This window comes from Bradyrhizobium sp. 192 (assembly GCF_023100965.1).
Lineage (GTDB): Bacteria > Pseudomonadota > Alphaproteobacteria > Rhizobiales > Xanthobacteraceae > Bradyrhizobium > Bradyrhizobium symbiodeficiens.
In genome coordinates, this window is sequence record NZ_CP064690.1 from 3,491,127 (window position 1) to 3,548,200 (window position 57,074).

Consider the following 57,074-nt stretch of genomic DNA (forward strand, 5'->3'; position numbering starts at 1 on the left):
AGCGGCTTCTGGAACGCCGCGCCGCGCTTGGGCTCCTCGACGTCATGGGCGAACGGCGTCCATGGCAGCGTGACGCCGGCGCGCTCCGCCTTGGTCGCGGTCGACTGCGCCTCGGCACCGCACACGGCAGCGACGGTGCATTCGCCGCGCGCAATGCGCTTGGCGGCTTCGTGGATGTAGCGGATCGGGCTCTCGCCGCCGACCGGGCCGTAATAGGAATGCGCGGGCGTGATGCCGAGGCGCTGCGCCAACAGCTTCTCGGGATCGCGATAGCGCCAGCTCAGGAAGTTGACGATGTCGAGCGATTGCACCTCACTGAGCAGCCTGGCCCCGGCGTCCTGCTCGGCGCGCAGCAGCGCTTGTTCGAGCAGATCGAGCGGCTCGAGGCCCTCGGTGATCTCTTTCGGACGGTCGACGATCTCGCCGATGCCGACGATGACGGGGATGCGGTCAGGGGAAACGGTCGTCATTTTTCTTGCTTCTTTGCTCTCTCGGATATCTCCGACCTCATCCTGAGGAGCCTGCGAAGCAGGCGTCTCGAAGGATGGGCCGCGGGCTCTCATGGTTCGAGGCGGCGCTTGCGCGCCTCCTCACCATGAGGGTCTACACCTAATCCGCCACCAGCGCATTCATGTGCTCGACGGCTTCGGCGAACTCTTCCTTGAACTCCTGCACAACGGCGCCCGCCGACTTCACGCTGTCGATCAGGCCCACGCCCTGGCCGACGAAATAGCTGACGAGATCGCGCGCCTTGGCGTTGCCCGTTGCAGCCGCACGATCGATCGAGTTGAAGGCGTCGCGGCTGATGATGCTTTGCAGCGGCATCGGCAGAGCGCCCGGGCTTTCGGCTGCGCGGTCCCAGGCATCGGTCCAGACCGAGCGAAGCTGCCGGGCCGGCTTGCCGGTGCGCCCCTTCGAGCGCACCGCGTCGCGCGAGGACGCCGCGATCATCTTCTCGCGAAAAATCTCGCTGGTCTCGGCTTCCACCGTCGCAAGCCATACCGAACCGGTCCAGGCGCCGGCCGCGCCCATCGCCATGCAGGCCGCCATCTGCCGCCCCGTCATGATGCCACCGGCCGCCAGCACCGGCACGTTGCGGATCGGCTTGATCGCCTTGATCACCTCGGGCACCAGCACCATGGTCGAGACCTCGCCGCAATGGCCACCGGCCTCGGTGCCCTGCACCACGAGAATGTCGATGCCGGCTGCGACCTGACGCAGCGCGTGCTCCTTGGCGCCGACGAGGGCGGCCACGGGCACACCGTGTGTCTTGCCCATCTCGATCATGGCCTTCGGCGGTACGCCCAGCGCATTGGCGATCAGGCGGATCGGATGATTGAAGGCGACCTCGAGCAATTGCAGCGCTGTCTTTCCGTCGAACGGCTGCGGCTGATCGGCCGCGACCTCCGTGGTCGTCAGCTCGATATCGTATTTCTTCAGGAGCTCGCGCGTATAGGTGCGATGCTCCTGCGGCACGCGCGCTTCCAGGCTCTTCCAGGTGACGTCCTTCTCGCCCGAGGTCGAGATGTTTTCCGGAATGAGCACGTCGATGCCGTATGGCTTGCCGTCGACGTGGTCGTCGATCCATTTCAGCTCGCGCTCGAGCGTATCGGGTGTGTGCACGGTGGCGCCCAGCACGCCAAAGCCGCCCGCGCGGCTGACGGCGGCGACGACATCGCGGCAATGGCTGAAAGCCAGCAGCGGGAACTCTATGCCCAGCATGTCGCAGATCGGCGATTTCATGGCTCTCTCCCGGCGGCCTCCGCGTTCTCGTTACTTTCGCTGGCGAAGCAAGGTGGCGCTGGCCGATCGATGACATGCCGGATTCGGCAAGGCATCTTGTGTGTAGGCGTCGCGCGCTGCCCACGGGTCGCGGCGCCCCGGGTGAGGGGCTGCCATGACGAAAAAGTGGCGTTGTCGCGCCGGTCAATGCGCTGGGCGCCCTTGTCATCGGCCATCCCAGGGCTAATTAATGCAGGCGCATCTTTCCGCCGGAGCCCCTCCCATGACCGACACCCCCGCCTACGTGCCGCCCAAAGTCTGGACCTGGAACAAGGAGAATGGCGGGCAGTTCGCCAGCATCAACCGTCCGATCGCCGGTCCCACCCACGACAAGGAGCTCCCGGTCGGCAAGCATCCCTTCCAGCTCTATTCGCTGGCGACGCCGAACGGGGTGAAGGTCACGGTGATGCTGGAGGAGCTTCTGGCGCTCGGCCACAAGGGCGCCGAATATGATGCCTGGCTGATCAAGATCGGCAATGGCGACCAGTTCGGCAGCGGTTTCGTCGATATCAACCCGAACTCCAAAATTCCTGCGCTGATGGATCGTTCCGGGCCCGAGCCGGTCCGCGTGTTCGAATCCGGCTCGATCCTGTTTTACCTCGCCGAGAAGTTCGGCGCCTTCCTGCCGAAGGACATCAAGGCCCGTACCGAGGCGATGTCCTGGCTGTTCTGGCAGATGGGCAGCGCGCCCTATCTCGGCGGCGGCTTTGGCCATTTCTACGCCTACGCGCCGTTCAAGATCGAATACGCCATCGATCGTTTCGCGATGGAGGTCAAGCGCCAGCTCGACGTGCTCGACCGGCGCCTTGCCGACAACGAATATCTCGCGGGCAAGGAGTACACGATCGCCGACATGGCGGTGTGGCCCTGGTACGGCGCGCTCGCCAAGGGGCTGGTGTATGGCGCCGGCGAATTCCTCTCGGTGCAGGACTACAAGAACGTGCAGCGCTGGACCGACCAGATCGCGCAGCGCCCCGCCGTGAAGCGCGGCCGCATGGTCAACCGCGTCTCCGGCGATCCCGCCAGCCAGCTCCACGAGCGCCACGACGCCGGCGATTTCGACACGAAGACGCAGGACAAGATCGCGCCGGCGACCTGATTTCTCTGCGGCCATCCTTCGAGACGCCCGCCTTCGGCGGGCTCCTTAGGATGAGGTGAGGAGTGCGCGGATGCAGTTTCAACGGGCGCGACGCTGATGAGCCTCATCCTGAGGAGGCACGTAAGCGCCGTCTCGAAGGACGAGGCGTGTGCGCAGGCCGCTGCAACGAGTCATATGCCTTAGCCCAGTCGCAAGCGGGCGAGTAGGAGTTGGCGCGGCGAACTTCGCCTCAATCCGGCAGCATCTCGCCGGAGCCGCCGAGCTCCGCCGGCAGGTCGGAATATTTCGGCAAGCCATCACGGACCGACACCATCTTGCTCGCGTAGTTCGCATGCAGCGTCGGCTGGTGCCGATAACCTCTGAGCAGATTGGCGTAGACGTCGATCAGTCGCATCCGCGGATGCTCGGTCATAACGTGGCCGCCGCAGCGTTTGCAGAACTTTCGGTAGGAATGCTCGGTCTTGTTGAACGTCCCGAGCTCCGCCTCGCCCTTGGTGATGCGCACACTGTCGGACTTCCACAGGCTGAAGGCGTTGATCGGTGCAGCCGACCAGGCCTGGCAGTCGGCGCAATGGCAATAGCCCGCAAACATCGGCTTGCCGGTCACCTCGACCTCGACCGCTCCGCAGAAGCAACCGGCACGATAGCTCGCCTCAGGCTCGGCCTGCGCATCCCCCTCATCCGTCAGGAGATCGTTATAGCCGGGATTCTTGCGCATGAAATTGCGGATGAAATCGCACTCGACCGAGAGCTTGCGACCCTGCGCCCGCACCGCATCCAGCGTGGCGCGGCCGAGCTTCGAGCCGATGCCGCGGCCGCCGAGCTCCGGCGGCACCTCGGTGTGCACCAGCCTGATCGCGCCGTCGGTCTTGCGATAGGTGACGAAGGCGATCGCGCCGTCGACGTCGAACTCGAACCGCTCGCGTTCCTCGTTGTCGCGAAAGGCTTCCGGCATCATCTCGCTCCCTGGTTCGGCTATTTGGTCTTCACACCTTCCGCCGCTGGAAACACCACGCGGTCATCGGTGCGGCAGTAGCGATCGGCGAACATGCGGCCGATCGGGTGATAGCGGTCCATGTGCACCCGCATGGCCTTGTCGTCCCAGAGCTCGTCGCGGATGTGGAAATGGATGCCTTCCCCCATGATCAACCGGCGATCGTCGTTGACGTCGATCAGTTTCCAGAGCTTGCACTCCATCGCCCAGGGCGCGTCGGCGAGCCGCGGCACCGCGATCTTCGCGGAGGGAGCAAGCTTGAGGCCGAGATAATCGGGCTCACCGATCTCGGGCGGAAAATCGCCGCTGCTCTCGTGCATCGCTTTCGCCAGCGGCTCGTCGGCGATGTTGACCACGAACTCGCCGGTTCGCTGGATGTTGAGAAACGTGTCCTTGTCCTGGCCATCGGGCTTGCGGTTGGCCGCGAACATGCAGAGCGGCGGATCCTCGCAGAAGGCGTTGAAGAAGCTGAACGGGGCGGCGTTGACCACGCCGGTCGGCCCGATCGAGGTTACCCACGCGATCGGCCGCGGCAGGATGAAGGACGTCAGCACCTTGTAGCGCTCGCGTGGCGTCAGGTCGCTGGCGGCGTACTCCATGAAGGCTCCTTGGGTAGGAAAGCTTCGTAGGGTGGGCAAAGCGAAAGCGTGCCCACCATTCCTTGCGAAGCCGCGATGGTGGGCACGGCGCGCGAAGAGCGCGCCTTTGCCCACCCTACGGCATCTCGTTGTTCATGCCATGCTCAGCTCGTGGCGTCCGACCACCATCCAGTGCACCTCGTCCGGACCATCCGCGAAGCGCAAATGGCGCACGTCCTGGTACATCTCGGCGAGCGGGGTCCAGTGCGAGATGCCGGTGGCGCCGTGCATCTGGATCGACTGGTCGATGATCTTGCAGGCGCGCTCGGGCACCATGGCCTTGACCATGGAAACCCAGACGCGGGCCTCCTTGTTGCCGAGCACGTCCATCGCCTTGGCCGCCTTCAGCACCATCAGCCGCATCGCCTCGATCTCGCAGCGCGCCTGCGCGATGATCTGCATGTTGCCGCCGAGATGGGCGATCTTCTTGCCGAAGGCCTCGCGGGTGAGGCCGCGCTGCACCATCAAATCGAGCGCCTTCTCGGCCTTGCCGATAGTGCGCATGCAGTGATGGATGCGGCCCGGGCCCAGGCGGAGCTGGGAGATCTCGAAGCCGCGGCCTTCGCCGAGCAAGATGTTCTCCTTGGGCACGCGGACATTGTTGAAGCGCATGTGCATGTGGCCGCGCGGGGCGTGGTCCTGGCCGAACACATACATGGGCCCGAGCACCTCGACGCCGGGCGTGTCGCGCGGCACCAGGATCTGCGACTGCTGCTTGCTCGGCGCCGCGTCCGGATTGGTCTTCACCATCACGATGAGGATCTTGCAGCGGGGATCGCCGACGCCGGAAATGTAGTACTTCTCGCCGTTGATCACCCATTCGTCGCCGACCAGTTTCGCGGTCGTCGAGATGTTCTTGGCGTCGGAGGAGGCGACGTTCGGCTCGGTCATGACATAGGCCGAGCGGATCTCGCCGTTCATCAGCGGCTTCAGCCACTTCTCCTTCTGCTCCTTGGTCCCGACGCGCTCCAGCACCTCCATGTTGCCGGTATCAGGGGCCGAGCAGTTCATGGTCTCGGATGCCAGCGGGCTCTTGCCGAGCTCGGATGCGATATAGGCGTAGTCGAGGTTCTTCAGGCCCTGTCCGGTCTCGTCGTCGGGCAGGAAGAAGTTCCAGAGGCCTTCCTGCTTGGCCTTGTTCTTGGCCTTCTCCAGCACCTCGAGCTGCTTCGGGGTGAAGCTCCAGCGGTCCTCCTTGCCCTCGCCGGCCTTGGCGAACTCGATCGACATCGGCTCGACGGTGTCGCGGATGAATTTCCTGACGTGGTCATAGAGCGGCCGGACCTGGTCCGACATCCGGAGGTCGTTCAGCTCGTCGCCGGGATTGAGGGTGTAGTTGGTGGTACGGGGAATGTAGGTGTGTTTTGTCATTGTTCCTCCCGGGGACGCTGAGATCGTTCTGGTCGGGAGAATAGTCGCAGCCCGGCCAAAGTGCGAGCGCGCATTTTTCACGCGCAGCCATGCCACGCGATGGAATATCGCGAGGTGTTTGAAATGTTGTTTGAATGACGGTGCGAGGATTCGCTGACGGCACGCCCACTCTCAGCTGTCATCGCCCGCGAAGGCGGGCGATCCAGTACTCCGAGAAGGTCGTGATTGCACCGAGAGCCCGCGCGTACTGGATTCCCCGCTTTCGCGGGGAATGACAGCGGTGGTTACGTCAGTTCGCCATCCGATGCATCGCGCAGATCTTGTTGCCGTCGAGGTCGCGCAGATAAGCGAGATAGAGCTTGCCGCCGGGACCCTGGCGCACGCCCGGCGGATCCTCGATCGATTTTGCGCCGGCCGCGAGGCCAGCCGCGTGCCACGCATCGACCTGCTCGGGCGAATTGCACGCAAAGCCGATGGTGCCGCCATTCGCGCAGGTCGCCGGCTCGCCGTTGATCGGCTTCGACACCGAGAACACGCCGGTCTTGGTGATGTAGAAGATGCGGTGGCCGTCGACCCTGGCCGGACGAACCTCGATCGTGCTCAGCAGATTGTCGTAGAACGTCTTGGCCTTGTCGAGATCGTTGGTGCCGATCATGATGTGCGAGAACATTTGCCCATTTCCCTTCTGCGCTGACAAAACGAGAAGCCGTAGGGTGGGCAAAGCGCAGCGTGCCCACCACGACATTCGAAAAGTGCTCAAGGTGGGCACGGCGCAAGCGCGCCTTTGCCCACCCTACGAAGCCTCAGAACGCGGTATAGCCGCCGTCGATCACGAACGTATCGGCGGTGTGATACGACGACGCCTTGCTCATCAGATACACGGCGATGCCGCCGAAATCGGACGCCTCGCCGAAGCGCCGCATCGGTATCCGCGGCATCACGTTGGCGACGAATTTTTCGTTGGCCATCAGGCCCGACGTCATGTCGCTCTTGATCCAGCCGGGCAGGATCGCATTCGCGGTGACGCCGTGGCGCGCCAGCTCGACGCCGAGCGCGCGGACCAGCGCGTTGATCGCGGCCTTGGTCGCCGCATAATGCTCGTTGCGGGCGGTGCCGAAGATCGACGCCAGGCTCGAGGTCGCGACCAGCCGGCCGAAGGGATCTCCGGCATTGGCGCGCTCGGTCATGTGCTTGGCCGCGGCCTGGAACGCGTGGAACACGCCGTCGAGATTGGTCGCGAACATCGTGCGCCATTCCTCCTCGGTGCGCTCGATGAAGGACCTGCGGCCGCCGCCGCCGATGCCGGCATTGGCGAAGCAGCCATCGACCCGGCCGAAGGTGTCGAGCGTCGCCTTCATCGCGGTATTGACCGAAGCCGGATCGGTGACGTCGCAGACGCGGGCATCGACCTTGCCCGACAGGCCAGCCATGCTTGCGGCAGCCGCCTTGTTCTTGTCCGCATTGCGGCCCCAGATCGAGACATTGCAGCCCTGGGCGGCGAGCGCCTGCGCGATGCCGAGGCCGATCCCGCCATTGCCGCCAGTGATCACGGCCACGCGGCCGGAGAGGTCGAAAAGGTTCATGGCGCGTTTCCTGTCTTTACGTCTGCGGCGCATCAGCCGCTGCGCGCAAGATTGCTTGCTATGCTCTGATCACCATGGACAAGACCGCGCCAAAAATCAAATATGCGCCCCGGCAAAAGGAATTCCGGTCTGCGAAACTGACGCGGGCCGCAACGCACGAGGAAACCATGCAGTTCAAACACGTCACGCTCGATTTCGATGGCGCGGTCGCGATCCTCAAGCTCGACCATCAGGAGGTGATGAATGCGGTCTCCGTGGACATGCTGGGCGGCCTTTCCGAAGCACTCGATGCGATCGAGGAGAAGAAGGACGAGGTGCGCTGCGTCGTGCTGACCGGCGCGGGTCGCGCCTTCTGCACCGGTGCCAACCTGCAAGGCCGTAACAACCAGTCGAAGAAGACCAAGGCCGGCATGACGCTCGAGACCGGATTTCATCCCTTCCTGCGCCGCATCCGCAATCTGCACTGCCCGATCGTCACCGCCGTCAACGGCCCGGCCGCAGGCGCTGGCATGAGCTTCGCGCTGCTCGGCGACATGATCCTGTGCGCGCGGTCCTCCTATTTCCTGCAGGCTTTCCGCCGCATCGGTCTCGTTCCGGATTGCGGCTCGACCTGGCTGTTGCCGCGCCTCGTCGGCCGCGCCCGTTCGATCGAACTGTCGCTGATGGGCGAGCGGCTGCCGGCTGAGAAGGCGCTGGAATGGGGTCTCGTCAACCGCGTCTATGACGACGGCGCGCTGATGGAGGAAGCGATGAAGCTCGCGCGCGATCTCGCCAGCGGCCCGACGGTGGCGCTGTCGCTGATCCGCAAGCTCTATTGGGACAGCCCGGAGAATTCCTTCGAGGATCAGCTCAACCTGGAATTCCAGTGCCAGCTCCGCGCCGGCGACACCCAGGATTTCCGAGAGGGCGTCGGCGCGTTCCTGGAGAAGCGGCCCGCGCAGTTCAAAGGCAAATGATCGAGGCCGAACTTTCACGCAGCGTCCGGCGCTGGTGCAAGGGCGCGACCGGCGTCACCGGCGCGGCCAAGCTGTCGGGCGGCGCCAGCCAGGAAACCTGGCGCTTCGACATTACGCATCCCGATGGTGAGATCGGCGCGATCCTGCGCCGCTCGCCGAAGGGGTATGGCGCGGCGCCCACGCGCGCGGCGGGCCTTGCGGCCGAAGCGCAGCTGATGCAGCTCGCCTTCGAGGCCGGCGTGCCGTCGCCGCGCGTGATGCATGTGCTGGTGCCCGAGGACGATCTCGGCACCGGCTTCATCATGCAAAGGATCGAGGGCGAGACCATCGCGCGCAAGATCCTTCGCGATGACGAGTATGCCGCCGCGCGACCGCATCTCGCGCGGCAGATCGGCGGCATTCTCGCCGGCCTGCATCGACTGCCTAAGGACAAGCTGCCCGAGCTGCGCAGCCGGGGTGCGACGCAGGAGATTGCCGAGTTCGAGCGCGACTATCGCAGCCTGAACTGGCCCAAGCCCGTGTTCGAGCTGGCGCTGCGCTGGCTGCGCGACCACGATCCCGGCCCGTCAACCGAGACCACGCTGGTGCACGGCGATTTCCGCAACGGCAATCTCATCATCGGCGCCGACGGCGTTCGCGCTGTGCTGGACTGGGAGCTTGCCCATCTCGGCGATCCCATGGAGGATCTCGGCTGGGTCTGCGTCAATTCCTGGCGCTTCGGCGAGATCGACAGGCCCGTCGGCGGTTTTGGCACACGCGAAGACCTGTTCGCGGGTTATGAGGCCGCGGGCCGCAAGGTCGATCCCGCGCGCGTGAAGTTCTGGGAAGTGATGGGCACGCTGCGCTGGGGCATCATGTGCGGCGGCATGATGCAGCGGTTTCGCGAGGGGCCCGACCATTCCATGGAACGCGCCATGATCGGCCGCCGCGCCAGCGAAACCGAAATCGACCTGTTGCGCCTGCTGGCGCCGCGCGGGAGCTGACACATGCAGGACGAGCCGACCCCGATCGAGCTGACCAAATCAGTCGCCGATTTCTTGCGCAACGACATCGTGCCGTTGATCTCCGGCCACCAGGCCTTCAAGCTGCGCGTCGCCATCAACATCCTCGACCTCGTCACGCGGCAGCTGACGCGGGAGGAGGGGAGCGATGCTGCGGAAGTGGCGCGTCTGCGCGCGCTGCTCGGCATCGACGGCTCGGTCACCGAGCTCAACCGCGCGCTCGCCGAGCGAATAGCGAAGGGCGAAGTCGACCTCGCAACGCCCGGCCTTGCCGAGCATCTGTGGGCGACAACGATGGACAAACTCGCAGTCGATCAGCCGAATTATGCATCATACAAGAGGGAACTGGGGCGAGGCTGAAAGGTGCAGCCAAATTCTCCGCTGTCATTCCGGGGCGTCGCGGAGCGACGAGCCCGGAATCCATCGCGCGGCAGGTCGCGTTGATTAATGGATTCTCAGATGCGCAATTGCGCATCGTAGCTCGCGCCCAAGAGGGCGCGCCCCGGAATGACAGCCTGGCCTACTTCCCCACCCATTTCGGCGGCCGCTTCTCCGAGAACGCCTTCGGACCTTCGATGTAATCCTGCGACGCCACCATCGCCTGCACCGCCGGATAGTCCCGCTGCTCCGCGATCGCCTGCTCCAGCGAGACGCCAAGCCCCTTCTGGATCGCCTGCTTCGAGGCCCGGATCGACATCGGCGAGTTCTTGGTGATCATCTCCGCCCATCGCAGCGCGCCCGCGAGCGCCTCGCCCTGCGGCACCACCTCGTTGACGAAGCCGAGATCGAGACCTTCCTTGGCGCTGACGTGGCGCGCCGTGAGGATCATGCCCATGGCGCGCTTCAGGCCGATCTGCCGCGGCAGCCGGTGCAGGCCGCCGGCGAGGGCGGCAAGGCCGACGCGCGGCTCGGGCAGGGCGAAGGTCGCATTCTCCGAGGCGATGATGAGATCACAGGCAAGCGCGATCTCAAAGCCGCCGCCCATGGCGACGCCGTTCACAGCGGCGATGATCGGCTTGTCGCAGTCGAACCGCGAGGTGAGGCCGGCAAAGCCGCCCTTGTCCCAGCCGCGCTTTCCGCCCGCCGCCTGCCACTTCAGATCGTTGCCGGCGCAGAACGCCTTGTCGCCGGCACCGGTGACGATTGCAACCCATTGCTCGGCATCCGCCGAGAAATCGTCGAACACTTTCTGCAGCTCGAAATGCGCATCGGTGTGCAGCGCGTTGTAGACCTCGGGCCGCGACAGCGTCACGATCGTGATCGGCCCCTTGCGTTCCACCTTGGAAAATTTCAGCTCCATCGCACGCTCCCGCATTTTCTCGTGAAGGAATATTGACGTCATACTACCGCGCGCCAATGCCTGCGCACTATCGAATTGCGCCGACGGGCCTTGCGTGTGCCACACGTCTCGCTTCGCTTGACTTGCGCGCGCTCTTCTCAGCTTAATCGCACGAAGCGGAAACGCGCCTAGCGCCTTAACGCAAAACGACAAAATCAATCCGGGAGAGAACCTGTGGATTTCTCACTGCCTGCCGATCTCGTCGCCTATCTCGGAGAGCTCGACCGTTTCATCGAACGCGCGATCAAGCCGCTGGAACAGGTCGACGACAACATCCGCTTCTTCGATCATCGCCGCGAATGGGCGCGCACCGATTTCGAGAACGGCGGCCTGCCGCGGCATGAATGGGAGCAGCTGCTGCGCAAGGCCAAGGACCTGGCGGATGCCGCCGGTCATCTGCGCTTTCCCGTGCCGAAGCAATATGGCGGCAAGGACGGCTCCAACCTCTGGATGGCCGTGATCCGAGAGCATTTTGCCGCGAAGGGCCTCGGCCTGCACAACGACCTCCAGAACGAGCACTCCATCGTCGGCAACTTTCCCGTTGTCACCATGCTCGACCGTTACGGCCGCGACGACCAGAAGGCGATGATCGACGGCTCGATCAAGGGCAAGTACCGCATCACGTTCGGCTTGACCGAGCCCAATCACGGCTCGGATGCCACCCACATGGAGACGCGCGCGGTGCCGGCCACCCGCGACAACGTCAAGGGCTGGATCATCAACGGCGAGAAGATGTGGACGACAGGCATGCACGTCGCCACGCATTGCGCGCTGTTCGCGCGCACCAGCGGCAATGACGGCGATGCGCGCGGCATTACCTGCTTCCTGGTGCCGGCCAAGAGCCACGGCGTCAAGGTCGAGGAGTACATGTGGACCTTCAACATGCCGACCGACCATCCGCGCGTCAGTTTTACGGATGTGTTCGTCCCGGAAGATGCGCTGTTCGGCGAGGTCGGCCGCGGCCTGTCGCTGGCGCAATGTTTTGTCCATCAGAACCGCATCAGGCAGGCCGCGAGCTCGCTCGGCGCCGCCGTCTACTGCATCAACGAAAGCGTGAAATATGCGCGTGCGCGGAAGCCGTTCGGCCGGGCGCTCGCCGAGAATCAGGCGATCCAGTTCCCGCTGGTCGAGCTCGCCACGCAGGCCGAGATGCTGCGCCTTCTGATCCGCAAGACCGCCTGGGAGATGGACCAGCTCACCGAGGAACAGGTCGAGCGCACGCTCTCCGACCGCGTCTCGATGTGCAATTACTGGGCAAACCGACTCTGCTGCGAATCCGCCGACCGCGCCATGCAGGTCCATGGCGGCATGGGCTATTCACGCCACAAGCCGTTCGAGCATATCTACCGCCATCACCGCCGCTATCGCATCACGGAGGGCAGCGAAGAGATCCAGATGCGCAAGGTGGCGGGATTTTTGTTCGGGTATATGGGGCCGGGGAAGCACTGACGGCTTGCACCGTTGTCGTAGGGTGGGTTAGCGCTGCGATTGCGCGAAGCGCGATCGCAGGGCGTAACCCACCAACCTTCACCCGCGTGGATAGCAAAGCGGTGGGTTACGCCTACGGCTAACCCACCCTACGCGATCAATTCACCCGCCGGTCTTTCCCCGCCCAATACGGCTCCCGCAACTGCCGCCGCAAAATCTTGCCCGACGGATTCCGCGGCAGCGCCGGCAGAAACTCCACGCTCTTCGGAGTCTTGAAGCCGGCGATGCGCGTCCGGGTGAAGCTGATGATGTCGGTTTCCGTCGCCTGCTTGCCCGGCTTCATCACCACGACCGCCTTCACGGCCTCGCCCCATTTGTCGTCGGGCACGCCGATCACGGCGGCCTCGGCAACGTCGGGATGATCGCACAGCGCGCTCTCGACCTCGGCGGGATAGATGTTCTCGCCGCCGGAGATGATCATGTCCTTGATGCGGTCGTGGATGTAGAGATAGCCGTCCTCGTCCATGTAGCCGGCATCGCCGGTGCGCAGCCAGCCGTCACTGCGCAGCGTCGCGGCGGTCGCCTCCGGCAGGTTCCAATAGCCCGCCATGTTGGAGCCCGAGCGCGTGGCGATCTCGCCGACCTCGCGCGGCGGCAGCGGCTTGCCGTCCACATCCAGGATTGCCAGCTCAATGCCGGGCAGCGCCTTGCCCGCCGAGCGCATCCGCTCCAGCCCCTCGACGTGATCCTCCGGCGGCAGCGCGACGATCGTGCCGGTGGTCTCGGTCATGCCGTACATCTGCACGAAGCCGCATTTGAAGACCTCGATGCACTCCTTCAGCAGCGCCGCCGGTATCGGCGAAGCGCCGTACAGCATGTATTTCAATCGTGAAAAGTCCACGGTCCTGGCGCGCGGCTGCCGCACCACGAACTGCATCGCCGCCGGCACCATGAACAGTTTCGTGATGCCCGATTGCTCGAAGAAATCCAGCACCTTGGTCGGGTCGAACTCGCGCGCGATCACGCCGCGGGCGCCGTGGTAGAGCCCCATCACGCCCCAGCCGGAGCCGCCGATATGGAAGATCGGCATCGCCACCAGCGACACGTCGTCGGTCGACCACCGGTTCCACTCCGGCTTGTCCTCGGCATTGCCTGTCTGCACCAGGTTGAGGAAGTTCGCGTGGCTCAACATCGCACCCTTCGGCTTGCCGGTGGTGCCCGACGTGTAGAGCTGGATCGCGATGTCGCTTGTGTCGATCGGCACCCTGGGATCGTCGCTGCTCCGCGCATCGCGCCAGGCCGCCAAATCCTGCCATTCCGGCGCGCCGCCTTCGGTGGTGATGACGGTGCGTACGCCCGGCAGCTGATCCTTGATCTGGCGGACCTGGGTGACGAACTCCGGCCCGACGAACAGCACGGGCGCCTTGCAATCCGTAACGATGAAGGCGACCTCGGGCCCGGCGAGCCGCCAGTTCACCGGTGCCATCACCACGCCGGCCTTCATCGCGCCCATCAGCAGCTCGAAATAGAGATCGCTGTTCTTGCCGAGATAGGCGATGCGGTCGCCGTGTCTGACGCCCATCGCAATCAGGGCGTTCGCGACCTTGTTCGTCTTGACGTCGAATTCGGCAAAGCTGGTGGCACGGCCTTCGAATTCATAGGCGATGGCATCGCCGCGGCTCCCGGCGCGCTCGCGCACCATGTCGGCGAGAGTTGCCAATGGCTGTGTGGACATGTTTCTCCCGTGGGCGTTTTGTTTTTATGCTTGGGAGTGTGGCGTCATCCGCGGCCAAAGACAATACGGGGGAGGGCGCGCTATCCCCGCTTCGCGCGATCCTTCTCGTTCTGCGCCATGATGCTCTCGCGCGCGGTCTTCCAGTCGTCGTCGCTCCAGTCGCGGAGCTGGTAGAAATTGCCGCCCATGGCGAGCGCCTGGGCGCCGTCCATGGCGATGGTCTCGCCGTTGATCCAGTCGCAGCCGCCGGAGATCAGGAACACCGCGAGGTTCTGCAACTCCTCCATGGAACCGACGCGGCCCATCGGGTTCATCGCCTTGGTGCGCGCGCCGGCCTCGTCGCCCGGCTTGATGCGCTTGCTCATGCCCTCGGTCGGGATTTCGCCCGGCGCGATGGTGTTGAGGCGGATGCCATAGCGGCCCCATTCGGTCGCGAGCGACATCGTCATGGCGTGGATCGCCGACTTGCTCATCGCCGAGGGCACCACGTAAGGCGAGCCGTTGCGCACCCAGGTCACGGTGATGGAGACGACGTTGCCCGGTTGCTTGTCCGCGATCCAGCGCTTGCCGACGGCCTGCGTCACGTAGAACGTGCCGTGCATGACGATGTTGGCGACCGCGTCGAAGCCGCGCGGCGACAGCTCCTCGGTGCGCGAGATGAAATTGCCGGCGGCGTTGTTGATGAGGTCGGTGAGCCCGCCGTCGCGAAAGATGGTCTCGACCATCTCCTCGACCGCGAGCGCGTTGCGGATGTCGACGCCGTGGCTGGTGACGCGGCCGCCGTACTCGGCCATCAGCTCGGTCGCGGTCTCGTCGCACACGATCTTGCGCCGGCCGCAGATATGCACTTCGGCGCCGAGCTGGAGGAAGCGCGCCGCCATCGACTTGCCGAGACCCGTGCCGCCGCCGGTTACGAGAATGCGCCGCCCGGCCAGAAGATTTTCCTTGAACATGGCTGTTTCTCCCGTACGGATTGTCAGTTAATTGGTCGATTGACTAAAACCGGCTGGCGGCGTCCTGTAAAGTCGCAACCGGTCACGAACAGGGGAGAATTCGTCCATGGAAGATCGCGTCTCGATCTCGATCTCGGAAGGCGTGGCCGATGTGCGCCTGGTGCGCGCCGACAAGATGAACGCGCTGGATCAGGCGATGTTCGAGGCCCTTGTCGCCGCGACCGACCGGCTTTCGAAGGACAAGAGCGTGCGCGCGGTCGTGCTCTCCGGCGATGGCCGTGCCTTCTGCGCCGGGCTCGACATGGGACGTTTTGCCGCCATGAAGGAAAAGGGCGGCAATGGAATTCCGGGTGGCGAAAATCGCGATCTCACCAAGCGGACGCACGGACAGGCGAACTTCCCGCAACAGGCGGTGTGGGGCTGGCGCCAGCTTCCGGTTCCGGTGATCGCCGCGATCCAGGGCGTTGCGTTCGGCGGCGGCTTCCAGCTCGCACTCGGTGCTGACATGCGCTTCCTCACGCCCGATGCGCGGATGTCGATCATGGAGATCAAATGGGGCCTCGTGCCCGACATGGCGGGCACGCCGATCCTGGCTTCGCTGGTGCGCGACGACATCCTGCGCGATCTCACCTACACCGGACGCATCTTCTCCGCGCAGGAGGCGATGTCTTACGGCCTTGCCACGCGCATCTGCGACGATCCGCGTGCGAGCGCGCTCGAGGTCGCGCGCGAGATCGCCGGCAAGAGCCCCGATGCGATCCGTGCCGCCAAGCGGCTGCTGAACAATCTCTCGGTCGATCCGGGTCCGGCGCTGCTGGCTGAGTCCGTCGAGCAGCAGAAGCTGATCGGCAGCGCGAACCAGACCGAGGCGGTGCGCTCCAATCTGGAGAAGCGCGCAGCGAACTATGCGGATTGATTGTCTCTCCGTCATGGCCGGGCTTGTCCCGGCCATCCACGTTCTTGGTCGAGGCGACGAAGCAAGAACGTGGATCACCGGGACAAGCCCGGTGATGACGACTAGCTAAGACCGTCGCCAAACAACAAAGAAAAATAACAATGAGCGAAACGTCCAGCTTCCTCGGCATCGTCTCCGGCGATCGCCGCCGCTCCCACACCGAGGTCGCAACCCGCGCCGACCGCATCGCGTCCGGCCTCGCCAGGATCGGCGTCCGCCAGGGCGATTGCGTCTGCATATTGATGCGCAACGACATCGCCTTCCTCGAGGCCGCCTATGCCGCGATGCGGCTCGGGGCCTATGGCGTGCCGATCAACTGGCACTTCAAGCCGGAGGAGATCAACTACATCCTTGGAGACACCGGCACGTCCGTGCTGATCGGACATGCCGACATGCTGCACGCCCTGCGCGACGCGATTCCGGCAGGCGTCACCGTGCTCAGCGTGCCGACGCCGCCGGAGATCCTGTCCAATTACAGGATCGATCCCGATCATCTGACGACGCCGGACTTCGCCATCGATTTCGAATCCTGGCTCGCGCAATTCCAGCCCTATGACGGGCCGGTCGTGCCGCAGCCGATGAACATGATCTACACCTCGGGCACCACGGGCCATCCCAAGGGCGTCCGCCGCAACGCGCCGACGCCGGAGCAGCAGGCGGCCGGCGAGCGCATGCGTGCGATGATCTATGGTCTCAAGCCCGGCGCCCGCGCGATCCTGCCGGGACCGCTGTATCATTCCGCACCGAACTCGTTCGGTATTCGCGCCGGCAAGCTCGGTGGCGCGCTGGTGCTGATGCCGCGCTTCGAAGCCGAGGAGTTCCTGGAGCTGATCGAGAGCTACAAGGTCGACACCATCTTCATGGTGCCGACCATGTTCATCCGCCTGATGAAGCTGCCGGAGGCGGTGCGCAAGACGTACGACGTCTCCTCGCTGCGCCACGTCATCCACGCCGCCGCGCCGTGCCCGGCCGACGTCAAGCGCGCCATGATCGAATGGTGGGGGCCGGTGATCTACGAATTCTACGGCTCGACCGAATCCAGCGCGGTCACCTTCGCCACCTCGGAGGACGCGCTGAAGAAGCCCGGCACCGTCGGCAAAATTTCGCCCGGTGCGGAGCTGCGCTTCCTCGGCGAGGACGGCCGCGTGCTACCGGCCGGCGAGATCGGCGAGATCTATTCCCGCATGCCTGCAATGGCCGACTTCACCTACCACAACAAGCCGGAGAAACGCGCCGAGATCGACCGCGACGGTTTCATCACCTCGGGTGACGTCGGCTACATCGACGAGGACGGCTACGTCTTCATCTGCGACCGCAAGCGCGACATGGTGATCTCGGGCGGCGTCAACATCTACCCGGCCGAAATAGAGTCCGTCCTGCATGCCGTGCCGGGCGTGCACGATTGCGCGGTGTTCGGCATCCCCGATGCCGAGTTCGGCGAGGCGCTGATGGCCGTGGTGGAGCCGCAAGCCGGCGTCACGCTCGACGCCGCCGACGTTCGTGCGAGATTGAAGACGTCGCTCGCCGATTACAAAGTTCCAAAACACATCGAGATCCGCAGCGGCCTGCCGCGTGAAGATTCCGGCAAGATCTTCAAGCGCCGCCTGCGCGATCCCTATTGGGAACGGGCGGGACGGAAGATTTGACGCTACGTAGCCCGGGTGAGCGCAGCGATACCCGGGACAACGCGAACACCGCCCCGGATGTCGCTTCGCTCATCCGGGCTACAAGAGCAAGGGGCTTTCATGACCAACGCCGCCAACGAAGTCCTCTACACAATCGCCGACCACGTCGCGACCATCACGCTGAACGCGCCGGAGCGTATGAACACGATCTCCGGCCCGATGCTGAACGATCTGGCGCGGCTCTTGACCGAAGCCAACGAGGACAAGGACGTCCGCGTCGTGATCCTCACCGGCAGGGGCAGGGCGTTCTGCGCCGGCCTCGACCTGCGCAAGGAGCGCGACGGCAACGGCCTCAGCGCGGCGTCCTCGTCGACCACGATCAATCTCCGCAATACGCCGCCGACGGTGTTGCAGGCGATGGACAAGCCGACCATCTGCGCCGTCAACGGCGGCGCGGCGGGCTACGGCATGGACACCGCGCTCGGCTGCGACATCCGCATCATGGCGGAGTCCTCAAAGCTCGCCGCCGCCTTCGTCAAGCGCGGCGTGGTGCCGGAATCCGGCGGCACCTGGCTGCTGCCGCGCATGCTCGGCTGGGCCAAGGCCTCCGAGCTGATCTTCACCGGCCGCACGCTGAGCGCGCGCGAGTGCCTCGAATGGGGCCTCGCCAACGAGGTCGTGCCGGATGCCGAGCTGATGAGCCGCACGACTGCGATCGCCCGCGAAATCGCCGCCAACGCGCCGCTCGCGGTGCAGGCCTCCAAGCGCATGATGCGGATGGGCCTCAACGAGAACTTCCACGACCACGTTCATCACGTCTATCTCCAGCTCCTGCCGCTGTTCAAGACGCAGGACATGGCCGAGGGCATGAAGGCGTTCATGGAGAAGCGCGAGCCGAAATTCGAGGGGCGGTAGCCGGCTGCGGCTATCGGACCGTCTTAGCAGGGACAGATTCCGAACCTATATAGACGACATCATCCACCTCCGGATCATCCCATGTCTCCCGTTTCCATGCTCCTCAACATCCTCTGGATCCTCTTCGGCGGCGCCTGGATGGCGTTCGGCTGGGTGATCGCCGCGGTCATCATGGCCATCACCATCGTCGGCCTGCCGTGGGCGCGGGCGGCGTTCAACATCGCCGTCTACACGCTGCTGCCGTTCGGCTCGCGTGCGGTCAACCGCTACGACGTCACTGGTATCGAGGATACCGGCACCGGCCCGCTCGGGGTGATCGGCAACATCATCTGGTTCGTGCTGGCCGGCTGGTGGCTGGCGCTCGGCCACTTATTGACCGCGCTGGCGCTCGCGATCACCATCATCGGCATTCCCTTCGCCTGGGCCCATCTGAAGCTCGCGGGCATCGCGCTTTGGCCGATCGGCAAGGTGATCGTGCCGGCGTGAACCGCGTCCGGCCTTTGATCCCTCTATCGGCGCTCGATTATCAAGGCTTCCCAGAAATACCGCGACGCCTCGGCTTGCGCGTCGTACACGCCGATACCGATATCGCGGAGAAGCTCGGGCTTGTCTCTGAGATCCGCGCGCAGCTCTGCCCTGAAGCGAGATCGCCGCCACCATGTGGCGGGAAGGCTGACGATCGCGCGGATGATGACCGCTAGCCGCTCGTGAACCACGGTTCGCGTCGTTGCGGGCATGCGTAACGTTTGCGATCGCATGTCTGAAATTCTCCAAATAGTTGTCGGCCGGCGCGCAACGCGCCGCAGGCACGGAAATCCAGGTGATGCATCTCAGGGCGGGCGAAGTGGCCAGGATTGCCCGCGAAGGGCTCGCACCTCGCTTGCAAGACCTAGTCTCGTTAGGCCCCAGGCGGCTATCCGATTCCGGCGCCGACTATCCGAAACTCGCGGGAAACGCTATGCGATGGCCGCAATCGACCAACCGGAAGCTCCAGGCCCAGCCATCAATTCAAGGCGCTTCGAATGTATTTCAACCTGCTCCGATGTCATCTGCTGGAATGTAGGACAGGTCATGCGGTCGGCGGCTGACAGCGAGCGTTGCCGTTCGTGCCTCTAACGGGAGGGATGACGCAGCTTAGGCGTTGCTCGGTGATGGATCGCAGCCGCAGTCTTCACCACTGCTCGACGTCACTTGCGGCCCCGGCCGCGTTTAAGCGTTTCCGACGGACTTTCTCCAAATTGGTCTCGATACTCGAACGCGAAACGTCCCAAATGATTGAAGCCCCATTCCATTGCTATTTCGGTGACGCTCCCATTGAAGTCGGTGCGCACAAGTGCCTCGCGAACCTTGGCGAGGCGAGCGCTGCGCACGTATTGCATCGGGGAGACGCTGCGATGATTCCTGAAATGCTCGAGCAAAGTACGTCCGGGGACACCGGATGCCTCGGCAATATCCGCAAGCGTGATCGGCAGATGCAGATGCGCTTCGATGAAATCGATGGCGCGCTTGACGTCCCCCGGCGCGATCTCGGATTTCAGACGCAGCAGGGCCTCCGTGTAGTTGCTCTTTTGATTGACGAGCAGCCCGGTCACGATAAGCTGCTCATACATATTCAGCATGAGGTGACTGGACCTCTCGGGGCCGGCTTCGTCTAGGTCAGCAATGGCGAGTTGCACTTGACGTCGTAGGCTGCGTCCCTGCGCCGTTTCAAAGTCGAGTTCTGGTTGAAACTCCAGCATCCGCGTCGGTTGCTCTCCCAGCAAGGCCGCAAGCTGCGCCATGACGGCTGCCTTGGACACGCGAAACGTCAACCGTTCGCTATCGGCCACTGACCGCATGACGTATCCATCCGTCGAGGCGGTAACGGCTGAGCGGGTCGGGCTGCATTCGAAGCTGAGTTTTTTGTTGGCCAACTCAGAGCTGCCACGAAGCGGAAAATTGATCATGAACTGCTCGGGGCCGTCGCCTCTAGCCGCCGTCAAGACCGCCGAACCATAGGAGATACGACCCATTTTGGCATTGGGCAAAACGACCAGGTGCGAGACGATCTCGAGTCTGTCGGCCTCGCGCGGAGAAACCTCGAAGATGTGATCCCCGCGCTCCATGTAGGCGTGCGTTTCGTCGAGATGCCTACTCGCGAAAACCTTATAGCGGCCAAGCATTTTCCCGCTGCCTTCATGCATTCTGGGATCCTCCCCGCCAAGCGGGCGGTAGTCCGCCAACGCGAGTTCGCCCGAACTTTATAGCATAAGTGGGTTCACGGTCTCTCGTTTTCCGCGATTCCCGGATAAGGGCCGCCAAAACCGGATAGTCGCGCCCGCGGCGGGAAGCTTAGATCTTTGCAAGTTCGAGATCCTGCAAAACAGGAGCTCAGAGGAGAGGAGCCGGAGATGCATCTGGAAGGCCGGTCTTCTCATCGTCACACATTCGGAGATTCACCATGCCGACCGCAACTGGCCAGCGCCGGATCACAACGCCCGGTGACTGGGCGGAGTTCAGCCGGTGGCGTCTCGGATTATTCATCGCCCCGCCATGCCTTGTATTGATCGTACTCGCTGCTTTCTTGCCGCAGCCATCCGCAAAAGCGTCAATCCGCGTCACGGGGCCGTTGCCGGGGATCAACATTCCCTGATCGAATCTGCCGTTCGGCCAATGGCACCGGGCCGAGATTCCATTTGCATTGGACATTCATGAACCGGACCGCGAGCGATCGGTCATTTCTGCTCATCCTGATTTTAGTTCGCCTCGGTGCCTGTTTCATCTGGGTTTTTTGGGAAATCGAAGAAAGTCGCCGACGCTCGCTGAAGCGCGGCCATTATCCTGGAGATGATCATGCGAGTTCTTGCAACTACCGCCATCGTGAACGCTCTTGTCCGGGCATTTCCCGCATCATCACTACAGGCCCTCGCGCTCAAGCAGCTACTGTTGTTCTGCGGAGCCGTCTTCTTCATTTGGCTGTTGTCGACGACTTACGGGCTCGATCTCAGCGCCGGATTCTTCTAGCCGATCGGTTTCGACAATGAGCACCATCTCCTATCCGCCTGAAACTGCTCGGGTTCATGATCGTCTGGTCGAACCGGACAAGCGACGCATCTTCGCTTTCATCATGTCGGCGCTACATTTGTCGCGACAGCGTCACGCAAGTCGCGTCATGCGCCAGTATGAGCACCTGCTCGCACACGAGCTCAAACAGGATTCGGGAGAACGGGAATGACCGTTGCGAGCAGGGCAGGTCAAGCAAGGTCGTTGGCCCGCCCAAAGAACCAAATCGAAACGGGCTGGCTGTTGGCCGTAGCAGCCGCATTTCTCATCGTTCACATCGTCGCCCTGATAATCTGGGGACGCGCTTCGGCAATCGAGACCGCGAATGTCGGGCCTGAGACGATATCCTTGTTGTGCGACTAAGCAGGGGCGGGCGTACTCGCTTTTCACGGGCGCGTCGTGGGGCCCAGAGGAACCTGCATCCCCATAGACGCGCGATCATCCTTCACTGCGACTTGTCGACATTCCAGAATAGCGGGGTAACGGGGCCATCGAGCACACCGGAAAGCGATTTCCGCCACGCGCTCGGTCTCACATATTGCCCGAGCGGGATATAGATCACTTGATCGTAGACTTCCCCCTGGATCTCCTCGGCGATCTTCTTCTGCTCGCTTGGCGATGACGAGCGCGCATACGCATCGCGGAGTTGCTCGATCTTGGCGTTCTCGGGCCAGCCAAACCAGCCGCCGTTCTTGCCCCTTGCATTGACCGCACTGTTGACCACGGGGTCCATCATCTCGGAAGCGGCCGTGGTCGTGAAGAACATGTTCCAGCCGCCCTCATTGACGGGCTTCTGGCTGTTTCGACGGCTCACGACTGTTTGCCAGTCGGTCGCCTGCAGGTCTACTTTGAACCCCGCCTTGCGCAACAATTGCGCAACTACAGTCGGCTGCGGCTTCAACATCCATTCGTTGGGTGCGAGGATGACGACCGGTGTGCCGTCATACCCTGTTGCGGCCAACTGGCTTTTCGCCTTCGAAAGGCCGTCGCCCTTGACCAAACTCGCTGAACCGACATCGGATGCGAGCGGCGTGCCGCAGATGAAGATCGCACCACAGATCTTATAGTGTTTGGGATCTCCGACCAGCGCGTCCAGTACGTCCTTCTGATTGATTGCCAGAAGCGCGGCACGGCGTATCTCGACTTTGTCAAAAGGCGGCAGCAGGAAGTTCATACGTCCGTATGTCTGATAGCCGTCCTTGTTCAGAGTTCTGATCTCAATATCGTTGTTTTCTTGAAGTATCGGCAGCAGGTCAACGGGCGCACTTTCTACAAAATCGATATCGCCGGACCGCAGCGCGTAGATGGCAGTCTGCGCGTCGGGCATCGTGATCCATTCGACGCGATCAACCTTCACCACCTTGCCGCCAGCGGTCCCGCTTGGCGGCTCCTTGCGCGGCACATAGGTGGCGTTCCTCTCGTAGACGGCTTTTACCCCGTGCCGAAACTCGGCTTGCACGAACTTGAAAGGGCCTGAACCGATCTGCTCGGAAATCTGCTTGTCCGGCGGCGTTTCAGCGAGCCGTTTGGGCATCATGAATGGCACAAGCGTTGACTGCTTTCCGATCGATTGCAGCACGAGCCCGTAGGGTTCCTTGAGCTTCAGCGTGATTGTCTTCGCATCGGTCGCTTCTAGGCTCGCGGCGACATCCATCAGCCTCTGGCCCATCCCGTCGTTCTTGCTCCAACGCTTGAGCGAGGCCACGCAATCCTCTGCAGTCACGGGCGTACCGTCGTGCCAATTCAGTCCGTCGCGCAGAGTGAAGTTGTAGGTGAGCCGGTCGTCGGAGACTTTCCAGTCTGCCATCTGAGGCTGGACTTCGAAATTGGCGTCGATTGCCAGAAGGGTATCGTAGACCATGTAGCCATGGTCACGCGTGATATAGGCAGGAGTGAAGATCGGATCGATGACACGCAGATCCGAATGCATCACGGCTGTGATGGTCTTACCGGCGAACGCCTCACGAGCCAGCGGCGGCGAGCATGCAAGGGCCGACACGAGGGTACTCAGTGTCATGGCAAGACGTTTCCTGCGCGAGATCCGAAACATCCTGCATCTCCTGAATCGGGATCCGGCCGAAAAGCCATATCGATGGTGCCTCTGTCTATACGGAAGGTTTGGGGGCAATGAAACGGTCTTCACCCTTCCTGTCCCGCCCTCGGCTGTTTAAGGCAGACTAGACCAAGGGCGCGCTCCGGCGCCTTGCGCCCACAAGTCCTGGCGTTCCCGACGGGCAAAACACGGCAAATGCAGGTCAAGAGCCGAAGTCATGAAGATTCTGATTGACCGAATTCGCTTCTTCGGTTAAACCGCACAGCATCCCGGCCCGCCAAAGGGGCGTTTCGCGATCGTCACGATACGTAGGCTGGGATGCGATGGACGCGGCAGCGCCGGCGCGTGAGGTGATGGCAGGGCGGGCGACCCCTGTGAGCCATCGCGATCCGCGGCACGACACGGCGCGGTTACAGCGTTTCGTTTCGGCGTTGGGGGCGAGCACGCGCGAGCTTCCGACTGTCCGGGGCGGGACGTCCGCGGACGGCAAAAGCGTGTGATCCTGACGCCCGCAGGCTGGCGTCAAGGCTTGCGGTGGTGTGAGTTGCCCGACCGGGCGCGCGCATCAGTGAACCGCAAGGCGACGGGGGCAATAGTGCACCGCTCCCCGGGGAGAGCGCGCCATAAGCCGTAACACCATTGCGCAGGGAAGGCCGGGCGACCGGCAACACCTGTGGTCAAGCCCGCGTGCGTCTTTCGCGTGCGGACCCTGGGTGCCAGCCGGCGCCCGGCCTTCCCTGCGCCCTTTGTTCTCGACGAGGGCGAAACGGACAGCAAAGCTCGGGCGGAATGCGCCGCGAGATCGCGAAGGTATGTTTACGGCTGAACGGATGCCGGCCCCGTGCCCCGGCTCTGCGCCGAAATGCTGAGGGGCGTTGCAGCGCGTCCGGGACACGAGCACGCCGGCACTGTGCGCCGCCACCAAGTTCATCTTGCACTGCGGCAGAAAAATATCGCACACTCGCCGTGCCGGGCATCCAAGCGAGCTCGAACCAAGGAGCGAGCCATGTCCCTCCAGACCGTATCAGCCGACAGCACCGAACCGCGCACCAACCGTCCTGAGGACGTCCAGGCGTTGGAGGCCGACGCCCGGCTGCGGGACGACATTCGCCTGCTCGGACGCATCCTCGGCGACACCGTACGCGACCAGGAGGGTGCCGATGTGTTCGACCTGGTCGAGCGCATCCGCCAGACCTCGATCAGGTTCCACCGCGACGAGGACCGGCTCGCCCGCCGTGAGCTCGAGCAGATCCTCGACAGCATGTCGACCTCCGAGACGGTGCGGATCGTCCGCGCCTTCAGCTATTTCTCCCACCTTGCCAACATCGCCGAGGACCAGAACAACATCCGCCAGATGCGGGCTCGCAGCGCCGGCAAGAGCACCGGCGTGCTGGCCGAGACGCTGGCCCATGCCAAGGCCGCGGGCATCGGTCCCGATCAGCTCCGCAGCTTCTTCAAGTCCGCGCTGGTCAGCCCGGTCCTGACTGCGCACCCGACCGAAGTCCGCCGCAAGAGCACCATGGACCGCGAGATGGAGGTCGCCGGCCTGCTCGACCGCCGCGAGCGCGTGGCGCTGACCGCGGAGGAGGCTGATGCGAGCGACGAGCAGCTTCGCCGCGAGGTGCTGACGCTGTGGCAGACCAATCTCTTGCGCCGGACCAAGCTCACCGTGCTCGACGAGGTCGCCAACGGCCTGTCGTTCTACGATTACACCTTCCTGCGCGAGGTGCCGCGCCTCGTCAACGCGCTGGAGGACCGGCTGGAGGAGGGCGGCGAGCAGGCGGCCTCCGAGCTCGCCTCGTTCCTGCGCATGGGCAGCTGGATCGGCGGCGACCGCGACGGCAACCCCTTCGTCACCGCCGACGTGATGCGCGGCACGCTGCGGCTGCAGTCGAGCCGGGTGATGCAGTTCTATCTGGAAGAGCTGCATGTGCTCGGTTCGGAGCTGTCGATCGCGGCGCATCTTGCCGACATCTCCGAGGAACTGCGGACGCTTGCCGAGCGCTCGCCCGATACCTCGCCGCACCGGATCGGCGAGCCCTATCGTCTCGCGGTCTCCGGCATCTATGCCCGCCTGACAGCCACCGCCGAAAAGCTCCAGGTCGAGATCACCCGCCGGCCGGTCGGAAAGGGCGCGCCGTATGGGAGCGTCAAGGAGCTGCAGGCCGATCTCGACGTGCTGCATCGTTCCCTGATCGCCAACAACGCCCGCGTCATCGCGCGCGGCCGGCTGCGGCTGCTGCGGCGCGCGGTCGATTGCTTCGGCTTCCATCTCGCACGGCTCGACATCCGCCAGAACTCGGCGGTACACGAGCGCACCATCGCCGAGCTGATGGATGCCGCCAATCCCGGCATGTCCTATCTCGCGCTCGGCGAAGACGCGCGTATCTCGCTGCTGACCAACGAGTTGCGCAGCCCCCGCGCGCTGGTGTCCCCATTCGTCAAGTACAGCGACGAGACCATGGGCGAGCTCAACGTCTTCCATGGCGCCGCGGAAGCGCACGCGAAGTTCGGCTCGGACTCCATCCCCCAATGCATCATCTCGATGTGCAAGAGCATGTCCGACATGCTCGAAGTGGCCGTGCTGTTGAAGGAGGTCGGCCTCGTCCATCCTTCCGGGCGCAGCGCCATCAACATCGTGCCGCTGTTCGAGACCATCGAGGATTTGCAGGCATCAAGCGTCATCATGGACCGCATGCTGTCGCTGCACGATTACCGTCGCCTCGTCGACAGTTGTGGCGGCGTGCAGGAAGTCATGCTCGGCTATTCCGACAGCAACAAGGATGGCGGCTTCGTCACCTCGGGCTGGGAGCTCTACAAGGCCGAGATCGGCCTCGTCGAGGTGTTCGAGCGCCATCACGTGCGCCTGCGCCTGTTCCACGGCCGCGGCGGCTCGGTCGGCCGCGGCGGTGGTCCGAGCTACGACGCCATCATCGCCCAGCCCGGCGGCGCGGTGAACGGCCAGATCCGCATCACCGAGCAGGGCGAGATCATCTCGTCGAAATATTCCAACGCCGAAGTCGGTCGCAACAATCTGGAGATTCTCGCCGCCGCGACGCTTGAGGCGAGCCTCTTGCATCCGCGCCAGAGCGCGCCGCGCCGCGAATATCTGACGACGATGGATGAATTGTCGAACCTCGCCTTCAAGGCCTATCGCGGCCTGGTTTACGAGACCGAGGGATTCGTCGATTATTTCTGGGCCTCGACCGTCATCAACGAGATCGCGACGCTCAACATCGGCAGCCGTCCGGCGTCGCGCAAGAAAACCCGTGCCATCGAGGATCTGCGCGCCATCCCCTGGGTGTTCTCCTGGGCGCAATGCCGCCTGATGCTGCCGGGCTGGTACGGCTTCGGCAGCGCGGTCGAGCAGTGGATCGCGGAGCATCCCGACAAGGGCATGCCGTTCCTGAAGGAGCTCTATCAGGAATGGCCGTTCTTCCGCATGCTGCTCTCGAACATGGACATGGTGCTGGCCAAAAGCTCGATCGCGATCGCCTCGCGCTATGCCGAGCTCGTGCCGGACGAAGCCTTACGCGAAAAGATTTTCGGCCGCATCCGCCGCGAATGGCATTCCTGCATCGAGACGCTGCTCGACATCATGGGCCAGGACCGGCTGCTGCAGGGCAATCCGCTGCTGGAGCGCTCGGTGCGCCACCGCTTCCCCTATCTCGATCCGCTCAACCACGTGCAGGTCGAGCTGTTGAAGGAGCACCGCGCGCAGAACCCGGACGAGCAGGTGCTGCGCGGGATTCAGTTGACGATCAACGGGATCTCGGCGGGGCTGAGGAATACGGGTTAGGGGCAACGCCGCGACCACACCTCAGTCGTCATGCCCGGGCTTGTCCCGGCCATCCACGTTTTTCGTGCCGCACGTCAAGTCGTGGATGGCCGGGACAAGCCCGGCCATGATGAGGATGAGAGAGCACGCACTCAACAGAAATGCGCGCCTTGCGTTTCCACATAGACCGCATAGAGCGACTGGCTTGCGGTCATGAACAGGCGGTTGCGCTTCTTGCCGCCGAAGCAGACATTGGCGCAGGTCTCCGGCAACAGGATCTGCCCGATCCGCGCGCCATCGTTAGGCGCGAACACCTGCACGCCGTCATAACCCGGGCCGACCCAGCCGGCGCCGACCCAGATGTTGCCCTCGGTGTCGACGCGCAAGCCGTCAGGGAAGCCCGACTTGCCCTCGAGCTTCATGTCGATCAGCTTCTTCGGATTGGACAGCTTGGCACCGTCGATGTCGTAGGACCACACCACGTTCTCGGCCTGCGGATAATGCGTGATTCCGGTGTCGCAGACATAGAGCTTCTTGTAGTCGTGGCTGAAGGCGATGCCGTTCGGCTTGAACGGCTCGTCGGCGACCTTCGCCACCTGTCCGGTCTGGGTGTCCAGGCGATAGACCGCTTCCTTCTGGTGCGGCTGCAGCGAGCCGGTGTTGGCGAGCTTGCCCTCGTAGATGCTGATCGCGCCGTAGCCGGGATCGGTGAACCAGATCGCCTTGTCGTTGGGATGCACGACCATGTCGTTCGGGCCGTTGAGCGGCTTGCCGCCGGCTTGCTCGGCCAGCGTCGTCACCGAACCGTCGTGCTCGTAGCGGACGAGGCGGGTGCGCTCGGCGCTGAGCTGGCGTCCCTCGGTGTCGAACGAATTGCCGTTGGCCTCGTTCGACGGCTTGTGGAACTGCTCGGAGATATGGCCGTCGTCGTCGAGATAGCGCAGCTGCCGGTTGGCGGGGATGTCGCTCCAGACGAGATATTGTCCCTGCGCATTCCATGCCGGCCCTTCCGCCCAGAGGCAGCCGGTGTAGAGCCGCTTGATCGCGGTGTTGCCGACCTTGGCTTTGAAACGCTTGGGGTCGATGGCGATGATGTCGGGGTCGGGATAGCGCTGCGGCTCGGCATTGGCGCCGAAGTCGCGGGCGTCGGCATTGGAGGCGAGCAGGGTCGATGCGGCGAGTGTCGCTGCACCCTGCAGCAGCGCGCGGCGGTCGAGACCACCGCCTGCGGTCGTGTCGTCGGAGTTGGTCAGTATTCTTGTCATGGTTTCCTCCCAAGGTTGTGTTGGGAGGACACCATTCGCCCGCATTCAGGCGTAAACCGGGGCGATCTCCGGGCAAGACAACCGGAGATCGCAGGGCAGGGATGCCGGAAATGCGGCTAGACCGGATCCCAGGTGAAGATGTCCGCGGAGCGGTCGAGCTTGTAGAACGAGCCCTTCAGCGCCGGCATGCCGTGTTCGGCGATCGACTGCGGCGTCCAGCCTTCGCTCCGCTGCACCGATCGGATCGGACGGTTCTGGCTGAACAGGAAGATCTCGTTCATGCGCACGCCGAATATCTGGCCGGTGACGTCCTTGGCGGAGTCGGAGATCAGATAGCCGCAGAGCGGCGCGATCTTCTCAGGCCCCATCTGCTTGATCTTCTCGACCCGCGCCTTCTCCGCTTCGGTCTCGGTCGGGATGGTGCCGATCATGCGGGTCCAGGCGAATGGCGAGACGCAGTTGGAGCGGACGTTGAAGCGGCCCATGTCGAGCGCGATCGACTTGGAGAGCCCGACGATGCCGAGCTTGGCGGCGGCGTAATTGGCCTGGCCGAAATTGCCGATCAGGCCGGAGGTCGAGGTGAAGTGCACGAAGGAGCCCGACTCCTGCTCGCGGAAGATGCGCGCGGCGGCGTGGCTGACATAGAACGAGCCCATCAGATGCACCTTGATGACGGCCTCGAACGCCTCCACGCTCATCTTGTGGAAGATCATGTCGCGCAGGATGCCGGCATTGTTGACGACACCGTCGAGCCGGCCGAAATGATCGGTCGCGGTCTTCACGATCTTGCTGGCGGGGAGGGCTTCGGCGACCGACTCGAAATTGGCGACCGCAGTGCCGCCGCGCTTCTTGATCTCCTCGACCACCTCCTCGGCGGGCGCCGCGTTCGAGCCGGCGCCGTCCGAGGCTCCGCCGGGATCGTTGACGACGACCTTGGCGCCCTCCGCCGCACAGAGCAGCGCGATCTCGCGCCCGATGCCGCGGCCTGCGCCCGTGACGATGATGACCTTGTCTTGCAGTGATTTGCTCATGTGGGATTCTCCGCTAGCCGTTCCAAATTCCGCCGTCATTCCGGGATGCGCCGAAAGGCACAGGCCCGGAATCCATACTCCCGATCGTGGTTATGGATTCTCAGATGCGCAATTGCGCATCATAGCTCGTCGCTTCGCGCCGCCCCGGAATGACAGCCACTACCTCTCGTTCGTAAACACGATCGTGCCACTCGCGGCGAACATGCCGCCGACGCCGTGGCACACCGAAATTGTCGCGTTCGGCACCTGCGCCGGCGCGATGCCGCGCATCTGCCGCACGCTCTCCTGCAGCGCGTACATGCCGTACATGCCCGAATGCATGTAGCTCAAGCCGCCGCCATTGGTGTTGAGCGGAAGCTTTCCGCCGGGCCGCGTGTTGCCGTCCGCGATGAACTTTCCGGTCTCCTCATGCGGCATGAAGCCGAGGTCGCCGAGGCCGAACAGCGGCAGATGCGCAAAGGCGTCGTAGATCATGAGATGATCGACGTCCTTGTGAGCGATGCCGGCTTCCTTGAAAGCGAGCGGTCCCGCGGTCTTGAACGCGCGCGAGGAGTTGAACGTCTCCATCTGGCTGACCATCGGCGTTTCCACGCTCTCGCCGGTGCCCATGATGTAGACGGGCTTGCGCGGAAAGTCCTTGGCGCGGTCGGCCGAGGTCAGGATCAGCGCGCCGCCGCCGTCGGTGACGAGGCAGCATTGCAGCAGGCGGAACGGATAGGCGATCATGCGCGAGTTGAGCACGTCGGCGACGGTGATCGGGTCCTTCATCATCGCCCGCGGATTCTTCGCCGCCCATTCCCGCTGTACCACGGCCACCGAGGCCAGCTGCTCGTGGGTGATGCCGTAGGTCTTCATGAAGCGCAGCACGGGGATCGGGAACATGCTGGGCGGACCGTAAACGCCGTAGGGCGCCTCGAACTGGCCGTTGAGGCTGTCCGCCGGCGTCGAGCGCGGCTGCTTGCCGATCATCGACTTGCCGCTCTCGGCATGGGTGATCAGCACAGTCTTGCACAGGCCGGCCTCGATCGCCGCCGCGGCGTGGCGAACATGCAGCATGAAGGAGCAGCCGCCGACCGAGGTGCCGTCCACCCAGGTAGGCCTGATGCCGAGATAGTGGCAGACCTGCTGCGGCGTTTCGACCGCGGTGGCGAAGCCGTCGATATCGGACAGCTTGAGCCCGGCATCAGCAATGGCGTTGAGCGCCGCATCCGCGTGAAGCTGGAGCTGCGAGGCATTGGGGATGACACCGAGCTCGGTGGTCTCGGCCGCGCCGACGACGGCAACCTGATTGCTGCGCATGGCCTATCCCTTCGCCGGACGGAACACGGGGAGGGTGATCTTGTCGTCGAGCGCCTCGAAGGCGACTTCAAGCTTCATGTCGAGCTCGAGCGCCTCGGGCGTCTGCGGGCAGTCGATGATGTTGCTCATCATCCGCGGCCCCTCGGCAAGCTCGACCACCGCGATTGCATAAGGCGGCGTGAAGCCGGGCGCGGCCGGACGGTGGTTGATCACGTAGCTGTAGAGGAAGCCCTTGCCGCTCGCCTTGAAGACGGAGACCTTGCGCGAGGCGCAGGACGGGCAGAACGGGCGCGGCGGGAAATAGACATGCGCGCAGGCGTCGCAGCGCTGCAGGCGCAATTCGCCGGCTTTGGTGCCGTCCCAGAAATGCTGGGTCTCCGGCGTCGGTTTCGGTCGCGCGCGCTGCGGTTCGGCCATGTCGGCAGCTCCTCCCAAAGGTTCAGGCTCGAGCCCGCCCGTTTCGATCTTGATGCGACAATCGACCATGGTGCGTCAACGGTCCAGCAATACGCATGCATGCCATCATGCGCACAATGCTTGTGTCGAACTGAGGCAGCGCTATAGATTGCGCGCGACAATATTCCGTGAGACAGACATGCCCGAATTCCCGACACTGGCGAAGCTCGCCGAAGACCTCGAAAGCGGCCGCACCACCGCCCGCAAGCTGGTCGAAGCCTGCATCGCCAAAATCGCCGATCCCGCCGGGGAGGGCCAGCGCACCTTCCTCCATGTCGACAAGGACGCCGCGCTCGCCGCGGCGGACGCGATGGACGGCTTGCGCAAGGCCAAGGCGGCGCCGTCGCGCTATGCCGGCATCCCGGTCTCGATCAAGGACCTGTTCGACATCACGGGCCAGGTGACGCGCGCCGGCTCCCGAGCCCTCGACGATTCCTCGCCGGCCGAGCAGGATGCCGCGACGGTGGCGCGGCTGCGCAGGGCCGGCTTTGTCGTGATCGGGCGCACCAACATGACCGAGTTCGCCTATTCCGGCATCGGCATCAATCCGCATTACGGCACTCCGAAGGGAGCCTGGAACCGGACGGTGGGACATGTGCCCGGCGGCTCGTCCTCGGGCGCGGCGGTGTCTGTGCTGGACGGCATGGCGCATGGGGCGCTCGGCACCGACACCGGCGGCTCCTGCCGGATTCCGGCGGCCTACAACGGCATCGTCGGCTACAAGCCGACGCAGCGGCGCGTGCCGCTCGACGGCGCGGTGCCGCTGTCGTTCTCGCTCGACAGCATCGGGCCGCTGGCACGATCGGTCAGTTGCTGTGCCATACTCGATGCCGTGCTCGCCAATGAGCCGATTGCCCCGCTGAAGCCGCGTCCGATCCAGGGCATGCGGCTGGCGGTGCCGACCACGATCGCGCTCGACGATCTCGACGCAGAGGTGGCCGAGACGTTCGAACGCGCCCTGAAGACGCTTTCCGACCACGGCGCGATCATCGAGCGCATCGAGATGGCGGAGTTCCACGACATCGGGCCGATGAACGCCAAGGGCGGCTTTGCGGCCTCCGAGAGCTACGCCTGGCATCGCTATCTCATCACGGCGAAGGGCGACGTCTACGATCCCCGCGTCTCCGTGCGGATCATGCGCGGCGAGACGCAGAGTGCGGCCGACTACATCGATCTCCTCAACGAGCGCCGCTCGCTGATCGCTCGCGTCAACGCGCGCATCGCGCCCTATGATGCGCTGGTGCTGCCGACCACCGCCAACACGCCGCCGAAGATCGCCGATCTCGCCGACGACAAGGCGTTCACCAGGGAGAATCTGCGCGCATTGCGCAATTGCACCCTGATCAACATGATCGATGGCTGCGCCATCTCGCTGCCCGCGCATCGCGAGGGCGAAATTCCCGTCGGCCTGATGTTGGCCGGTGCGGGCGGCACCGACCGCCGCATCTTCGAACTTGCTGCCGGCATGGAGGCCGTCATTCGTGTTTGACCTCACTTTCACCGTCGACGCCCAAGACACCACCACGCCGCTGACGCTTGCGATCGACCAGATGGTCATCGCCGGCTGGACCGGCCGCGATCCGGTCGCCCGCGACAAGCACATCAAAGAGCTGCAGGAGATGGGCATCGCCCCGCCGGCCTCGACGCCGATCTACTATCGCGGCGCGGCGCGGCGGCTGACCCAGGAAGACAGCATCGAATGCACCGGCGGCGACTCGTCGGGTGAGGTCGAGTTCGTGCTGATCGGCTGGCAGGGCCGCATCTTCGTCGGCTGCGGCTCCGACCATACCGATCGCAAGGTTGAGGCCTACAACGTCACGGTGTCCAAGCAGATGTGCGACAAGCCGATCGCCTCCACGCTGTGGGAGCTGGAGGACGTCATCGGCCATTGGGACAAGATGATCCTGCGCTCCTATGCCACCATCAAGGGCGAGCGCGTGCTCTACCAGGAGGGCACGCTGGACGCGATGCTGCCGGTCGCCGATCTCATCGCGCGCGGCTTCGAAGGCGGCAAATTCCCCGACGGCTGCGCCATGTTCGGCGGCACGTTCGCGGCGAAGGGCGGCATCCGCCCGGCGGAGCGATTCGACTTCGAGCTGGAAGATCCCGTGCTGAAGCGGACGATCAGGCACGGGTATGACGTGACGACGCTGCCGGTGCGGGGCTAGGTCCAGCCGGAAATCGGGTGGTCGTCGTCGCTACGATCTGCCAAACATTATCCGTCATTCCGGGGCGCGCCTCTTGGCGCGAGCCCGGAATCCATCGTGCAGCAGAACCGGTGGAGGAACGGATTCCGGGCTCGCGACTGCGTCGCGCCCCGGAATGACGAAAGGATGGATATCGCTATGGCAATCGCGAGACGTGCTCCTGCAATCGATGAAGCGATTAACCCCGCCGCCCATATCGACGCCCTCGACTGGCCCGAGATCTCCGCCGAACTCGACTCTCAAGGCTGCGCGGTCCTGAAGGGCCTGTTGACGCCGGACCAATGCCGCGAGATTGCCGCGCTCTATCCGGACGATGCGCATTTCCGCAGCCGCATTGTCATGGGCCGGCATGGCTTCGGCCGCGGCGAGTACCAATACTTCTCCTATCCGCTGCCCGATCTGATCGCGCAATTGCGGCCGGCGCTGTACGTGCATCTTCAAGGCGTCGCCAATCGCTGGAACGAGGCGATGGGGATCGACATCCGTTATCCCCCTGCGCATGCAGCGTTCCTCGAGCGCTGCCACGAGGCCGGCCAGACACGACCAACACCGCTGCTGCTGCAATACGACGCCGGCGATTACAATTGCCTGCATCAGGATCTCTACGGCGAGCATGTGTTCCCGCTCCAGGTTGCGATCCTGCTCTCCGAGCCCGGCCGCGACTTCACCGGCGGCGAATTCGTGCTGACCGAGCAGCGGCCGCGCATGCAGTCCCGCGCCGAGGTGGTGCCACTGGCGCAGGGTGACGCCGTCGCATTCGCTGTGCATCACCGCCCGGTGCAGGGGACACGCGGCACGTATCGCGTTAATCTACGCCATGGCGTCAGCAGGATCAGGTCCGGCCGGCGCCATACGCTGGGTGTGATCTTTCACGATGCCAAATGAGCGCTGCGATTGACGGCTGATCTGTTCGATAGCGTTGCCGAGGCGCAGCCGTCGCGCGAGGAGATCGCCGACGGCGCCGTGCTGCTGCGCGGCTTCGTCAAGCCGATCGAGACCGAGCTGATCGCCGCCGTGCGCGCCATCGTGGCGCAGTCGCCTTTCCGGCGCATGACCACGCCCGGCGGTCATCTGATGTCGGTGGCGATGACCAATTGCGGCGAGCGCGGCTGGATCACCGATCATACCGGCTATCGCTATGACCCGATCGATCCGCGAACAGGCGCGCCCTGGCCGGCGATGCCGCCCGTGCTCCGGGATCTGGCCCGCCGCGCGGCAGAGCAGGGCGGCTTTCAAGACTTCGCGCCCGATGCCTGCCTCGTCAACCGCTACGAGCCCGGCACGCGGCTGTCGCTGCATCAGGACAAGGACGAGCTGGATTATTCGGCGCCGATCGTCTCGGTCTCGCTTGGATTGCCCGCGACCTTCCTGTTCGGCGGCATGGCGCGCGCCGACAAGCCGCGCCGCTTCCGGCTGGTGCATGGCGATGTCGTGGTCTGGGGCGGGGCCAGCAGGCTCGCCTATCACGGCGTCGCGCCACTTGCCGACGGCGAGCATCCGCTGCTCGGCCGCAAGCGGATCAATTTGACCTTCCGCCGCACGCGCTGAAGCGTTTCCTCGCAGCTCTCGCTCGTCTAAGGTTCCCGCGGGGGAGATAGCGACATGACGACGACACAAGTCTCGGCCGGGACTGCGACGGCCAATCGCATCGGCCTTTACCTGGCCGTGCTGCAACTGGTGTTCACGCTGGGCTGGACCACCTACGTCATCTATCTGCCGAAGCTCGCGGCCGAGGTCGGCATCGCGCCGTCCGCCGTCATCCTCATCCTGATGCTGGACCAGGCGATCTTCACCATCGCCGATACGGCGATGGGGATCGCCGCGGACCGGCTTGCGCCCTATGTCGGCAGGCTTGGCTTGTTCGTCGGGCTGGTGGCCGCGATCTCCTGCGGCGCGTTCGTCGCGATGCCCTTCGTGGCCGGCGTCGGCGCGGCAGCGCAGGTCTGGCTCATCGCGCTGATCGTGGTCTGGTCGGTCACCTCGTCTGCCCTGCGCGCGCCGCCGCTGACCCTGCTCGGCAAATACCGTTCGAAGCCGCAGGTGCCGTTCCTCGCGGCGCTGGCGATGCTCGGCTACGGCGTTGCCGGCGCGGTCTCGCCCTATCTCGGCGTCGTGCTGCGGGATCACGATGCGCGGCTGCCGTTCGTGATCTCCGGCGTCGTGTTGCTGCTCACGGCGCTCGCCCTGTCGCGGATTGAGCATGACGTGGCGCGTGATACCTCGCCGCCGGCGCCGGCCGAGGCGGCCAAGCCGCTGGGCTTCGTGCCGATCGTCTTCATCGTCGCGATGGTGGCTCTGGCGCTCGGCTATCAGTTGCACTTCGCCATGAACAGCGCGCCGTTCTACCTGCGCTTCGCCAAGTCCGACGATTTGCAATGGCTGATGCCGGTGTTCTGGATCGGCTTCAACATCGCGATGTTTCCGGCTAGCCTCGTCGTCAAGCACCGCGGCGGCCTGATCGTGATGGGCGCCGCCGGATTGCTCGGTGCGGTCGCGATCGCGGCGGCGGAGCTTGCCGGCAGCCTCAATACGCTGATCGCGGCGCAGTTCCTCGCCGGCGCCGCCTGGGGCTGCATGCTCATGAGCGCGATCTCGGCCGCGCTTGCGATTGGCTCGACCGGCGCGGAGGGCAAGGTCACGGGCCTCGTGTTCTCCGCGCTGGCGCTCGGCACCTTCGCGCGGATGGCGGCGGTCGCCGGTGGCCTGCAGAAGATCCCTGACTATGCGCCGCTATTGCACTGGGCCCCGGTCGCCTGCTGGTCGGTCGCAGGCGCAGGCCTGCTGGTGATCGCGGCTGCGCGGCTACAGGGAGCGCCGGGCCTCAAGGCTTCGGCGGATGGATGAACGCCCACGGGCTCACTTCGGAATCCCGCGCCACTTCCACCGAGATCAGGTATGGCCCGCTGTGGCTAAGCGCCTTCTCCATCGCTGACTTGAACTGATCCGGTGCCGTCACGCGCGCCGCCGCAACGCCGAAGGACTCCGCGAGCTTGACGAAATCGGGATTGACGAGGTCGGAGGCGACCACGCGGCCGTCGAAGCGTTCGCGCTGGTCGCGGCGGACATTGCCGTAGGCGTTGTTGTTGAACACCAGCGTCACCACGCCGATGTTGAACTGCACGGCGGTTGACAACTCCTGCACGCCGAACATGAAGCCGCCGTCGCCGGTGATCGCGACCACCGGCTTGTCGGGATTGGCGACCTTGGCCCCGAGCGCGGTCGGGAAGCCCGAGCCGAGCGTGCCCTGATAGCCCGAGGTGATGAAGGTGCGCGGCTGGTAGACCGGAAAGCCGTACCAGGAGGCGAAGCCGAATTGCGACAATTCATCGGTCACGATCGCATTCGCCGGCAGCACCTCGCGCAGGATGTCGAGATAGGCCATCTGCGGCTGGATGCGCTGGATCTCGGCTTGCGCGGTCGCGGTGGCCTGGCGGATGTCCTCCCGCCGGCCCCGGGTCCGCGCATAGCCGGCCTTCTTCACGGCCGCGACGAGATCGGCCGTTCCGGCCTGAGCATCGGCGACGATGGCGGTGTCAACGACCACCCGGCGCATCTCGACCGGATCGATGTCGATGCGAATGGATTTCAATCCGCTCGGTTGATAGGGCCAGCGGAAGCCCGATGCCGGCAGCTCCGCGCGCGTACCGATCGCGATCATCAGATCGGTTGTCGGCCACAGCTTGTAGGCGGCCGCCATGGTCAGCCCGAGCTCGTGCGCATTGGAGACGATGCCGCGGCCGCTGCGGAAGGCGACCACGGGCGCATCGATCATCTCGGCGAGCTCGAGGATCTCCTCGCCGGCCTCAATCGCGCCGCTGCCGACGAAGATCATCGGTGCCTTGCTCGCCTTGATCAGCGCCGCCGCCTGCTTCACGAGATCGGGATCGGGCTGCGGGGCGGGCAGCGGCTCCAGCACTTGCGCCGCGGCCGTGTCCGCGCGCTGGGTAAAGACGTCCCAAGGCATCTCGACCGAGGCGGGGCCGCGCCGTCCCGACATCATCTCCTGGAAGGCGCGCGCCACGGTGGTCGGTGCATTGCCGGGATATTCGATCCGGTCGGCCCATTTCACATAGGTGCGCAGGGTCGCAAGCTGGTCCGGCATCTCGTGCAGATGGCCGCGGCCCTTGCCGAGGAATTGCGTCGGCACCTGCCCGGTGACGCACAGCACCGGCTCGTTGCAGCCGAACGCGGTGAGCAGCGCGGCGCTGGCATTGAGCACGCCGGGGCCGGGCACCACGCTGAACACGCCGGGCCTGCCGCTGGAGCGCGCATAGCCGAACGCCATGTAGCCGCAGGCCTGTTCGTGCCGGGCGCCGATCACCTTGAGCTGGGCCTGATGGAAGGCGTCGAACAAGCCGTAGACCTGCGCGCCGGGCAGACCGAACACGGTGTCGATGCCATGGGCGACAAGCCCGCTTACGATCGCTTCGCCGCCGGTGAGGGTGGTCATTGCACTATTCCACTTCGATGGTTGTTCAGGCTTCGTCGACGACGCCGTTGCGCAGCGTGCCGATGCCTTCGGCCGCGACCTCGACGACGTCGCCGGGCTTCAGGTACCGCGGCGGATCGAACCGGGCACCGGCGCCGGTCGGCGTGCCCGTGACGATGATATCGCCGGGGACGAGCGTTGCGAAGGCGGAGATATAGTTGATGAGAGTGCGGAACGGAAACATCAGCCGGCTGGTGCGGTCGTCCTGCCTGAGCTCGCCGTTGACTTGCGTGGTCAGCCTGATGTCGGCGACCTGAGATTCCCTGACGTAAGGTACCAGCCAGGGGCCGAGGCTGCCGCTGGAATCAAAATTCTTGCCCTGGGTGACGTTGAACTTGGCGTGGCGCAGCCAGTCGCGCACCGAGCCTTCGTTGCAGAGCGTGAGCGCGGCGATGTGGTCAAGCGCGCTGCTTTCGGGGATGTGCCGGCCCGCCTTGCCGATCACCAGCACGATCTCGCCTTCATAGTCAAGCTGCGCGGAGGCGCGCGGGCGCACCAGCGGCGTGTCGTGGCCGACGAAGGAGCGGGGCGAGCGCATGAACATGCTCGGGTATTTCGGCGCGTCCTGACCATCCTTGTACTCGGCGTTACGATCAGGGTAGTTGACGCCGATGCAGATGATCTTCTCCGGCGCGGGCACCGGCGGCAGCCAGGTGATGTCATCGAACGCGTGGTCCGGTGTGCGACCCGCGGCTTCCTCGGCAAGGCTCACGAGCTTGCCGGCCGCGATCACCTCGCGCAGCGTCGGATAGTCCTTGGCGTAACGTGCGGAAAGGTCGACGATGCCGCCCTCCAGGACGGCACCGAAGCTGACATCACCCTTGACGGAATAGGTGGCGAGGCGTGGAAGCTTCATTGCTCAATCCGCCACCAGCACGTCGGCCACGAATTTCGGCTCGCGCACGGCCTGGCCTGCGAACGGCGAGCCCTGCTCGAACCAGGAACGCGGGGCAGGGGCGCCCCACAGCGTCTGGCGGCGCGGATCGCGCAGCGACCAGCGCAGCGGCTCATGGTCGTAATCGCCGGTGAAGTAATCGCTGGTGTAGAGCTCGAGGCGGTGTCCATCAGGGTCGCGCACATAGAGGAAAAACGCATTCGAGATGCCGTGGCGTCCCGGGCCGCGCTCGATGTTCTTGACGAAGCCTTGCGAGGCCATGACGTCGCAGAGATGGATGATGTTCATCGCCGTCGGCGTCCAATAGGCGAAATGGTGCAGGCGAGGACCCTTGCCGTTGGTGATGGCGAAGTCGTGCACATTGCCCTTGCGATGCATCCAGGCGGCCGCGATGCGCCCGTTCGGTCCATCCTCCTCGGCGTATTCGGTGAGGCGGAAGCCGAGCCGCGCGTAGAACTCGACCGTGTCCTGCACCTCGGCGGCGAAGACGTTGAAATGATCGAGCCGCTGCGGGTGGCAGCCCCTGTAGAGATCATAGCGGCGCAAGAGATGCGGTCGACGGTCCATCGACGCATAGAGCTCGATCTGGAAGCCGAAGGGATCGGTGAATTGCAGGGTACGGCCCTGGAACGGCTGATCGACGAAGGCGTATCCGAGGCCGTTCTCGGACAGGAAGGCGGCAGCCTTGTCGAGGTCTCCGTCGTTGCCGACCTTGAAGCCGAGCCGCGCGCAAGCGGGCACCGCGGCTTTCCGCAGCACCAGCGAGTGATGCTGATGCTCCTCGGCGGCACGCAGGTAGACGACGTTGTCGTCGGCGTCCTCGACATGCAGGCCGACGGTGGTCTCGTAGAACTCGCGGCTCAGCTTCAGATCGGTCACGTCGAGCACGACGTGGCTGGAGCGGATGATGTTGAATGGCGGCTCGAAGACGTGTTGCGGTACGGGCATTGGCGTTTTCCCCTCTCGGTCCCTGTCATTCCGGGGCGCGCGAAGCGCGAGCCCGGAATCCATTCCTCGACGAACTCTGCTGCGCGATGGATTCCGGGTTCGATGCTACGCATCGCCCCGGAAAGACGATCAGATTCCCAGTTTCTGAATCTTGTGCGTGCCCCGCGCCAGCGAGACGTGCTTGGTTTCCATGTAGAAGTCGAACGAGTAATCGCCGCCGTCGCGACCGATGCCGGAGGCCTTCATGCCGCCGAACGGCGTCGGCAGATGGCGCACGTTTTCCGAGTTGAGCCAGATCATCCCGGCCTCGAGCGCATCGGCGACGCGGAGCGCACGGCCGACGTCGTTGGTCCAGACATAGCCGGTCAGGCCATAGCGGATGTCGTTGGCGATCTCGATGGCTTCAGCTTCGTCCCTGAAGGGCAGCACGGTGAGGAACGGGCCGAACACCTCCTCCTGGGCAACGCGCATCTTGCCGTGCGCGCCGGTGACCAGGGTGGGCTCGACATAATGTCCGCCGCCCGGGCCGTCATGGGCCTTGCCACCAACGGCGATCACGGCGCCGTCCTGGCGCGCGACGTCGAAATAGGAGCAGACCTTTGCCAGATGGCGTTCGTGGATCAGTGGTCCGATCTCGGTGGCGGGATCGAGGGGATGGCCGACCTTCAGCGCCTTCACGCGCGCGGTGAGCTTCTCCGTGAACTTGTCCGCGATGCTGGCGTGAACCAGGAGGCGGCTCGATGACGTGCAGCGCTCGCCGTTGAGCGAGTAGATCATGAACACGACGGCATCGAGCGCGCGGTCGAGATCGGCGTCGTCGAACACGATCACGGGATTCTTGCCGCCGAGCTCGAAATGCACGCGCTTCAGCGTCGGCGCGCCCTGCACCATGATCGCCGAGCCCGTCGCGCTCTCGCCGACGAAGCCGATCGCCTTGATCGCGGGATGCTCGGTCAGCGCCTTGCCGGCCTCTTCGCCGAAGCCGTGGACGGTGTTGAGCACGCCGTCGGGAACGCCGGCCTGCTTGACGAGCTTGCCGAGCATGTCCGCGGTGACCGGCGACCACTCCGCCGGCTTGTGCACGACCGTGCACCCCGCAGCGAGGGCAGGGGCGATCTTCCAGGTCGAGAGCATGAACGGCGTGTTCCACGGCGTGATCACGCCGACCGGGCCGATCGGCACGCGCGTCGAGATGTTCCAATGCTCGTCGCTCGGCGTGTTGAGGCCGTCGCGCGCTTCCGCGCATTTGTCGGCAAAGAAGCGGAAATTCTCGGCGGCGCGGATCGCGGCCTTGGCCATGAAGCGATAGGCCTGGCCGGTGTCGATGCATTCGAGCACCGCGATGTCCTCGGCATTGTCCTCGATCGCGTCGGCGACGCGGTGCAGCAGCTTCTTCCGCATCGCCGGGCCCATGTCGCGCCAGGACTTGAAGGCGAGCGCCGCGGCCGTTGCGGCGCGGTCGATGTCCTCGGCAGTGCCGCGCGCGACGCTCGCGAGCGTCGTGCCGTCGACCGGCGACTTCGTCTCGAAGGTCTCGCCGGAGATCGAGGCAACGGTCTTGCCGTCGATCATGTGGCCGATGCCCTCAGTGCGCAGCTTCTTCAGCAGCGGTGCGACGCGGTCGCGGTTGGCCTGGAACACATCGGCTTTCGGGCTGGTCTTATCCATGGGCGGATTCCACTTTCAGGGCGTCGTGGATGTTGTTGCGCTTCCAGCTGGTGTCCTTGTCGTTGATCTGCATGTCGAACGACAAAGCGAATTTGCTGGCGGCGAAGACGGGATCGAGATGGCGGGAGAGTGCCTGGAAGACGTGCTCGCCGGCCTGCTGGCGCGTCTTTAGATCGCGGCCCTCGCCGATGCGCAGCACCATGTCGAGAAAGCCATAGTCGTTCCGCGCGTCGGCGATCGCATAGTGCTCGCACCTGATGGCGCGGACGCGGATGCCGCCGAGCGGAAAGATTCCGGTCTCGACCGCCGCCTTGCGCACGATCTCGCACACCGCCGCGATGTCGAGGCGGCCGTCGAGATTGGCCGAATATTCGATCGTGAAATGCGGCATCGCGGTTTCACTCCCTGTATTTTCTTAAGCGCCTCAAGCGAAGTAGCAGCTCACCGAGCCGTAGGCGCCATAATCGGCTTGAATTGTGTCGCCCTTGCGGGTCTCGATCGGACGGATGAAGGAGCCGGCAAGCACGACCTGTCCGGGCTCCAGCGCAAGGCCGAGCGGCGCGATCTTGTTGGCGAGCCAGGCCACGGCGGTCGCCGGGTGATTGAGCACGCCGGCTGCAAGGCCAGTCTCCTCGAGCTGGCCGTTCCGAAAGCACAGCGCGCCGATCCAGCGCAAGTCTGCGTCCAACGGCCGGATCGGCCGTCCGCCGAGCACGATGCCGGCATTCGCCGCATTGTCGGCGATGGTGTCGAAGATCTTTCGCGTCGCCTTCGTCCTGGGATCGACGCGCTCGATCCGCGTGTCCAGAATCTCCAGCGCGGGAACCACGAAGTCGGTAGCATTGAGCACGTCGAACAGCGTGCTATCAGGCCCTGCGAGCCGCTTGCTCATGACGAAGGCGAGTTCGGCCTCGACCCGCGTGGCGATGAAGCGCCCGGTCGGAATGATGCCGCCATCGGCGAAGAACATGTCGTCGAGCAGCACGCCGGAATCCGGCTCGTCGATGTCAAGCGCGCTCTGCATCGCCTTCGAGGTCAGGCCGATCTTGTGGCCCTTGACGATGCGCCCCTCGGCGATCTTGACGTCGACCCAGGCCTTCTGAATCGCGTAGGCGTCGGCGATGGTGATGCCGGGGAAATCCTGCGACAGCTGCCGGATCTGCACGCGGGTCTTCTCCGCTTGGTGCAGACGCCTCGCGCAAGCTTGGATATCGTCGTTGGAAAGCGCCATTTGTGATCTTACAAATTGGGGTGCCGGAAGATACTTAACATGTTAAGTGAATGCGTCAAACACAATTCCGGCTTGCTGCACTGCAAACGTCTTGCGGTTTGAAAGGGCATCATGGTGAAGAGACCGGCTGATCCAGCCAACGGAAGCGCGCCTGCCGCAGGACCTATCGCAAGGCCTGCCGCAAGGCAGGTGCCGATGCGCGATTTCTCGCGCTCCCTGCCGATGTCGCTGCTGCGGGCCCGCGAAGCGGTGATGCGACAATTTCGCCCCTCCCTGCGCGAGCACGGCTTGACCGAGCAGCAATGGCGCATCCTGCGTGCACTGGCCGCGATCGACGCGGTCGAGGTCACGGAACTCGCGCGCACGGCGTTCCTGCTCGGGCCGAGCCTGTCGCGCATCCTGCGCGATCTCGAGGCGCGCAACCTGATCGAGCGCAAGACGGCCAAGGCGGACCAGCGCCGCAGCATGGTCTCGATCTCGAAAGAGGGCGTGAAGCTGATGGCCTCGGTGGCGCCGAATTCGGAGGCGATCTATGCCGAGATCACGCGACGGTTCGGTGCACGCAAGCTCGCGGAGTTGCAGGAGATGCTCGGCGCGCTCGAACTGAGTCTTGCAGAGCTTGGCGGCGCCGAGGAGGCAAGTGCCGAGGAGTGAATGCTGATATGCGCGAGCGTGCGGCAACGGCCATGGACATCCGCTGATTTGTTCGCTCAAACTGCCGCCCAAGCCGATCGATGCAAAATCGGCACCGGGACGGAGAACGCCGCGTCGAGCGCGCTCCGCCGGAACGAGGAGGCGCGCGGACTTTCATGGTCACCATTCAGGTTCAGAGGCTGATCGACTTCGTCACCGAAGTCTTCGCGCATGCGCAGTCCTCGCCGGAAGAGGCGAAGCGGATCGCGACCTATCTCACGACGGCCAATCTGACGGGCCATGACAGCCACGGCGTGATCCGCGTTCCCGTCTACATCCGCTGGCAGAAGACCGGCATGGTCGTGCCCAACCAGGCCGCCGAATTGGTGCTGGACACGCCCTCGCTCGCCGTGGTCGACGGTAGGTTCGGCTACGGCCAGACCGTGACGCCGCAGGCGGTCAGGATCGGCATCGAGAAGTGCAGGAAGGCCGGACTTGCCGCGGTCGCACTGCGCAATGCCGGCCATATCGGCCGCGTCGGCGACTGGGCCGAGATGGCTGCCGCCGAAGGCCTCATCTCCGTGCATTTCGTCAATGCCGCGGGCTCGCTGCTGGTGGCGCCATTCGGCGGCGTCGAGAAGCGGCTCTCCACCGCACCATATTGCGTCGGCATCCCCCGCGCGAGCCAGGATCCGATCGTGCTGGACTTTGCGACCTCTGTCGTGGCCGAGGGCAAGGTGCTGGTGGCAAGCCGCGGCGGCAAGAAGCTGCCGAAGGGGGCGCTGGTCGATTCCGACGGGAGCTTAAGCGAGGATCCGGTCGTGCTCTACGGGCCGTTCACGCCTGATGGGCCGCGCGATCACACCAGGGGAACGGGCGCCATCCGCGCCTTCGGCGAGCACAAGGGCTCGGGCCTTGCCTTCATCTGCGAGCTACTTGGCGGCGCGCTGACCGGAACCGGGGCCACGTCGGGCGGACGGCGCTTTGCCAACGGCATGCTGGCGTTCTATGTCGATCCGAAAGTGGTCGACACCTCCAACCTTTTCGACGGCGAGGTCTCGCGCTATGTCGATTTCATCCGCGCCACCAAGCCGGCGGCCGGGGTCGATCAGGTGCTGATTCCCGGCGATCCCGAGCGGAGAACGAGGGCCGAGCGCACCCAAAACGGCATCCCCTTGCCGGATGACACCTGGGCGGCGATAGTGAACACCGCCCGCGAGGTCGGCGTCAGCGAAGTCAGCATCCAGAGGGCGACCGCATAGGTCTTGCGCCATTGCGAGCGTAGCGCGGCGGCCCGGTTCGCGGTAACAGCGGGATTGTGCTGTCGCGGCGCTCGTCATGGTGACGATGGTCCAAATAACGCGGTCCAAATAAGACGGTCCAAACAACAAGAAGGAAGGCAACGTGGCGAACAAGGTCAAGGAAATCTGGAAGTCGGGCAAGGCCGTGGTCAACGCGTGGCTCGCGATACCCTCCGGCTTCTCGGCCGAGATGATCGCGCAATGCGGCTTCGACAGCGTCACCGTCGACATGCAGCATGGCGTGCAGGATTATCTCTCGATGGTGCAGTGCTTCCAGGCGATGGACAAGCATCCGGTCACGCCCATGGTCCGCGTGCCCTGGAACGAGCCCGGCATCATCGGCAAGGTGCTGGACGGCGGCGCCTATGGCGTGATCTGCCCGATGGTCAACACGGCGCAGGAAGCCAGGAACCTCGTCTCCTATTCGAAATATCCGCCGCAGGGCGTCCGCTCCAACGGCCCGATCCGCGCCGGCATGTACGGTACCGCGGGCTCCTACCAGAAGACCGCGAATGCCGACACCATCCTGCTGCCGATGATGGAGACCAAGACCGCGGTCGAGAACATGGAAGCGATCCTCGACGTCGAGGGCATCGACGGCGTCTATATCGGACCGTCCGACCTCGGCTTCTCCTACGGCCTCGAGCCCAAGCTCGACCGCAGCGAGCCCGAGATCCTCGCGATCTACGAGAAGATCATCAAGGAATGCGGCAAGCGCGGCCTCAACCCGGGCATCCATTGCAGCGGCGCCGAAGGTGCTGCACGCGCCATCAACATGGGCTTCAAGCTGGTGACGCTCTCGAACGAGGTCGGCCTGATGACCACCTACGCCAAGATGCAGGTCAATGCCACCCGCAAGGATTCGGGCGGCAAGGCCTAAGAAACTTGCGAATGGCGAATGGGGAGTAGCGAATAGGGCTACTCCCTTTTTCCATTCGCCACTCACCACTCGCTATTCGCCTCCCAAGGAGACCTCCCATGACCATCAGCCCCGTCATCCGCCTGCATCCCGATGATGGCGTGCTGATCGCGCGCGCCAGCCTGCCGCCGGGAACGGTCGTCGCAGACGGCGTGACCACGGTCGAGCGCATCCCCTCCGGCCACAAGGTCGCGATCAAGCCGATCTCAATGGGCGAGCCTGTCATCCGTTACGGCCAGATCATCGGCTTTGCGACCATCCCGATCGCGCCGGGCCAGCACGTGCACGTGCAGAACATCGGCATGGGCGATTTCGCCAAGGACTATGCCTATTGCGCCGACGTCAAGCCGACGCCCAATTTCGACCTGCCGGCGACCTTCGAGGGCATTCGCCGCCCGGACGGCCGCGTCGCCACGCGCAACTATATCGGCATCCTCACCTCGGTGAACTGCAGCGCGCATGTCGCAAGCCTCGTCGCCGACGTCTTCAAGAAGAACCCCTTCACCGGCGACAATCCGCTGGCCGATTTTCCCAATGTCGACGGCGTGGTCGCGCTGACCCACAAGACCGGCTGCGGCATGACGCAGAGCGAGCCGCTGGCGCTGCTCCGCCGCACGCTCGGCGGTTATGCGCGGCATGTGAACTTCTCGCATGTGATCGTGCTTGGCCTCGGCTGCGAGGTGAACCAGATCGGCGGGCTGATGGAGGAGCAGAAGCTCGCGGGACGCCTGCGCGCCATGGACATCCAGGAGGTCGGCGGCACCCGCAAGACGGTGGAGGCCGGCATCGCCTTCGTGCGCGAGGCGCTGGCGGATTCCAACAAGGTGAGCCGCGAGTCCGTGCCGGTGAGCGAATTGACTGTGGCGCTGCAATGCGGTGGCTCGGACGGTTATTCCGGCGTGTCGGCCAATCCCGCGCTTGGAGCCGCGAGCGATCTCATCGTGCGCCACGGCGGCACCGTGATCCTGTCGGAGACGCCGGAGACCTACGGCGCCGAGCATCTCTTGACGCGCCGCGCCGTCAGCCGCGAGGTCGGCGAGAAGCTGGTCGACCTGATGCGCTGGTGGGACGAATACACGACGCGCGAAGGCGCCGAGATGAACGCCAATCCGAGCCCCGGCAACAAGGCCGGCGGCCTCACCACGATCCTGGAGAAGTCGCTCGGCGCGATGGCGAAGGCGGGCACCACCAATCTCGTCGAGGTACTGCGTTACGCCGAGCCCATCACCAAGAAGGGTTTCGTGTTCATGGACACGCCCGGCTACGATCCGGTCGCGGCGACCGGGCAGGTCGCGGGCGGCGCCAATCTCGTCTGTTTCACCACGGGTCGCGGCAGCGTGTTCGGCTGCAAGCCGGCGCCCTCGATCAAGCTCGCGACCAACACGCCCATGTACAAGCGCATGGAAGACGACATGGACGTCAATTGCGGCACCATCCTCGAAGGCGAGGAGAGCGTCGAGCAATGCGGCCAGCGCATTTTCGATCTCATCCTCAAGACCGCCTCGGGTCAGCCGACCAAGAGCGAGAGCTTCGATTTCGGCGGCGCCGAGTTCGCGCCCTGGGTGCTGGGCGCGACCATGTAACGGCGCGGGCGAGCCTCGCCCGGGAATTTACAGAACGAGCAGGGGACTAAGTAGTCTTACGTAGGTATCCGATGACTGCACGGGTTCCCGCAGTCACGCATGTTTAATGTTTCCTGCCGTATTCCGATAGCATGCGGGCGACTCCTTCGAGGGCGCTGCCCTTCGTGAGGAATCGTCAACGATGACGCATGCGGTACGGCCGACTGGCGTGGAGAATCTCCTCGGTGAGGAGGAGCTGATCGTGTCGAAGACCGATCTCAAGGGCCGCATCACCTACGCCAATGACGTCTTCATCCGCATGGCGAAATATCCCTGGAAGCAGCTGATGGGTGCGCCCCACAGCCTGATCCGCCATCCGGACATGCCGCGCTGCGTCTTCAAGCTGCTGTGGGATACGCTCCAGACCAAGCAGGAAATCTTCGCCTACGTCCTCAATCTCGCGGGAGACGGCAGCCATTATTGGGTGTTCGCCCATGTCACCCCGACGCTCGACGATCGCGGCAACATCACGGGCTATCACTCCAATCGACGCAAACCCGATCCTTCGCCGGTCGAGCGCATCAAGCCGATCTACAAGGCGCTCTGCGCGGAAGAGGCGCGCCACGCCAATGCCAAGGACGGCATGCGTGCAAGCTTCGAAATGATGGTCGGTCTGCTCAAGCAAAACGGTGTCGGCTACGATGAATTTGTGCTCTCTCTCTAAGGCGCAGGCCGCGACCGCCGGCGCGTGTCTTCTCGACACCGCCGCGTTCGTCCTCTCGCTGCTCGGCTGGACCGGAATCGTCAGTGCCGCGCCGCTCGGTGCCGCGATCCTGCTGCTCGGCTACGCGCTCTGGTGCCAGCATCGCACGGCGGTGGCCGTCGATGAGGTGGCCGATGTCTGCCGCAAGGCGGCACGCGGCGATCTCGAAGCGCGGATCCTGAGCGAGCGGCAGGCCGGGCGGATCGGCGCCATCCAGAAATCGGTCAACGACATGCTCGACATCGCCGACGCCTTCGTCCGCGAGGCTTCGGCATCGATGGACTATGCCAGCCGCGGCAAGTATTTCCGCAAGATCCTGGCGCGCGGATTGCCCGGCTCGTTCCGCCGCTCGGCAACCGTCATCAATGCCGGCACCGACAGCCTCGGCCGCCGCGTGGTCGAGATCGCCGGCCTCGCAAAGCAGTTCGGCACACATCTCGACGAAGTCGCAGGCAGCCTGATGAGCGCCGCGACCGACCTCGAATCCGACGCCGGCCAGATGGCGTCCGCGGCGGAGACGACGAACCGCCAGACCTCCGGCATGCGCAGTGCGTCCGATCAGGCCTCGAGCAACGTTGCGACGGTGGCGAGCGCCGCGGAACAACTCGCATCCTCGATCGCGGAGATCAGCCGCCAGGTGGCCGGCTCGACCACGAGCACCGGGCGCGCCGTCGACGAAGCCAATCGTGCCGGCAGCGAGATTCGCAGCCTCGCGGAGGCCGCGATGCGGATCGGCGACGTCGTCAAGCTGATCAGCGAAATCGCCTCGCAGACCAACCTGCTGGCGCTCAACGCCACGATCGAGGCGGCGCGGGCAGGCGAGGCCGGCCGCGGCTTCGCCGTGGTGGCGTCCGAGGTCAAGAGCCTCGCCAACCAGACCGCGAAGGCGACCGAGGAGATCAGCGCCAAGGTCGGCGAGATGCAGCAATCGACCAGCAACTCGGTTGCGGCCGTCGAGGCCATCGCGCAGACCATCGCGGAGATCGACGGCATCACCGCAAGCATTGCGGCCTCGATCGAGCAGCAGGGCTCCGCGACACGCGAGATCGCGCGCAGCGTCCAGGACGCCTCCGCCGGCACCTCGCAGGTGTCCTCGAACGTCACCGGCATCAGCGAAGCCGCAGCCGACACCGGCCGCGTCGCCAGCCGCGTCAACAGCGCCTCCGAGCGCGTCCACGGCGAAGTCGAGACGCTTCGCCGCGAGGTGACGCAGTTCCTGCAGCGGCTGACCTCGGCGGCGTGAGGCGTAGCCCGGATACTTCCTAGGCACCCTCTGCCCGTTGTTAGTGCTTGATCGCGCTGACATCAGGTGTTCTGCTCAAAAAAGCTGCTGGAGCATTGCACCCCGTGTCGATCTACGTCGCATTACACCACGTCACCCACTACAAATACGACCGACCGATCGACCTCGGCCCGCAGACCATCCGCCTGCGCCCGGCGCCGCACACGCGGACGCCGATCATGAGCTATTCGCTCAAGGTCACGCCATCCAATCATTTCGTGAACTGGCAGCAGGATCCGCTAGGCAATTGGATCGCGCGTTACGTCTTCCCGGAGAAGACGACCGAGCTGAAGATCGAGGTCGATTTCACGGCGCAGATGACCACGGTCAATCCGTTCGACTTCTTCGTCGAGCCCTACGCCGACAGCTTTCCGTTCAACTATCCGAAGGATCTGAAAACGGAGCTGGCGCCTTATCTGGAGACCATCAAGCCCGACCCTGCGTTCGCAAAATATCTCGCCTCGATCCCGCGCGAAGCGCCGAACACGGTCAACTTCCTGGTCGATCTGAACAGGGAGCTGCAGCAGAGGATCAGCTACGTCATCCGCATGGAGCCGGGCGTGCAGACGCCGGAGGAGACGCTCACCTCCGCGGCCGGCTCATGCCGCGACTCCGCGTGGCTCCTGATCCAGACCTTCCGTCATCTCGGCCTCGCCGCGCGCTTCGTCTCCGGCTATCTGATCCAGATCCGCCCCGACATCGATCCGATCGAGGGGCCGCCCGAGGTCGAGAACGACTTCACCGATCTGCATGCCTGGGCCGAGGTCTACCTGCCGGGCGCGGGCTGGATCGGGTTCGACGCGACCTCCGGCATGCTCGCGGGTGAGGGGCACATCCCGGTTGCCGCCACGCCGCATTATCGCTCCGCAGCGCCGATCTCCGGCGGTGCCGGCTTTGCCGAGGTCGAGTTCGAGTTCGACATGAGCGTCCGGCGCATCCGCGAGGCGCCGCGCATCACCAAGCCGTTCTCGGACGATTCCTGGACGCGGCTCAACGATCTCGGCGAGCAGGTGGACGGCGATCTCGCCGCGCAGGACGTGCGGCTCACCATGGGCGGTGAACCCACCTTCGTCTCGGTCGACGATCTCGAAGCTGCCGAATGGAATACCGAGGCCGTCGGCCCCACCAAGCGCGCGCTCGCCGACGATCTGATCCGCCGTCTGCGCACACGTTTCGGGGCGGGCGGGCTGCTGCATTACGGTCAGGGCAAATGGTATCCGGGCGAGAGCCTGCCGCGTTGGGCCTTTGGCCTGTACTGGCGCAAGGACGGCGTGCCGGTCTGGAAGAACGCGGACCTCATCGCCAGCATCGAAAATCCACTGCGTGCCCAGACCGAAGACGCCGAGGATTTCATGGAGGGCACGGCGGCCCGGCTCGGGCTCGATCCCGGCTACATCATTCCGGCCTATGAGGATACCGCCTATTGGCTGATGAAGGAGGCCGAGCTACCTCTCAACGTCGATCCCTCCGATTCCAAATTGTCCAATCCGGAGGAGCGCGCGCGCATGGCGCGGGTGTTCGATCAGGGCCTCCGCGCGCCGCGCGGCTTCGTGCTGCCGGTGCAACGCTGGAACGCGCCGCCACGCTGGCGCAGCGAGCGTTGGCAACTCCGGCGCAATCATCTGTTCCTGATGCCGGGCGACTCCCCGCTCGGCCTGCGCTTGCCGATCGGCTCGCTCGGCCACGTCCCGCCCAGTGAATATCCCTACATCGTCGAGCAGGACCCGATGGAGGCGCGCGGCAAGCTGCCGGTGTTCACGCTGCCGGAGCGCCCGAAGGCGCCGCCGCGGGTCGCGTCCGAGAAGCTCAACACGACCGTCCCCGTCCGCACTGCGCTGTCGATCGAGGTCCGCGATGGCGTGATCTGCGCCTTCATGCCGCCGGTCGAGCGTATCGAGGATTATCTCGAGATGATCGCGGCGGTCGAAGCCACGGCCGAGGAGATGCAGCTCCAGGTCCATGTCGAAGGCTATGCGCCACCGTTCGACCCGCGCATCGAGGTCATCAAGGTCACACCGGATCCCGGCGTCCTCGAGATCAATATCCAGCCGGCGACGAGCTGGCGCGAGGCGGTCGAGATCACCACTGGCCTCTATGAGGACGCCGGCAAGGTGCGGCTCGGCGCCAACCGCTTCCTGGTCGACGGCCGCCACACCGGCACCGGCGGCGGCAATCACGTCGTGATCGGAGGCTCCAGCCCGCAGGACTCGCCGTTCCTGCGCCGGCCCGATCTGCTCAGGAGCCTCGTGCTGTACTGGCAGCGGCATCCGTCGCTGTCCTACTTCTTCTCCGGCCTGTTCATCGGTCCGACCAGCCAGGCGCCGCGCCTCGACGAGGCCCGTCACGACAGCATGTACGAGCTCGAGATCGCGCTCTCGCACGTGCCGCCGCCGGGCTACCAGGTGCCGCTGTGGCTGGTGGACCGGCTGTTCAGGCATTTGCTCGTCGACATCACCGGCAACACCCACCGCGCCGAGATCTGCATCGACAAGCTCTATTCGCCGGATGGTCCCACCGGCCGCCTCGGCCTCGTCGAATTCCGCGCGCTCGAAATGCCGCCGGATCCGCGCATGTCGCTGGCGCAGCAGCTCTTGATCCGCGCGCTGATCGCAAAGTTCTGGCGCGAGCCGCAGCAGGGCAAATTCGTACGCTGGGGGACCGCGCTGCACGACCGCTTCATGCTGCCGCATTTCATCTGGGAAGACTTTCAGGACGTGCTCTCGGATCTCAAGAGCTCCGGCTATCCGTTCGAGCCGGAATGGTATTTGGCCCAGCTCGAATTCCGCTTTCCCGCCTTCGGCCGCGTCCATCAAGGCGGCGTGACGCTCGAATTGCGCCAGGCGCTGGAACCCTGGCATGTGCTCGGCGAGGAGGGCTCGGCCGGCGGCACCGTGCGCTATGTCGATAGCTCGGTCGAGCGGCTCCAGGTCAAGGCGGAAGGGTTCGTCGAGGGCCGCCACATCGTCACCTGCAACGGCCGCCGCCTGCCGATGACCTCGACCGGCCGCTCCGCCGAGGCCGTGGCCGGGGTCCGCTTCAAGGCCTGGCAGCCGGCCTCCGGCCTGCACCCGACCATCCCGGTGCACGCGCCCCTGACCTTTGATCTCATCGATACCTGGAACGGCCGCTCGCTCGGCGGCTGCGTCTACCACGTCGCCCATCCGGGCGGGCGCAGCTACGACACCAAGCCGGTCAATACCTACGAGGCCGAGGCGCGGCGGCTGGCGCGCTTCCAGGACCACGGCCACACACCGGGGCCGATGCAGCCGCCGCCCGAGGAACGCACAAATGAGTTTCCGCTGACCCTCGACTTGCGGACCCCGCTCCTGCAATGAGTATGAGGGTGGGGCAGGGAGAGGCGCATGGCCGAGGGCGCAGCCGAACAGGACAAGGCGGGTAAGGCGCAAGGACAGCGCGAAGGCCAGCGTGAAGGCCAGCGCCGGCTCGCGCAATGGGTCCGCGACTATCGCCGCCTGCCCGGCATTCCCGACGAATTCCTCGGTGCCGACGGCGTCCCGCGACCGGTCTGGAACCGCTTTTTCGATGCCTTCGGCGCGCTTGCGACCGATGAGGTCGAGCGGCGCTTCGGCATGGCCGACCGCCACCTCCGCGAGGCAGGCGTCACCTACCGGGCGCCCGGTGACAGCGCCGACCGGCCCTGGTCGCTCAGCCATCTGCCGCTCCTGATCGACGAGGCCGACTGGAAGCAGCTCTCCGCCGGCATTACCCAGCGCGCCGAGCTGCTCGAGCGCGTGCTGCGCGACATCTATGGCGAGGGGCGGCTGGTCGCCGAAGGCGCGCTGCCCGCGGGCGCGATCGCCGGCAGCCCCGAATATCTCCGTCCCGTCTGCGGCGTGCCACCTCCGGGCGGGCGCTATCTCTCGCTCTATGCCGCCGATGTCGGGCGCGGGCCCGATGGCCGCTGGTGGGTGCTCGGCGACCGCACGCAGGCGCCGTCGGGCGCGGGCTATGCGCTGGAAAACCGCCTCGTGCTGTCGCGCGCCTTCTCCGACCTCTACAAGTCGATGAACGTGCCGCGCGTCGCGCCGTTCTTCGAGGCGTTCCGCGACAGCCTGCGCGCGCGCGCCGACCGCGACGAGCCGCGCATCGGCGTGCTCACCCCCGGCAGTTTCAGCGAGACCTATTTCGAGCATGCGACGCTGGCGCGCTATCTCGGCTTCCTGCTGGTCGAGGGCGACGATCTCGCGGTCAGCGACAATCGCATCCACATTCGCACGGTCGCGGGGCTGAAGCGGCTCGACGTGCTGCTGCGCCGTGTCGATTCCAATTCGCTCGATCCGCTCGAGCTCGATGCGTCCTCGCATCTCGGCGTGCCCGGCCTGATCGACGTGCTGCGCAAGGATGGTGTCGTCGTCGCCAACATGCCGGGCTCGGGCGTGCTGGAGGCGAGGGCGCTGCTCGGCTTCCTGCCGGCGCTCAGCCGCCGCCTGCTCGGCGAAGAGCTGAAGATGCCGCACATCGCGACCTGGTGGTGCGGTCAGAAATCCGCGCGTGACGAGGTGTTGTCGCGGCTCGACGAGGTCGCGATCGAAGGCGCCTACCGGCGCGGCGTGCCCGGCTTCGACAGCAACGGTCCGGTGCTTGCCAGCGAGCTCGACGCCGCCGGGCGTCAGCGCCTGGTCGATGCCATCGGCGCGCGCGGCATGGATTATGTCGGCCAGGAGGTGGTGCGTCTCTCCACCATGCCGGTGTGGGAGCACGGGCAGCTCACGCCGCGTCCCTTCGTGCTGCGCGTGTTTGCCGCCGCAACGCCGGACGGCTGGGCCATCATGCCCGGCGGCTTCTGCCGGATTGCCGAGCAGGCGGATGCGCGCGCCGTGTCGATGGGCGACGGTGCGCGCGCCGCCGACGTCTGGGTGGTCTCGGAGAAGAAAGTCTCGACCGCGTCGCTGCTGCCGGCGACCGACAAGGTGCGGATCCGCCGCATCGCCGGCGTGCTGCCGAGCCGCGCCGCCGACAATCTGTTCTGGCTCGGCCGCTATCTCGAGCGCGCCGAGGCGACGCTGCGGCTGGTGCGGGCGGTGGGCTCGCCGAGCGGCCCCAACAAGGGCACCGCGGCCTCACTGCAATCGGCCGAACGAATCCAGCGCCTGCTGGTAGCCTGGGGCGCGATCTCGCAAGCCTCGCGCGCGACGCCAGGGCGCATCGCCGCCGAAGCGCTGCAGAGCACGGAGCAGCCGGGCTCGGCGTTGTCGCTGGTGCGTGCGGCACAGCGCACCGCGACCTCCTTGCGCGAGCGGCTGTCGCCCGATGCCTGGCAGGTCATCACCGAAATGGCGGACCGGCTCTCCTACGAGGTCGAGGACGACGACAGCGTGCTGAGCGCGGCCGAGCTGACCTTGCAGGAGCTTGCGAGCTTTGCGGGTCTTGCGCAGGAAAACATGAATCGCGCCGCCGGCTGGCGCTTCCTCGATGTCGGCCGCCGCGCCGAGCGCGCCATCAACACCGCGCGCTTCGCCCGGCAGTTCGCCTATGACGAGGCTGGCGACGAGGATCTCGACATCCTGCTGACGCTGGTGGATTCGCAGATCACCTATCGCTCGCGCTATCTGCTGGCGCCGATCCTGGCGCCGGTGCGCGACCTCGCGGTGCTCGATCCCTACAATCCGCGTTCGGTGGCGTTCCAGGTGACGACGCTGAACGAGCATATCGCGGCATTGCCCAGCCTGAAGGAGCATGGCCTGATCGAGCAGCCGCAGCGGCTTGCGGTGACGGTTCAGGCGATGCTGGCCACCGCGGATGCCGAGAAACTCGAAGTCAAGACCCTGTTCGCGCTGGAGCAGGATCTGCTCAGCCTCGCCGACGCGATCGGGCTGCATTACTTCCCGCACGGCACCAATGCCAGCCGGCCGGAAAAGCTGACGGGGCTGGCGTGATCTACGACATAAGGCACGTCACCACCTACGAGTATGAAAGCGCGGTCAGCTTCGCGCGCTGCACGCTGCGGCTCGAGCCGAGGAGCGGCGGCGGCCAGGAGCTGATCTCGCACAAGGTCGAGATTCGTCCGCGGCCGTCCGAGCGCAACGTCCGCCGCGACTTCTTCGGCACGCTGACCGAAAGCATCGTGATCGAGGCCGCGCATCGCAATTTGCGCATCGACTCCCGTTCGCGTGTCTCGGTGTCGCGCAAGCCGCCGGCGCGCGACGCGGTCAGCCCGTCCTGGGAGAGCATCCGCGACATCGCCTTCGAGGCGACCAGCCTCGGGCCATCCTCGCCGGTCGGTTATGTCTTCGCGAGTCCGCTCGTGCCGATGCTGCGTCCCGTCAGCGCCTACGCGGCGACGAGCTTTGCACCTGATACGGGCATCCTCGAGGGCGCGGTCGATCTCATGCATCGCATCCGCACCGAGTTTCGCTACGATCCCAAGGCGACGGTGATCTCGACACCGCTGGACGAGGTCTTCGACAAGCGACATGGCGTCTGCCAGGACTTTGCCCATGTGATGATCGCAGGGCTTCGCGGGCTCGGCCTGCCGGCCGCCTATGTCAGCGGCTATCTGCGCACGATTCCGCCGGCCGGCCAGCCGCGTTTGCAAGGCGCGGATGCCACCCATGCCTGGGTGTCGCTGTGGTGCGGGGCGGAGCTTGGCTGGATCGATTTCGACCCGACCAACGATGTGCTGGTCGGCAACGACCATATCGTGCTTGCGGTCGGGCGCGACTTCTCCGACGTCTCGCCGGTCGACGGCATCATCGTCGGCTCGCCGAAGCAGAAGCTCGGCGTCGCCGTCGACGTGCTGCCGGTGGAGTAGGGCGTGCACTCATACGCGTCGGTCTAGCAACGCACAGCGGAGGTCTGCCATCTTGAATGTGATCGGCAGGTTGTGACCCAAAGGCGACATCGGGCTCGTCGAGGGACGCCGTATCGAGCATAGGAACCTATTGGGTCACCGCATTCCTGACTCCCCGCCAGATTTGATCCTTCAGGGCAATCAGCGGCGGTGGCGGCCGTGTCTCCGGCGGCTCTGCTCGCTTGGCGCCATCAACGACGAGACTGGCGATGTCGATTTCGCCGTCTGTGTAGTAACGATCGCCTTCGCCATTTCGGCCTAGCAGCGTCGGGCCTGTACCGGAAATCTGAAAGAAATTCGTGACCATTTCCGCCTCGCGTAAATCCCGCATCAGCAGATCGCGCTCGGCGTCGATATCGGGCGCGATGTGATGAGTTACCTGTCCCGTGTCGTGGCTCAAGCCGACCCCACGGTCAAACGTGACCGAGCCGAGCCATACCGGACGGCCATCGGTTCCTTTTTCAAGGACCAACCACAGTCGAATGTGATGTCGCTTGTCGGCGCTCCTGCCGTCCGGTTTCTCAAATGCAAGCTGTTCTTTTTTCCCCTCATAGTAGAGAGGGCTGACAGGCGCATCGTGGTATGGCCGGTCGAGCGCCACGCTGCCGATGATCTCGATACTCGTGCGCAACGTAATTGGGTCGGCCGGAAACCAGCCCGCCGCGTGCATGGCGCGGAGCACATCTTCTTTATTGCCAACTAGCCCGACATTGAGCGCATCTCCCGGAATGTCGCTGCTCGTGCGGGTCACCATCGGGAGAGAGGCCAAGCCGGGTTCATGTTCGCGATGGGTCCAGATGATAGGAAGCACAACGTAAGCCAGCACAAAATAGATGGCTACCACAGCCGCAAGAACCAGAAGCCATCTTCGTCTGATTGGGAGCTGCTTTGTCATATTGCTCTCACGGGATGGTATTCGGAGCGCACATTCCGTCCGGTGCTTCGTCCGCGTCAGGCATAATCTGGCCCCGAGGCCGCCTGACTCGGTGGCCTGTTTCATATCAGCTTAAGATCGCAATGTCGCTTTCTGGCCGATTTTGTTGCAAAAGTCGGTTGAGACAAGTCAC

50 protein-coding genes and 1 pseudogene (1 of these 51 only partly in view) are annotated in these 57,074 nt (G+C 64.8%); 26 read left to right on the plus strand and 25 right to left on the minus strand.

Annotated features, from left to right (window positions below):
* On the minus strand, window positions 1-470 hold the 5' portion of the coding sequence (locus tag IVB24_RS15860; RefSeq protein ID WP_247773628.1) for an acetyl-CoA acetyltransferase. Its footprint begins 1,039 nt before the window's first position; only the first 470 of its 1,509 coding nucleotides appear in the window; its start codon is at window positions 468-470; its stop codon lies off the left edge, out of view.
* A gap of 139 nt (window positions 471-609) precedes the next feature.
* Entirely contained in the window at window positions 610-1,743 is a 1,134-nt protein-coding gene (locus IVB24_RS15865; RefSeq protein ID WP_247773630.1) for a nitronate monooxygenase, read from the minus strand.
* Between the two features lie 262 nt (window positions 1,744-2,005).
* Here IVB24_RS15865 and yghU point away from each other — a divergent pair, with 262 nt between their 5' ends.
* The gene (gene yghU, locus IVB24_RS15870) at window positions 2,006-2,881 is read left to right on the plus strand and encodes a glutathione-dependent disulfide-bond oxidoreductase (RefSeq protein WP_166474533.1); all 876 of its coding nucleotides are present in this window, start codon (window positions 2,006-2,008) and stop codon (window positions 2,879-2,881) included.
* A gap of 229 nt (window positions 2,882-3,110) precedes the next feature.
* On the opposite strand, the gene IVB24_RS15875 is transcribed toward yghU, so the two are convergent.
* The 6 genes and pseudogenes from IVB24_RS15875 to IVB24_RS15900 form a co-directional block, all read right to left on the minus strand.
* Complete coding sequence (locus IVB24_RS15875; RefSeq protein WP_244621268.1) at window positions 3,111-3,473, minus strand: GFA family protein; 363 nt, start codon at window positions 3,471-3,473, stop codon at window positions 3,111-3,113.
* A 156-nt stretch (window positions 3,474-3,629) separates the two neighbouring features.
* A pseudogene (locus tag IVB24_RS15880) lies at window positions 3,630-3,839 on the minus strand (GNAT family N-acetyltransferase); the annotation flags it as partial.
* A gap of 17 nt (window positions 3,840-3,856) precedes the next feature.
* Window positions 3,857-4,474: a flavin reductase family protein gene (locus tag IVB24_RS15885; RefSeq protein WP_140477897.1), complete on the minus strand. Its 618-nt coding sequence runs from the start codon at window positions 4,472-4,474 to the stop codon at window positions 3,857-3,859.
* Between the two features lie 132 nt (window positions 4,475-4,606).
* Window positions 4,607-5,884 (minus strand): acyl-CoA dehydrogenase family protein, encoded by a 1,278-nt coding sequence (locus IVB24_RS15890; RefSeq protein WP_166466469.1) that lies wholly within the window; start codon window positions 5,882-5,884, stop codon window positions 4,607-4,609.
* Between the two features lie 289 nt (window positions 5,885-6,173).
* Complete coding sequence (locus IVB24_RS15895; RefSeq protein ID WP_094975285.1) at window positions 6,174-6,554, minus strand: VOC family protein; 381 nt, start codon at window positions 6,552-6,554, stop codon at window positions 6,174-6,176.
* Window positions 6,555-6,687: 133 nt separating this feature from the next.
* Window positions 6,688-7,467: an SDR family oxidoreductase gene (locus IVB24_RS15900; RefSeq protein ID WP_094975284.1), complete on the minus strand. Its 780-nt coding sequence runs from the start codon at window positions 7,465-7,467 to the stop codon at window positions 6,688-6,690.
* A gap of 167 nt (window positions 7,468-7,634) precedes the next feature.
* Between IVB24_RS15900 and IVB24_RS15905 the strand changes: the two genes are divergently transcribed.
* From IVB24_RS15905 to IVB24_RS15915, 3 genes are read left to right on the plus strand one after another with little or no spacing between them, the layout of a single operon-like run.
* The gene (locus IVB24_RS15905) at window positions 7,635-8,423 is read left to right on the plus strand and encodes an enoyl-CoA hydratase/isomerase (RefSeq protein WP_094975828.1); all 789 of its coding nucleotides are present in this window, start codon (window positions 7,635-7,637) and stop codon (window positions 8,421-8,423) included.
* A complete protein-coding gene (locus IVB24_RS15910) occupies window positions 8,420-9,406 on the plus strand; it encodes a phosphotransferase family protein (protein ID WP_166474535.1) in 987 nt (328 codons plus the stop codon). Before IVB24_RS15905 ends, IVB24_RS15910 begins: the two co-directional genes overlap by 4 nt.
* A 3-nt stretch (window positions 9,407-9,409) precedes the next feature.
* Window positions 9,410-9,784, plus strand: a complete 375-nt coding sequence (locus IVB24_RS15915; RefSeq protein WP_247773632.1) for a DUF6285 domain-containing protein — start codon at window positions 9,410-9,412, stop codon at window positions 9,782-9,784.
* Between the two features lie 160 nt (window positions 9,785-9,944).
* On the opposite strand, the gene IVB24_RS15920 is transcribed toward IVB24_RS15915, so the two are convergent.
* Window positions 9,945-10,724, minus strand: a complete 780-nt coding sequence (locus tag IVB24_RS15920; protein ID WP_247773634.1) for an enoyl-CoA hydratase-related protein — start codon at window positions 10,722-10,724, stop codon at window positions 9,945-9,947.
* A gap of 213 nt (window positions 10,725-10,937) precedes the next feature.
* Between IVB24_RS15920 and IVB24_RS15925 the strand changes: the two genes are divergently transcribed.
* Window positions 10,938-12,212 (plus strand): acyl-CoA dehydrogenase family protein, encoded by a 1,275-nt coding sequence (locus tag IVB24_RS15925; RefSeq protein ID WP_247773636.1) that lies wholly within the window; start codon window positions 10,938-10,940, stop codon window positions 12,210-12,212.
* A gap of 136 nt (window positions 12,213-12,348) precedes the next feature.
* Here the strand turns inward: IVB24_RS15925 and IVB24_RS15930 are convergent, their stop codons facing one another.
* Together IVB24_RS15930 and IVB24_RS15935 are read right to left on the minus strand one after the other, a co-directional pair.
* On the minus strand, window positions 12,349-13,926 hold the full coding sequence (locus IVB24_RS15930; RefSeq protein WP_247773638.1) for a fatty acid--CoA ligase: 1,578 nt from the start codon (window positions 13,924-13,926) through the stop codon (window positions 12,349-12,351).
* Between the two features lie 80 nt (window positions 13,927-14,006).
* Window positions 14,007-14,879, minus strand: a complete 873-nt coding sequence (locus IVB24_RS15935) for an SDR family oxidoreductase (protein ID WP_094975278.1) — start codon at window positions 14,877-14,879, stop codon at window positions 14,007-14,009.
* Between the two features lie 106 nt (window positions 14,880-14,985).
* On the opposite strand from IVB24_RS15935, the gene IVB24_RS15940 reads away from it, so the two are divergent.
* The 4 genes from IVB24_RS15940 to IVB24_RS15955 all read left to right on the plus strand — a co-directional run bounded on the left by IVB24_RS15940 (window position 14,986) and on the right by IVB24_RS15955 (window position 18,860).
* The gene (locus IVB24_RS15940) at window positions 14,986-15,795 is read left to right on the plus strand and encodes a crotonase/enoyl-CoA hydratase family protein (RefSeq protein ID WP_140477905.1); all 810 of its coding nucleotides are present in this window, start codon (window positions 14,986-14,988) and stop codon (window positions 15,793-15,795) included.
* A 140-nt stretch (window positions 15,796-15,935) separates the two neighbouring features.
* Window positions 15,936-17,480 carry an acyl-CoA synthetase gene (locus IVB24_RS15945; protein ID WP_247773640.1) on the plus strand — a complete coding sequence of 515 codons (1,545 nt, stop codon included), beginning with the start codon at window positions 15,936-15,938 and terminating at the stop codon, window positions 17,478-17,480.
* A gap of 99 nt (window positions 17,481-17,579) precedes the next feature.
* Window positions 17,580-18,374: an enoyl-CoA hydratase/isomerase family protein gene (locus IVB24_RS15950; protein ID WP_247773642.1), complete on the plus strand. Its 795-nt coding sequence runs from the start codon at window positions 17,580-17,582 to the stop codon at window positions 18,372-18,374.
* An 81-nt stretch (window positions 18,375-18,455) separates the two neighbouring features.
* Entirely contained in the window at window positions 18,456-18,860 is a 405-nt protein-coding gene (locus IVB24_RS15955) for a YccF domain-containing protein (RefSeq protein ID WP_094975274.1), read from the plus strand.
* Window positions 18,861-18,883: 23 nt separating this feature from the next.
* Here IVB24_RS15955 and IVB24_RS15960 read toward each other — a convergent pair whose 3' ends face one another.
* Together IVB24_RS15960 and IVB24_RS15965 are read right to left on the minus strand one after the other, a co-directional pair.
* Window positions 18,884-19,132 (minus strand): hypothetical protein, encoded by a 249-nt coding sequence (locus IVB24_RS15960; protein WP_247773643.1) that lies wholly within the window; start codon window positions 19,130-19,132, stop codon window positions 18,884-18,886.
* A gap of 429 nt (window positions 19,133-19,561) precedes the next feature.
* Window positions 19,562-20,557 (minus strand): AraC family transcriptional regulator, encoded by a 996-nt coding sequence (locus IVB24_RS15965; protein WP_247773645.1) that lies wholly within the window; start codon window positions 20,555-20,557, stop codon window positions 19,562-19,564.
* A 649-nt stretch (window positions 20,558-21,206) separates the two neighbouring features.
* Between IVB24_RS15965 and IVB24_RS15970 the strand changes: the two genes are divergently transcribed.
* Both IVB24_RS15970 and IVB24_RS15975 read left to right on the plus strand, forming a co-directional pair.
* Complete coding sequence (locus IVB24_RS15970; protein ID WP_247773647.1) at window positions 21,207-21,377, plus strand: response regulator; 171 nt, start codon at window positions 21,207-21,209, stop codon at window positions 21,375-21,377.
* Window positions 21,378-21,393: 16 nt separating this feature from the next.
* Window positions 21,394-21,588 carry a hypothetical protein gene (locus IVB24_RS15975; protein ID WP_247773649.1) on the plus strand — a complete coding sequence of 65 codons (195 nt, stop codon included), beginning with the start codon at window positions 21,394-21,396 and terminating at the stop codon, window positions 21,586-21,588.
* A gap of 273 nt (window positions 21,589-21,861) precedes the next feature.
* On the opposite strand, the gene IVB24_RS15980 is transcribed toward IVB24_RS15975, so the two are convergent.
* Window positions 21,862-23,466 (minus strand): ABC transporter substrate-binding protein, encoded by a 1,605-nt coding sequence (locus tag IVB24_RS15980; protein ID WP_247773650.1) that lies wholly within the window; start codon window positions 23,464-23,466, stop codon window positions 21,862-21,864.
* Window positions 23,467-24,475: 1,009 nt separating this feature from the next.
* Here IVB24_RS15980 and ppc point away from each other — a divergent pair.
* Complete coding sequence (ppc, locus tag IVB24_RS15985) at window positions 24,476-27,268, plus strand: phosphoenolpyruvate carboxylase (RefSeq protein ID WP_247773651.1); 2,793 nt, start codon at window positions 24,476-24,478, stop codon at window positions 27,266-27,268.
* Between the two features lie 131 nt (window positions 27,269-27,399).
* Here ppc and IVB24_RS15990 read toward each other — a convergent pair whose 3' ends face one another.
* The 4 genes from IVB24_RS15990 to IVB24_RS16005 form a co-directional block, all read right to left on the minus strand.
* Window positions 27,400-28,512, minus strand: coding sequence for an SMP-30/gluconolactonase/LRE family protein (locus tag IVB24_RS15990; protein ID WP_247773653.1), 1,113 nt, complete (start codon window positions 28,510-28,512; stop codon window positions 27,400-27,402).
* A gap of 116 nt (window positions 28,513-28,628) precedes the next feature.
* Window positions 28,629-29,543: an SDR family oxidoreductase gene (locus tag IVB24_RS15995; RefSeq protein WP_247773655.1), complete on the minus strand. Its 915-nt coding sequence runs from the start codon at window positions 29,541-29,543 to the stop codon at window positions 28,629-28,631.
* 159 nt (window positions 29,544-29,702) lie between these two features.
* The gene (locus IVB24_RS16000) at window positions 29,703-30,842 is read right to left on the minus strand and encodes a thiolase (RefSeq protein ID WP_247773657.1); all 1,140 of its coding nucleotides are present in this window, start codon (window positions 30,840-30,842) and stop codon (window positions 29,703-29,705) included.
* Between the two features lie 3 nt (window positions 30,843-30,845).
* Entirely contained in the window at window positions 30,846-31,259 is a 414-nt protein-coding gene (locus IVB24_RS16005) for a Zn-ribbon domain-containing OB-fold protein (RefSeq protein ID WP_027533987.1), read from the minus strand.
* A 178-nt stretch (window positions 31,260-31,437) separates the two neighbouring features.
* Between IVB24_RS16005 and IVB24_RS16010 the strand changes: the two genes are divergently transcribed.
* The 5 genes from IVB24_RS16010 to IVB24_RS16030 all read left to right on the plus strand — a co-directional run bounded on the left by IVB24_RS16010 (window position 31,438) and on the right by IVB24_RS16030 (window position 36,349).
* Window positions 31,438-32,787 (plus strand): amidase, encoded by a 1,350-nt coding sequence (locus tag IVB24_RS16010; RefSeq protein ID WP_247773659.1) that lies wholly within the window; start codon window positions 31,438-31,440, stop codon window positions 32,785-32,787.
* Window positions 32,780-33,466, plus strand: coding sequence for a DUF2848 domain-containing protein (locus IVB24_RS16015; protein WP_140477919.1), 687 nt, complete (start codon window positions 32,780-32,782; stop codon window positions 33,464-33,466). Before IVB24_RS16010 ends, IVB24_RS16015 begins: the two co-directional genes overlap by 8 nt.
* A 177-nt stretch (window positions 33,467-33,643) precedes the next feature.
* Window positions 33,644-34,390: a 2OG-Fe(II) oxygenase gene (locus IVB24_RS16020; protein WP_247773660.1), complete on the plus strand. Its 747-nt coding sequence runs from the start codon at window positions 33,644-33,646 to the stop codon at window positions 34,388-34,390.
* Between the two features lie 9 nt (window positions 34,391-34,399).
* On the plus strand, window positions 34,400-35,053 hold the full coding sequence (gene alkB / locus IVB24_RS16025) for a DNA oxidative demethylase AlkB (protein WP_247773662.1): 654 nt from the start codon (window positions 34,400-34,402) through the stop codon (window positions 35,051-35,053).
* Between the two features lie 54 nt (window positions 35,054-35,107).
* Window positions 35,108-36,349, plus strand: a complete 1,242-nt coding sequence (locus IVB24_RS16030; RefSeq protein WP_247773663.1) for an MFS transporter — start codon at window positions 35,108-35,110, stop codon at window positions 36,347-36,349.
* Here the strand turns inward: IVB24_RS16030 and IVB24_RS16035 are convergent.
* The 6 genes from IVB24_RS16035 to hpaH form a co-directional block, all read right to left on the minus strand.
* Window positions 36,327-37,955, minus strand: coding sequence for a thiamine pyrophosphate-dependent enzyme (locus IVB24_RS16035; protein ID WP_247773664.1), 1,629 nt, complete (start codon window positions 37,953-37,955; stop codon window positions 36,327-36,329). The two genes, IVB24_RS16030 and IVB24_RS16035, sit on opposite strands and share 23 nt — an antisense overlap.
* A 25-nt stretch (window positions 37,956-37,980) precedes the next feature.
* A complete protein-coding gene (locus IVB24_RS16040) occupies window positions 37,981-38,850 on the minus strand; it encodes a fumarylacetoacetate hydrolase family protein (protein ID WP_247773666.1) in 870 nt (289 codons plus the stop codon).
* Between the two features lie 3 nt (window positions 38,851-38,853).
* On the minus strand, window positions 38,854-39,837 hold the full coding sequence (gene hpaD, locus IVB24_RS16045; RefSeq protein ID WP_247773668.1) for a 3,4-dihydroxyphenylacetate 2,3-dioxygenase: 984 nt from the start codon (window positions 39,835-39,837) through the stop codon (window positions 38,854-38,856).
* A gap of 129 nt (window positions 39,838-39,966) precedes the next feature.
* On the minus strand, window positions 39,967-41,505 hold the full coding sequence (gene hpaE / locus IVB24_RS16050; protein WP_247773670.1) for a 5-carboxymethyl-2-hydroxymuconate semialdehyde dehydrogenase: 1,539 nt from the start codon (window positions 41,503-41,505) through the stop codon (window positions 39,967-39,969).
* Complete coding sequence (locus IVB24_RS16055; RefSeq protein ID WP_247773672.1) at window positions 41,498-41,896, minus strand: 5-carboxymethyl-2-hydroxymuconate Delta-isomerase; 399 nt, start codon at window positions 41,894-41,896, stop codon at window positions 41,498-41,500. Before IVB24_RS16055 ends, hpaE begins: the two co-directional genes overlap by 8 nt.
* A 33-nt stretch (window positions 41,897-41,929) precedes the next feature.
* A complete protein-coding gene (hpaH, locus tag IVB24_RS16060) occupies window positions 41,930-42,736 on the minus strand; it encodes a 2-oxo-hept-4-ene-1,7-dioate hydratase (protein ID WP_094975257.1) in 807 nt (268 codons plus the stop codon).
* Window positions 42,737-42,847: 111 nt separating this feature from the next.
* Here hpaH and hpaR point away from each other — a divergent pair, with 111 nt between their 5' ends.
* From hpaR to IVB24_RS16105, 9 genes are all read left to right on the plus strand, one after another.
* Complete coding sequence (hpaR, locus tag IVB24_RS16065) at window positions 42,848-43,390, plus strand: homoprotocatechuate degradation operon regulator HpaR (protein WP_094975256.1); 543 nt, start codon at window positions 42,848-42,850, stop codon at window positions 43,388-43,390.
* Window positions 43,391-43,545: 155 nt separating this feature from the next.
* A complete protein-coding gene (locus IVB24_RS16070) occupies window positions 43,546-44,631 on the plus strand; it encodes a malate/lactate/ureidoglycolate dehydrogenase (protein WP_247773673.1) in 1,086 nt (361 codons plus the stop codon).
* Window positions 44,632-44,773: 142 nt separating this feature from the next.
* The gene (locus IVB24_RS16075; RefSeq protein WP_094975254.1) at window positions 44,774-45,550 is read left to right on the plus strand and encodes an aldolase/citrate lyase family protein; all 777 of its coding nucleotides are present in this window, start codon (window positions 44,774-44,776) and stop codon (window positions 45,548-45,550) included.
* 98 nt (window positions 45,551-45,648) lie between these two features.
* A complete protein-coding gene (locus IVB24_RS16080) occupies window positions 45,649-47,172 on the plus strand; it encodes an altronate dehydratase family protein (protein WP_247773674.1) in 1,524 nt (507 codons plus the stop codon).
* 181 nt (window positions 47,173-47,353) lie between these two features.
* The gene (locus IVB24_RS16085) at window positions 47,354-47,875 is read left to right on the plus strand and encodes a PAS domain-containing protein (RefSeq protein ID WP_094975252.1); all 522 of its coding nucleotides are present in this window, start codon (window positions 47,354-47,356) and stop codon (window positions 47,873-47,875) included.
* A complete protein-coding gene (locus tag IVB24_RS16090; RefSeq protein WP_247773677.1) occupies window positions 47,853-49,157 on the plus strand; it encodes a methyl-accepting chemotaxis protein in 1,305 nt (434 codons plus the stop codon). Before IVB24_RS16085 ends, IVB24_RS16090 begins: the two co-directional genes overlap by 23 nt.
* A 104-nt stretch (window positions 49,158-49,261) precedes the next feature.
* Window positions 49,262-52,531, plus strand: a complete 3,270-nt coding sequence (locus tag IVB24_RS16095) for a transglutaminase family protein (RefSeq protein ID WP_247773678.1) — start codon at window positions 49,262-49,264, stop codon at window positions 52,529-52,531.
* Between the two features lie 27 nt (window positions 52,532-52,558).
* Window positions 52,559-55,093 carry a circularly permuted type 2 ATP-grasp protein gene (locus tag IVB24_RS16100; protein WP_247773680.1) on the plus strand — a complete coding sequence of 845 codons (2,535 nt, stop codon included), beginning with the start codon at window positions 52,559-52,561 and terminating at the stop codon, window positions 55,091-55,093.
* Complete coding sequence (locus IVB24_RS16105; protein ID WP_247773682.1) at window positions 55,090-55,968, plus strand: transglutaminase family protein; 879 nt, start codon at window positions 55,090-55,092, stop codon at window positions 55,966-55,968. Before IVB24_RS16100 ends, IVB24_RS16105 begins: the two co-directional genes overlap by 4 nt.
* A 127-nt stretch (window positions 55,969-56,095) precedes the next feature.
* Here IVB24_RS16105 and IVB24_RS16110 read toward each other — a convergent pair whose 3' ends face one another.
* A complete protein-coding gene (locus IVB24_RS16110; RefSeq protein WP_247773684.1) occupies window positions 56,096-56,902 on the minus strand; it encodes an LssY C-terminal domain-containing protein in 807 nt (268 codons plus the stop codon).
* Window positions 56,903-57,074 lie beyond the last annotated feature (172 nt).

Excerpts from the sequence above, each read along its gene's own strand:
- IVB24_RS15865 (WP_247773630.1), bottom strand. The coding sequence starts at position 1,743 with ATGAAATCGCCGATCTGCGACATGCTGGGCATAGAGTTCCCGCTGCTG.
- yghU (WP_166474533.1), top strand. The coding sequence starts at position 2,006 with ATGACCGACACCCCCGCCTACGTGCCGCCCAAAGTCTGGACCTGGAAC.
- IVB24_RS15875 (WP_244621268.1), bottom strand. The coding sequence starts at position 3,473 with ATGTTTGCGGGCTATTGCCATTGCGCCGACTGCCAGGCCTGGTCGGCT.
- IVB24_RS15885 (WP_140477897.1), bottom strand. The coding sequence starts at position 4,474 with ATGGAGTACGCCGCCAGCGACCTGACGCCACGCGAGCGCTACAAGGTG.
- IVB24_RS15890 (WP_166466469.1), bottom strand. The coding sequence starts at position 5,884 with ATGACAAAACACACCTACATTCCCCGTACCACCAACTACACCCTCAAT.
- IVB24_RS15895 (WP_094975285.1), bottom strand. The coding sequence starts at position 6,554 with ATGTTCTCGCACATCATGATCGGCACCAACGATCTCGACAAGGCCAAG.
- IVB24_RS15900 (WP_094975284.1), bottom strand. The coding sequence starts at position 7,467 with ATGAACCTTTTCGACCTCTCCGGCCGCGTGGCCGTGATCACTGGCGGC.
- IVB24_RS15905 (WP_094975828.1), top strand. The coding sequence starts at position 7,635 with ATGCAGTTCAAACACGTCACGCTCGATTTCGATGGCGCGGTCGCGATC.
- IVB24_RS15910 (WP_166474535.1), top strand. The coding sequence starts at position 8,420 with ATGATCGAGGCCGAACTTTCACGCAGCGTCCGGCGCTGGTGCAAGGGC.
- IVB24_RS15915 (WP_247773632.1), top strand. The coding sequence starts at position 9,410 with ATGCAGGACGAGCCGACCCCGATCGAGCTGACCAAATCAGTCGCCGAT.
- IVB24_RS15920 (WP_247773634.1), bottom strand. The coding sequence starts at position 10,724 with ATGGAGCTGAAATTTTCCAAGGTGGAACGCAAGGGGCCGATCACGATC.
- IVB24_RS15930 (WP_247773638.1), bottom strand. The coding sequence starts at position 13,926 with ATGTCCACACAGCCATTGGCAACTCTCGCCGACATGGTGCGCGAGCGC.
- IVB24_RS15935 (WP_094975278.1), bottom strand. The coding sequence starts at position 14,879 with ATGTTCAAGGAAAATCTTCTGGCCGGGCGGCGCATTCTCGTAACCGGC.
- IVB24_RS15940 (WP_140477905.1), top strand. The coding sequence starts at position 14,986 with ATGGAAGATCGCGTCTCGATCTCGATCTCGGAAGGCGTGGCCGATGTG.
- IVB24_RS15945 (WP_247773640.1), top strand. The coding sequence starts at position 15,936 with ATGAGCGAAACGTCCAGCTTCCTCGGCATCGTCTCCGGCGATCGCCGC.
- IVB24_RS15950 (WP_247773642.1), top strand. The coding sequence starts at position 17,580 with ATGACCAACGCCGCCAACGAAGTCCTCTACACAATCGCCGACCACGTC.
- IVB24_RS15955 (WP_094975274.1), top strand. The coding sequence starts at position 18,456 with ATGTCTCCCGTTTCCATGCTCCTCAACATCCTCTGGATCCTCTTCGGC.
- IVB24_RS15960 (WP_247773643.1), bottom strand. The coding sequence starts at position 19,132 with ATGCGATCGCAAACGTTACGCATGCCCGCAACGACGCGAACCGTGGTT.
- IVB24_RS15965 (WP_247773645.1), bottom strand. The coding sequence starts at position 20,557 with ATGCATGAAGGCAGCGGGAAAATGCTTGGCCGCTATAAGGTTTTCGCG.
- IVB24_RS15970 (WP_247773647.1), top strand. The coding sequence starts at position 21,207 with ATGCGAGTTCTTGCAACTACCGCCATCGTGAACGCTCTTGTCCGGGCA.
- IVB24_RS15975 (WP_247773649.1), top strand. The coding sequence starts at position 21,394 with ATGAGCACCATCTCCTATCCGCCTGAAACTGCTCGGGTTCATGATCGT.
- IVB24_RS15980 (WP_247773650.1), bottom strand. The coding sequence starts at position 23,466 with ATGTTTCGGATCTCGCGCAGGAAACGTCTTGCCATGACACTGAGTACC.
- ppc (WP_247773651.1), top strand. The coding sequence starts at position 24,476 with ATGTCCCTCCAGACCGTATCAGCCGACAGCACCGAACCGCGCACCAAC.
- IVB24_RS15990 (WP_247773653.1), bottom strand. The coding sequence starts at position 28,512 with ATGACAAGAATACTGACCAACTCCGACGACACGACCGCAGGCGGTGGT.
- IVB24_RS15995 (WP_247773655.1), bottom strand. The coding sequence starts at position 29,543 with ATGAGCAAATCACTGCAAGACAAGGTCATCATCGTCACGGGCGCAGGC.
- IVB24_RS16000 (WP_247773657.1), bottom strand. The coding sequence starts at position 30,842 with ATGCGCAGCAATCAGGTTGCCGTCGTCGGCGCGGCCGAGACCACCGAG.
- IVB24_RS16005 (WP_027533987.1), bottom strand. The coding sequence starts at position 31,259 with ATGGCCGAACCGCAGCGCGCGCGACCGAAACCGACGCCGGAGACCCAG.
- IVB24_RS16010 (WP_247773659.1), top strand. The coding sequence starts at position 31,438 with ATGCCCGAATTCCCGACACTGGCGAAGCTCGCCGAAGACCTCGAAAGC.
- IVB24_RS16020 (WP_247773660.1), top strand. The coding sequence starts at position 33,644 with ATGGCAATCGCGAGACGTGCTCCTGCAATCGATGAAGCGATTAACCCC.
- IVB24_RS16030 (WP_247773663.1), top strand. The coding sequence starts at position 35,108 with ATGACGACGACACAAGTCTCGGCCGGGACTGCGACGGCCAATCGCATC.
- IVB24_RS16035 (WP_247773664.1), bottom strand. The coding sequence starts at position 37,955 with ATGACCACCCTCACCGGCGGCGAAGCGATCGTAAGCGGGCTTGTCGCC.
- IVB24_RS16040 (WP_247773666.1), bottom strand. The coding sequence starts at position 38,850 with ATGAAGCTTCCACGCCTCGCCACCTATTCCGTCAAGGGTGATGTCAGC.
- hpaD (WP_247773668.1), bottom strand. The coding sequence starts at position 39,837 with ATGCCCGTACCGCAACACGTCTTCGAGCCGCCATTCAACATCATCCGC.
- hpaE (WP_247773670.1), bottom strand. The coding sequence starts at position 41,505 with ATGGATAAGACCAGCCCGAAAGCCGATGTGTTCCAGGCCAACCGCGAC.
- IVB24_RS16055 (WP_247773672.1), bottom strand. The coding sequence starts at position 41,896 with ATGCCGCATTTCACGATCGAATATTCGGCCAATCTCGACGGCCGCCTC.
- hpaH (WP_094975257.1), bottom strand. The coding sequence starts at position 42,736 with ATGGCGCTTTCCAACGACGATATCCAAGCTTGCGCGAGGCGTCTGCAC.
- hpaR (WP_094975256.1), top strand. The coding sequence starts at position 42,848 with ATGGTGAAGAGACCGGCTGATCCAGCCAACGGAAGCGCGCCTGCCGCA.
- IVB24_RS16070 (WP_247773673.1), top strand. The coding sequence starts at position 43,546 with ATGGTCACCATTCAGGTTCAGAGGCTGATCGACTTCGTCACCGAAGTC.
- IVB24_RS16080 (WP_247773674.1), top strand. The coding sequence starts at position 45,649 with ATGACCATCAGCCCCGTCATCCGCCTGCATCCCGATGATGGCGTGCTG.
- IVB24_RS16085 (WP_094975252.1), top strand. The coding sequence starts at position 47,354 with ATGACGCATGCGGTACGGCCGACTGGCGTGGAGAATCTCCTCGGTGAG.
- IVB24_RS16090 (WP_247773677.1), top strand. The coding sequence starts at position 47,853 with ATGAATTTGTGCTCTCTCTCTAAGGCGCAGGCCGCGACCGCCGGCGCG.
- IVB24_RS16100 (WP_247773680.1), top strand. The coding sequence starts at position 52,559 with ATGGCCGAGGGCGCAGCCGAACAGGACAAGGCGGGTAAGGCGCAAGGA.
- IVB24_RS16110 (WP_247773684.1), bottom strand. The coding sequence starts at position 56,902 with ATGACAAAGCAGCTCCCAATCAGACGAAGATGGCTTCTGGTTCTTGCG.